The organism is Rhizobium sp. AP16, assembly GCF_000281735.1.
Taxonomy (GTDB): Bacteria; Pseudomonadota; Alphaproteobacteria; order Rhizobiales; family Rhizobiaceae; genus Rhizobium; species Rhizobium rhizogenes.
This window is the reverse complement of the sequence record NZ_AJVM01000075.1, coordinates 1-56,637: the sequence shown is the minus strand read 5'-3', so window position 1 is coordinate 56,637 and position 56,637 is coordinate 1. Positions and strand designations below refer to the sequence as shown.

Below are 56,637 nucleotides of genomic sequence, written 5' to 3'. Positions count from 1 at the left end.
ACGCATTTGTTCTTCGCGAAATGGATCAATTCTTCTTGGCGCGTATTGCGAGACCAAATATTTAAGTGAATCGCATTGAATTGGTTTTGATACCAGTTCCGCTGGCCGGTCCCAATTCCGTCTCATTTCCTGACCAGAAGTCGAAGTGAATCAATGCTCACGAAGCACATCGGACGCATGAGAAAATCCACCCCTGTCAAAGCCGCCGTCCTGGCTGGAGGCCTGTTGCTCGCGCCTGTCGCGGCATGGGCGCATCCGCATATCTTCGTCGAGGCTCGTCTGGAAGTGCTGGCCGGCGCCGACGGCAATGTGCAGGAGCTGCGCAACGTCTGGCGCTTCGACGCGGTCTTCTCTTCCTCGGTGCTGATGGATTTCGACAAGAACACCAATCTGAAGCTCGACCCGGACGAGCTGAAGGAAGTCGGCAAGACGGTACGCGATTCACTGGCGGACTACGATTATTACACAAACCTGTCTCTCAACGGCAAACCCATCAAGGTCAACAAGCCCGACATCATCAATGTCGACTATCAGGATGGGCAGCTCCTGATGTTCTTCGCCGTCAAGCCGTCCGAGACGATGCCGCTAAAGGGCAACAAGCTCAGCTTCGGCATCTACGACCCGACGCTCTACACCTCGATCGATTTCCCAACGGACAATGAGCTGGTGACGGAAGGTGACGCCTTCAAAGCCTGCAAGCAGCAGGTCGTGCGCCCCAATCCCGACGAAGTCATCGCCGAGAACAAGACGACCTTGACGGACGCCTTCTTCAACGACCCGACAGGAACGACGATGTCGAAACTCTTTGCAACGCGGATAGACGTCCAATGCTGATATCGCGGATATGGAGGCTGGTTCCGGCTGCTATGCTTGCCTTTCTGGCAGCAGCGAGCCTTGCCCATGCCACCGGATCCCCGCTCGGCATTGGCACGGCGGAGCCGAGCTTTCAGCCGATGGGCGGGCCACTGGCGCCGATCTTCCTTTATGTGAACTACGAGCAGCAGGCCTTCTACCGGGCGCTCACCAAGTCGATAGAAGCCATGCGCGAGGATCCCTGGCAGCTCTGGACGCTGATCGGCCTCTCCTTCGCCTATGGTATCTTTCACGCCGCCGGCCCTGGCCATGGCAAAGCGGTCATCTCCTCCTACATGGTCGCCAACGAGATCGAGCTGAAGCGCGGCATCGTCATCTCGTTCATCTCGGCCCTCATCCAGGGCCTGGTTGCCGTCCTCGTCGTCGGTGCCGCCTATTTCGTCCTGCGTGGCTCGGGCATCACCATGACGATGGCCACCAACGCCATGGAGATCACCAGCTTCGTCATGGTGATCCTGTTCGGCGGCTGGCTGCTGTTCCGCAAGCTGCGCTCGATGTATCAGAACCGCCCACAGCGCCAGGAAGTACAGCTCGCGACATCGGCAGGCCCGATCAGCATGTCGCTCTTCGCGGACGAACCGGGACCAGCCAAAAAGCTCTCCCGTCTCAGCGCCGCGCCGCAAACGGCCAGCCAGTATCAGTGCTACGATCCGGCGCACAATCTGGACAACGGTATGGTCTGCGAAACCTGCGGCCATTCGCACCTGCCCGATCCGAAAATGCTGTCGAACGAGAAATTCAGCATCCGCGAGGCCTGGTCGGCAATCATCACCGTCGGCCTTCGCCCGTGCTCCGGCGCACTGCTGGTCATGACCTTCTCGATGCTGAACGGGCTTTATCTCGGCGGTCTTTTGTCGGTCCTGGCGATGTCGATCGGAACGGCACTGACCGTCTCATTGCTCGCCATCATCGCCGTCTTCGCCAAGGGCGCCGCCGTGCATTTCACCGGTCGCGGCTCGAAGCTCTCGGCGTGGGTCGGCAACGGCATAGAGATTTGCGGTGCGCTGCTGGTGATCTGCACCGGCGTCGTGCTGCTCGGCGCCTCGCTGCAGACCTGATCGATTACAGGTCCCTGCGCCGCTGGTAACGCGCTCTCAGCCAGAAGACCAGGAAGAAGGCGAGAATGACGAGGACACCGAAGCCGGTGCCAAGCCAGGGCGAGACATCGCCGAGCCGAACGATGACATCCGGCATGAAATACAGAAGCGCCATGGCGGCCAACAGGATGATGGCGGCGGCGATGGCCGTCGAGCGGGTTTCGCTGTTCTTATCCGTCAAGATGACCAATCCCTCGCGCATCGCCATTCATTGTCGGGCGAAGGCTTAGGCCAGCCGCCCGCGAAAGGCAACCGGCCCTGTTTCGTAGTGGTGATCAGACCTTGGCGCTCGAGACCGTCGCCTCGATATGATCGACCAGCGCATCGGCAAGACCCAGCCTGCCGGCGAGAAGATCGAGATAGCCACGCTCGGCGCGCGAATCCGGCTCGATCGCCAGGCGCGATGCGGCATAGATCTGCACGCGCTGTTCCTCGGTCTGTGCCGAGCCGACAATGGCGTCGATATCGACGGGGTTGGCAAGCTCGCGCTCGAAAAAGGCTTCTGCTTCCGCGCCGACACCCGCCTGCTGCACCTTGCCGAGGATATGCTGCCGCTCCGCGTCGTCGATATGCCCGTCGGCCCGCGCCGCGGCAATCATGGCGCGGACGAGGGAAAGGGCAAAATCATTGCTGGCGATCGCCGGGGCGGTGCTGAAACCGGAATTGGAGGGCGGCGGCAGAAATTGCGGTTCCGCCTGCTGCGTTGGCTGCGGCGCCGGCGTCGGTGCATTGCCGGCCTGATAATTCTTGTAGGCCTGGTAACCAAGTCCGGCGATGGCAGCGAGCCCGCCGAGCACCAGCGTATTGCCGGCAACCTGGCGTCCGGTCTTGGTTCCGAGCAGCACGCCGGCGATGGCGCTGGTCGCCATTGGATTATCCCTGGCGAGATTGATAGCCTGCGTCGCCTTGTCTTTCACGCTTCCTTGCAGTCCTGGTACCTGCGTCCCCAGAAATTGGTCCAAAAGCTTGCGCGCGTCGATCATATGGGTGGTCCTCCGTCCTTGTGATGGCCAGAGTGAGATAGGAATTGCTGCCGCAAATACAAATCCGCCACATGCAAAAAGGGCACGCATGGAGCCCATGCACGCCCTTCGAGCAAACTTTTTACGCAGTTCAGCCCTTCAGCGCGGCCGCCTCGGCAGCGAGCTTGGTGATCCCGGCCCAATCGCCGGAAGCGACCAGCTCCTTCGGCGCGACCCAGGAGCCGCCGACGCAGATGACGTTCGGCAGCGACAGGTAATCAAGGGCATTCTTCAGCGAAATACCGCCGGTCGGGCAGAACAGCGTGCCGGCGAGCGGCGAGGACAGAGCCTTCAGATAGGCAGCGCCGCCGGCCTGCTCGGCCGGGAAGAATTTCAGGACCTTGTAGCCCTCTTCACGCAGCGCCATGACCTCGCTTGCGGTTGCCGCACCCGGCAGCAGCGGCACGTCGGAGGTGCGGGCAACATCCAGCAGCTCCTGCGTCGTGCCGGGGCTGACAATGAACTTGGAACCGGCCGCGACGGCTGCATCCCACTGCGTGACATTCAGGATCGTGCCGGCACCGACCTCGGCGCCTTCGACCTCTTCTGCGACGGCACGGATGGCATCAAGCGCGCCCGCGGTGCGCAGCGTGATCTCGATGGCCTTCAGGCCGCCGGCGACAAGCGCGCGGGCGAGCGGCACCGCCGACTTCGCATCCTCGACGACGAGGACGGGAACGACGGGCTGCAGTTTCAGGATGGAAAGAAGCTTTTCGGTTTTCTCGCCCATGGTCGGCGCGCTCCCTTAAAACGATTGAAATCGGGTCCTCGAATAGCCTTCCCGAGGGGCATTGTCGAGACAAAAGCTAAGTTTGGATACAACGGGTAGGAAAACCCGAAAACTTCCGTTAGTCTATCTGGATATGATGCTGACGGAGCATGTCGAGCATATGGCAAAAGAGATCGAGCGAAAGTTTCTGGTCCGTGGAGATCGCTGGCGCGAGCTCGCCTCCGAGAAGCTCATCCTGCGGCAAGCCTATGTCGCCACCATGGATGATCGTTCCGTACGGGTACGGCTGACCAACGACACCATCGCGACCTTGACGATGAAAATCGGCAAGGCGATGACGCGTGACGAGTTCGAATACGAGATCCCTGTCGGCGACGCCGAGGAACTGCTCGGCAATGCCATCGGCCTCATCATCGAGAAAACCCGCTATAAAGTGCCCCATAAGGGTTTCGTTTGGGAAGTCGACGTGTTTCGCGGCGCGCATCGCGGCCTGGTGGTCGCCGAGGTCGAACTGGAGAACGAAAGCGACGATCCGGAACTGCCGGATTGGATCGGCCGCGAGGTGACCGGCGAATATCGCTATTCCAACCAGGCGCTCGCGACGCAGTTCGAACAGGAATACGATGAGTTATCGCATTCGGCCTGACAAGGCCTTCGATGACGAAGTCCACGCCGTCGCAGCGCAGCAGCTCGGCAAGGCGATCACGGCATTGACCGATCGACCACAAGGATTGCACGAGGCGGTGCATCGGGCGCGCAAGCATATCAAGCATGTCCGCGCACTCTACAGGCTCATCGCCCGACGCGCCCCGGAATTCCAACAGCGGGAAAACGACAGGCTGCGGGAGATGGCCAGGACACTCTCCGGCGTTCGCGACGCCACTGCGCTGATCGAGGCCAGCCGCTATCTGCACGAAACGGCAACCTCCAGGGACGAGGCCAGGGCGCTTGCCCGCGTCACGAAGGTGCTCACCGCCCGGCGCGATCGCCTGTCGGAGGCCGAAACCGATATCGAGGACAAGGCGAAGGCGGCGATTGCCACCTGTCACGATGCGCTGGAGGCGCTAAGGGCCGTTTCCTTCAAGAGCGGCCGGCGCGAGACCGCCCGCCTGTTTCAAAAGAGCTGGCAAAGGACCGGCCGCAAGGCAAAAGCGGCGCTCTCCGAATGCCATGCCGAGGCCCATGCCGACCAGTTCCATGACCTGCGCAAACGCAGCCAGGATTGCTGGATGCATCATGCACTGCTGCGCGACATCTGGCCGGCGGCCATGCATGCCAAACAACTCGAAGCCAAGGCGCTGGTCGATATACTCGGCCGTTATCTCGATCTGTCGATGCTATCGGACGTCACCGACCGCGAATCGCATCTCTTCGACAGTAGCGACGACCGCGCCCGCCTGCTGGAGGCGATCATCTCCCGCCAGCAAATTGCGCGGCGGGAAGCGCTTGCCAAAGCCCACTGGGTCTTCGCCGACGAACCGGAACGCGAGGCGCGAACGATCAAGCGGCTTTGGCTGGAAGCGGGAGACTAGACTCCCGCCCCTGAGCGCCGGCTGTCTCCAACGACAAGCTTCGGCCGTACCGGATCACGGAGACAGCTCCTCAAGCATGCGCCCCTTCGTCTCCACCGCAAATACCGCGGTGATCAGGGCTCCGAACAGAAGTATCCCGGCGAAGGCTGCGAACACGCTCTGAAGCCCGAAATGGGCCATGAGCCAGCCGACGACGATCGGCCCCGCCGAGGATCCCAATCGCAGCCAGGCACTGCCGACGCCGGTGCCGATGGCACGAAGCCGGGTCGGGTAGATTTCCGCGGAGTATAGGTAGAGCGAAAAGGTGACCGTCTGCACGATCGCGTAGGCAAGTCCCGCACAAACGAGCACCTGCTCGGCCGACGTCGCGCCGAGAAAAGCAAGCACGACAAGCGGTATGGGCGCGAGAAGCAGAGCGCAGGTATACCAACGCTTGCGGCCAACCGTATCGATCAGCAGCGCGCAGATGATCGCTGCGATGACACCGCCCACCGAGGTCATGAACCCATAGGCCAGGCTGGTTTCCAGCGGCAGATTGAACGTTTGGCGATAGAGGGTCGGCAGCCAGGTGATCGTGCCGTTCGCGACCATGTAGGATGTGAACCACATCGCCCAGATGGTCAGGGTGCGCTTTCTGTAGATCCCTTGGAACAGTTCGCGCCAATTGGACTCGCGGCGGGCATTGGCGTTGATCTCGACCGGTGCCGATTCCGGCAATTCCTTGCCGGCCGCGCGGACACTGTTCTCGAGCCGGGTGACGATCTTGTCTGCTTCGTCATAACGCCCCTTGGAGGCAAGCCATCTTGGAGATTCGTGCATGAACCAGCGAAGCGGCATCATCAGGATCGCGGGGACCAGACCGACTGCAAACATGACTTTCCAGCCATAGACAGGGACCATCAGATAGCCGATTAGACCGGCGCCCACGAGACCAAGGAGAAACATGACCTCGTAGAGAAGGAAGAAGCGCCCGCGACCCTTCGACCCGATATATTCGTTGATATAGGCACTGGCGACCGGCACCTCCCCGCCCGTTCCAATCCCCTGAACGAAGCGGAAGAGGATCATCGCTCCTGCGCCCGCGGCAAAAAGGCAGGCGACGTCCATGCTGACGAAGAGCAGAATGGTGAACAGCAAAACCTTGAGACGCCCAAGCCTTTCGGCCAACCAGCCGAAGAAGACCGCGCCGACAAGCTGGCCGAGATAACCCATCGACAGGATCATGCCGGTCTGTTGCGGGGAAAGGCCCCATTCGCGCACGAGAACCGGCATTGCATAGGCAATGGCGATCACGGTGTAACCATCGAAGAATGTCGCCGCGCCGACAATGTTTCTGGCCCAAAAGACCTCGCGGGTGATCGGCAAGCGTTCGAGGCGCGCACCGATATCGGCCTGGCCGTCGAAGTGCACGCCCTCTTTCAACGCAGATGGTTGATGTAGCATTTTCCCCTCCTCTGGAAGGCCCCGTGGCTTACGCCACCTCCTCGGATGCCTTCATGCATGATTCTCAGTCGAATTAGGCGGTCTGATCCTCGGCTTGAGCAGTCGACGCGGACAGGGGCCGCGGGTCCGGCGCATTCGCGCCGAACCCATGATGCATCTCGTCCGTCAGATGATACCGGAGGACCTGAGTGCTGCCTTGATCTCCTCTTCCGCTTCCTTCGAAAGATCGAGCAACGGCGAGCGGACCGTGGCGTTCTTGAGAATGCCGCGCGCGACCAGTGCGATCTTCAGCGCCACCGTGCCTTCCATGTGAGAGCCGCGATGATAGATGGCCTTGGTCACCGGCAGGAGCTGGTCGTGGAGCTTGCGCGCCTTGACGTAATCCTTCGCCTTGCCCGCCTCGATGAACTTCACCAGGAGTTCCGGGGCGACATTGCCATAGCCAACGAGCGCGCCATCGACGTCGAACATCGTATGCAGCAGATATTCGTCATGGCAGGTGAGGATCTGCAGATCAGGAAACTCGTTGCGTAGAACTGGAATTTCGGTGTCCCAGCGCTTCATGTTACGCACGCCGTTCTTGGTGGCGACGACACCTGGCTGGGCGGCGATCTCAAGCTGGGTCTTGAGATTGTAGGTCGCCTTGGTGACATCAGGATACTGAAACAGGATGCATTGCAGGCCGGATCCTTCATGGATGGCCCTGTAGCGATCCTGCGGTGCGCCGTCCTGATATCCGAACCGCAGCCAGCCGTGGGAAGGATAGACGAGTGCGCCGATGGCGCCGGCATCGGCCGCGCGCTTGGCTTCCTTGGTGGCAACCTCCGTGCCTTCGCCCGTGATGCCAGCGATGATCGGAACCTGCCCATCGACGGCTTCGACCAGCGTCTCGATGAGCTTGACCTGTTCGTCCTGCGTCAGGAACGTGCCCTCACCGGCATGGCCGAGGCAAACGAGGCTTTTGACGCCCTGGATGGAGACCAGCCAGCGGGCCAGCTCGGCGTTTGCGGCGTAGTCAACCTTGCCATCCCTCGTGAATGCGGTGACGGGCGCCGGGCTAAGGCCGCGCAGGTCCATCACCGACGTCTTCTTTTCCGTTGCAAGCTTGGGATCGTGAACCGTCATTGGAATCCTCCTCCGTTTTGGGATCGTTAATGGGAACGTTCCCACTATCGTTTTCGAAAACCCTGGAGTCAAGTACGATTTTGAGGCATTTATAAAAGCGCGGCATGCGACGGTGCGGCATAGGGATGACAGATGGCAGTAGACGAGACAGACAAACTACGTTCAGCACGCATCACGATTCACGATGTTGCGGCCGCGGCGGGAGTTTCAAAATCGACAGTTTCCCGCATCCTCGACGAGCGACTTCCGCAATCCGATAATGAGACCGCTAAGCGGGTCAGGAAGATCGCGACCGATCTCGGCTATGTGCGCGATGTGTCTGCCGCCAGCCTCAGGCGCGGCAAGACGATGACGGTTGGGGTGATCGTTCCGCGGTTGACGGACACTGTCATGGCCATGCTTTACGAGTCGCTTGCCAAGGCCTGCAGCCGCTCGGGCCGATTTGCCATTGTCGCAACGACGGACGACAGGCCGAAGGCGGACAGGCTGGCGGCTGAATCGCTTCTCCATAGAGGCGTTGACGCGTTGATCCTTGCCACAGCCCGCGAGGATGATGACTTTCCAACCATCCTGACTGAGCGCGGTGTGCCCTACGTGCTGGCACTCAGAACCGACGGCCGCAGCCTCTCCTCGGTCGGCGACGACCGGCTTGGAGGCTATCTTGCGACACGCCATCTGCTCGACCTTGGGCATCGGCGGATCGGCCTGATCGCCGGCCCGTCCTATGCATCCAGCGGCCGCGGACGTATGGAGGGCTACAAACAAGCGCTCCTGGAGGCGGGCATCAACATTGATCCGGATTTCGTCGTCGGCTCGACCTTCGGCATCGACTCGGGCGCGGAAGCGGCGGCCACGCTCATGAACCTGAAGAACAGGCCGACCGCTATTTTCGCCGTGAACGACAATACCGCCATTGGCGCCCTTTCGATGCTGACGAAGATGAGGCTTTCGGTTCCGGGCGACATATCGCTGGTCGGATACAACGACATCCCCATCGTCAGCCATTTGCCAACCCCTCTCACGACACTCCGGGTACCGTTCGATCAAATCGCTTCGGAAGCGCTCGATCTGCTGGCCGCAAACACGATCGCCGAAGATGATCGCATCCGGATTTCGGCTCCGACGCTCATTCCGCGTAAATCGACCGCGCGGGTGAAGGTCTGACAGGGCCGCCGGCGCCCTCGATGACACGCCACATAGAAATCCCGATTGCCTGACGGCGCGCAAAATTGTATTTCCCCGGCATGACGGACATTCTTTCGACCTCGCGACACGAGGCAGGTGGCGCATTTCTCGTTGCGGCCCTTTATCATTTCGTTTCCATCCCGCGCTTCGAAAGCCTGCGGGAGCCTTTGCTTGCACTCTGCGAGGCGAGCGGCGTCAAGGGGACGCTGCTGCTCGCCCATGAGGGCATCAACGGCACCATCGCCGGCACGGATGCGGGCATCGGCGCGGTGCTGTCCTTCCTGCGCGCCCAGCCGGAATTTGCCGGCCTGGAGCACAAGGAAAGCCGGGCATCGAAAATGCCGTTCGTACGGATGAAGGTGAAGCTGAAGAAAGAGATCGTCACCATGGGCGTCGAGAATATCGACCCCACCAGGGTCGTTGGCACCTATGTCGCGCCCAAAGACTGGAACGCGCTGATCTCCGACCCCGACACCATCGTCATCGACACGCGCAACGATTACGAGACCGCGATCGGTCTGTTCAAGGGCGCGGTCGATCCGAAGACCAAGACCTTCCGCGAATTTCCGGAATGGGTGCGCCAGAACGAGGGCCTGCACAACAAGCCGAAGATCGCCATGTATTGCACCGGCGGCATTCGCTGCGAAAAGGCGACAGCCTTCATGAAGGAACAGGGTTTTGACGAGGTCTTTCACCTGAAGGGCGGCATCCTGAAATATCTCGAGGAAGTGCCGGCCGAGGAAAGTCTGTGGGAAGGCGCCTGCTTCGTCTTCGACGAGCGCGTCTCCGTCGAGCATGGTCTGAAGGAAGGCAATCACAAGCTCTGCCATGCCTGCCGCCAGCCGATCACAGCGGAAGAAATCACCTCGCCCTTCTATGAAGCCGGCGTTTCGTGCAGCCATTGCTATCACGAGCGCAGCGAGGAAGACCGCGAACGTTACCGCGAGCGCCAGCGCCAGATTGCCCTTGCCCGCAAGCGCGGCCACGAGCATATTGGCGGCTGATTTTCGAGAAAATCCGTGAAAGCTGAACCGTTCTAGGCGGCAGTGTCGCGTTCCCTGTCCGGGACGCGGGCCGTTTGCGCCGCCAAGCGCCTGCTGATTTCAGCTTCCGGCATCGGCTTGCCGAAGAAATAACCCTGCAGTTCGTCGCAGCCGAAGAGTTTCAACGCCGCCCCCTGCTCTTCCGTCTCGATGCCCTCCGCCGTCACCGGCAGGTCGAGGGATCGCGCCAGCGCCACCGTCGCCTGCAGCATGTCACGAGAGCGGCTGTCCGTCAGCACATCCATGGTCAGCGACCGGTCGATCTTGATGCGGTCGAAACCGAATTGGCGGAGATAGCCGATCGAGGAGAAGCCGGAGCCGAAATCATCCAGCGCCACCTTGACGCCGAGCCTCTTCAGCCGCTCGATCGACTGACGGGTGCGCTCCGGATTTTGGATCATATACCCCTCGGTGATCTCCAGCGTCACGCGTTCCGCTTCGATCTCCGCATCCTTGAGGACGTGACGCACATAATCCGCGAAAGCGGGGTTGCGGAACTGCCCCGGCGAAACATTGACGGCAATCCGCAGATCCGGCCATTGCCGCGCCGCGGCACACGCCTTGCGCAGCACAAGCAGCCCGAGCGCCTCGATCAGGCCGCTGGTTTCAGCAATCGGAATGAAGGCGTCGGGCGAGACCGGCCCGTAACCGGGCCTGTTCCAGCGCACCAGCGCCTCGACGCCGGTGATCTCATGGCTCACCGCATCGACCAGCGGCTGATAGGCAACCGTCAGCTCTTGTCTGTCAATGGCATTGCGCAGGTCGAGTTCCAGCGCATTGCGCTCCTCGCGGTCGGTATCCATGGCCGTCTCGTAGCAGATCATGCGGGCGCGGCCGGCTTCCTTGGCCTTGTACATGGCGAGATCGGCGCGGCGCACCAGTTCCTCGCGGTCGATCCGGCCCTCCGGCGAGCTGGCAATACCGATGCTGGCGCCGACGACGATCACGCGGCGGCCGATCTCCAGTGGCTCGGAGAAGAAATCCAGCACCTGTTCGGCAAGTCGTAGCGCCGGTGCGTGGTTCAGCTCCCTGGACGGAAAGGCGATTGCGAACTCATCGCCACCGAGCCGCGCCAGCGTCGCATTCGGCGGGATCAGCACATTGAGACCGGCAGCGACGGAGCGAATCAGCTGGTCGCCGGTGCCATGGCCATAGGCATCGTTGATTTCCTTGAAGCCGTCGAGGTCGAGATAGAGCAGAAGGACATTGCTGCCGTCGGCGCGGGCGCTGTCAACCAGCCGATCGACATCGAGGCGCAGCCCTTCGCGATTGAGAAGGCCGCTCAGGCGGTCGCGCAGCGAACCCTGGCGCGCCAGTGCCTCCTCCGCCCGCAACCGACGCCCCGCCAACGACCCCAGGATCAGCAGCACCACAAAGAACATGCCGACGAGGCCGAGAGCCCCGAGCACCAGAGGACGCGCTTGCTGGTAGCTCGTGTCGCCCGGTCCGCGCGAGTTCCAGACCAGCCGGCCGAGCGATTTTCCGAGCGGATCGACGATCGAAACGGCGTAGCGTGCCTGGGTGTCCGGCGGCACGAGGCGCAGCCCGCTGATGATATAGGTATGGGAGAGCATCTTGAGCTTGGCGGCATCGAGATGCCGGGCAAAGATCAGGTAGCGGCGCTTGCCCTCCGGCACGGGAATGCGGCCGGATGTCTCGCGGATCGTCGCCACACCGACGGCGGCAATACCCCTGGCGGTCGTTACATAGCCGCTCGCCTCCGGCTCGCCGGTTACCCGCGTCTTGCGCACCTGATCAACAAGAGCCCAGATCGAGGCATCGAAGAAATTCCCCGCCCCTTCGGCCATCGGTTTTCCGTCCCGATAGGCAATGATCGGCTTGTTGGCGTCATCGACCACCAGCACCGTATCGAACAGGGTGCCATCGGAGGTCATCTTGCCATAATTGCCGACGATCCATTCCCGGCCGTCTTCCGCATAGACATGTTCGGCGGCGGCGTCTCGCGCCGCATAGTCATGCAGTGTCGCGTCGAGCTGGCCTTCGAAGGTCTTCAGCGCCCCAGCCGTGGTTTCCCAAGAGCGTTCGTCGTCCAGCTTGTTGGAATAATCCGCAACGCGGCTGATCGCTGTCAGCACCATCAGCGTGACCACGGTAACGACCAGCGCGAATGAAAACAAAACGGCCGTCACGATGGAATGACGACCGAGCTGCTTGCTCCGCCCGAATGACCTGAAAACTGCTCCCAACACGCTTCTCCTTGAGCGGCGAAGTCTGCCGTCAGGTCTTCAAGAAACGGTTAAAGCGAGCCTATGATTCTTACAGGAAATGGTTGTATTTTTATCGCCATGGTGGTCGATCAAGCAGCAGCGCGGATCGCCTGCGCAAAACGATCGAGAGCAGCCCCGAGTGCGCCGTTTTTCTGCGCCTCCACAAGGATCGCCGCCTGCGCCTCATCGCTCTTGCCAGCAAGCGGAACGCGCAAAAAAGCCTCCGGCACGATGCGGAGCGACATGGTTTGCAGCACGTCCGTTAGTTGCTCCAGCACGAGATCGCCGCGATGCGAGGCATGTGCGAACATCAGCGGCTTGAACGGCACCTCGTCGCGAGACACCAGCCAATCCAGCGCATTCTTGAACCCGCCGGGAATGCCATGGGCATATTCCGGGCAGGAGACAATCAGTCCGTCGGCATCGCGGATCTTCTCCGCAAAAGCTGCGACAATGGCAGGTATCCTGCCGCCCTCGTCATCCGGATTGAAGATCGGCAGATCGCCGATGAAATCACAGATCTCGATGGAAACGCCGTCGAGCGATGCGACGCACAAAGCCTCAAGCAGCCTGCGGCTGGTCGAGGCCTGTCGTAAGCTGCCGCAAAGGGCGTAGAGGGAGAGTTGTTTGGCCATAAGGACCTTTAATCCGAAGCGCCGATTCTGGCGATAGCCACCCTCCCCTTGATGGGGAGGGTCGGACCAACGGTCCGGGGTGGGTGATCTTCTGCGGATACCGAGCATCACCCCCCACCCGCGCGTTCCGCGCGACCTCCCTCCTCAAGGGGGAGGTAGAATCACATCAATCCGCCTTGTGGTTCCCCTTCGGGAACTGAGCGGCGAGTTCGCTATACCACTTGCCGCTCTTCTTTACCGTGCGTACCTGCGTCTCGTAATCGACATGCACGAGGCCGAAACGCATGCGGTAGCCTTCCGCCCATTCGAAATTGTCCATTAGGCTCCAGGCGAAATAGCCACGCATCGGATAGCCGTCCTTGATCAGGTCGGCGACGATACCGAGGTGGTCGACGTAATAGTCGAGACGCGGCTGGTCATCGACCTCACCGTTGACGATTCCCATGTTGTAGCAGGCACCGTTCTCGGTGATGTAGCATTCCGGCAGCTCATAGCGCTTGTAGAGGTCTTCGACGACATGCTGCAGGCCGGGCGCATAGATTTCCCAGCCGATATCGGTCTTGGCGGCGCTGACCGGGGGCGCTTCCTTCGTCCAGGGGAAATCGCCGCTCTTGGCCGCATCGTCGAAAACACGGTTCGGTGTGTAGTAGTTCAGGCCCCACCAGTCGAGCTTCTGGTTGATAGTCTTCAGATCGCCGTCCAGGACCTCGGGCATCCGGTCGCCGAGCGCCTCGACGAATTCCTTCGGATACTCGCCCTTGAAGATCGGATCGAAGAAAGCACCATTGTGGAACTGATGGGCGCGCTCGACGGCGGCCTTGTCTTCGGCACTATCGGAACCCGGAAGGATCGAAGCAGCATTAAGCACGATGCCGACCGGCACCTTCGGCGCTTCGGCGCGGATCGCCTCGACGGCAAGACCATGCGCGAGGTTCATGTAGTGCATGGCGTAAAGTGCCGCCTGCATGTTGCGTTCGCCCGGGGCGTGGATGCCGTAGAGGTGGCTCAGCCAGACGATGCACCAGGGCTCATTGAAGGTGGCGACGGAATCGAGACGGTCGCCGAGGCGGGCCATGACGGTCTTGGCATAACGCTGGAAGGCATGCGCCGTCGAACGCGCCGTCCAGCCGCCATCGCCGGCGAGCGTCAGCGGCAGGTCCCAGTGATAGAGCGTAGCGAAGGTCTTGATGCCGCGCGCCTTGCAGCCGTCGACGAGACGATCGTAGAAATCGAGGCCCGCTTCGTTCACCGGGCCGGTGCCGTCGGGAATGATGCGCGGCCAGGCGATCGAGAAGCGATAGGCTTCGACGCCCATATCCTTGATCAGGTCGAGATCCTGTTCCAGCCGATTGTAGTGATCGCAGGCGACATCGCCGTTGTCGCGGTGATAGACGCGGCCGGGCATGTTGGCAAAGGCATCCCAGATCGACGGCTTGCGGCCATCCGCCTTGGTGGCGCCTTCGATCTGGAAGGCCGCGGTGGCAACGCCGAAAGTGAAATCGCCGGGGAAGCGGGCTGCGAGAAGCTTCGGATCGATCATGATGAAAATCCCGTCTGTTGTGGCTTCGTTGACGGCGGTTTAGCCAAGCCGAATGGCAAAGTACAGCGTCGGCCGAAGAAAAACTGCAACGTTGCAGCCAATGAAATTGAGCCGGCTATCGGCCTCCCGCAACCATCGGTCGACTATCTCCGCCTATGCTTCAGCGTGGCCGATAACACCAATGTCAACAGTCGTGACTTGTCTTTTCGGTTTGGACCAATTGGAAGTAGCAAACATATCCCATGTGAAAGGAATCAAATGCTTCCAGCGATCCATACCTTGCAGCCCCATCTGCTGAGCCTCCTGCGCATCGTCTCCTCGCTCGTGCTGTTCAGCTATGGAACACAGAAGATCCTGCATTTTCCAGCGGCCCAGAATGTGCCGGCCACGGGCTCCCTACCCTGGATTGCCGGCCTGCTCGAACTCACGCTCGGCTTCCTTGTGCTGATCGGCTTCCAGACGCGCATTGCCGCCTTTGTACTGTCGGGCCTGATGGCTTTCGCCTATTTCCTGCGCCATGCGTCGCAGAGCTTTTACCCGGCGCAAAATGGCGGCGTGTCGGCCATCCTGTTTTGTTTCATCTTTCTCTATCTGGTCGCTGCTGGCGCCGGACCTTTCAGCATCGACGCGCTGACCAAGCGTAAGCAGGCGGTCACTGTCTGAGTGAAGGCCCGTTCCGAGGCGGCGTCCTGCGCCGCCGCGGAATGTCTTGGTCTCAGACCTTGACCCAAGCACCATTGCGCTTCGAGGAGGCAACGCAGGCCTCGACGAAAGCGACACCCTTCACGCCGTCATCGACGGTCGGGTAGATCACGGCTGGATCGACCGCCACGCCCTTCTTGGCAGCATTGATGGCGCGCGCGGCTTCGGTGTAGATCGTCGCGAACGCTTCCAGATAACCCTCCGGATGGCCCGACGGGATGCGCGAGACGCGGGCAGCCGCAGCGCCCGAACCAGCGCCATTGCGCGTGATCAGCCGCTTCTGCTCGCCGAATGGCGTGTACCAGAGATAGTTGGGGTCGGCCTGCGTCCATTCGATACCGCCCTTGGTGCCGTAAACCCTGAGCTTCAGGCCGTTCTCGTGGCCGGGCGCCACCTGGCTGCACCACAGCATGCCCTTGGCCGGCTTTTCCGAACCCTTGGCCTTGAAGCGCAACAGCACATGGGCGTTATCGTCCAGACGGCGGCCTTCGACGAAGCTGTCGAGATCGGCAGCAAGGCTGTCGAGCTCCAGGCCGGTAACGAAGGAGGCGAGATTATAGGCATGCGTGCCGATATCGCCGGTGGAGCCGCCCGCGCCGGATTGCGACGGGTCAGTGCGCCACGCCGCCTGCTTCTGACCGGACTGCTCGATATTCTCCGTCAGCCAATCCTGCGGATATTCCGCCTGCACGATGCGGATATCGCCGAGCTCGCCATTGGCGATCATCTCACGCGCCTGACGGATCATCGGATAGCCGGTGTAGTTATGCGTCAGGATGAACAGCGCGCCGCTTTCGTCCGCCACCTTCTTCAGCTTCTTGGCGTCGGCGAGATTGGAGGTCAGCGGCTTGTCGCAGATGACATGGATACCACGGCGGAGAAACTCCTTGGCGGCGTCATAGTGAACATGGTTCGGCGTGACGATCGAGACAGCCTCGATGCCGTTCTTCAGCTTGGCTTCGCGGATCGCCATGTCGCGATAGCTGGCATAAGTGCGGGACGGATCGAGGCCGAGATCGCGGCCCGAGGCCGCGGCCTTTTCCGGCGAGGACGAAAGTGCGCCGGCGACAAGATCGAACTGGTCGTCAATGCGCGCAGCGATACGGTGCACCGCGCCGATAAAGGCACCCGCGCCTCCGCCCACCATGCCGAGCCGAATGCGCGGCTCGCGCGTCTGTTCCGATGATCCTTCGATTGCCATAGGTTCCTCCTGAATGAAATTAGTCTTCTACCTTCCCCAGCAAGAGAAGGTCTTGGCGATTTACCGTTCCCGGCCACCCGCCTCGCCCTTCGAGGGCCCTGCGGGCCACCTCAGGGTGAGGCTAACCTCTACGCCCGGCAGCCAGACTCCCCTGCCTGCCAGCACCACAGATCGCTCTTGCGGAATCCCGCGCAGAACTCGCTCCGCCCTCATCCTGAGGTGCGGAGCCTCCTGAGCCCTGCGAAGGAGTGAAGCCTCGAAGGACGAGGGTGGCCTCCATCTTCTCCCCGCTGGTGAGAAGAGAAAATTACGACAGCCCCAGCATACGCCGGTTGGCCGCATGGTCCGTGCCGCTGCCGGCAAAGTCGTCGAAGGCCTTCTCCGTCACGCGAATGATGTGCGATTTGACGAATTCGGCGCCCTCGCGCGCGCCGTCTTCGGGATGCTTCAGCGCGCATTCCCATTCGACCACGGCCCAGCCATCGAAATTATTGGTCGTCATCTTCGAGAAGACCGCGCCGAAATCCACCTGGCCATCGCCGAGCGAACGGAAGCGGCCGGCGCGCTCGACCCAGCCCTGATAACCGCCATAAACGCCCTGTCGGCCGGTCGGATTGAATTCCGCGTCCTTGACGTGGAACATCTTGATCCGGTCCTTGTAGATATCGATGTTGTCGAGATAATCGAGGCACTGCAGGACATAGTGCGACGGGTCGTAGAGCATGTTGGCGCGCGGATGGTTCTTCACACGCTCCAGGAACATCTCGAAGGTGATGCCATCATGCAGGTCTTCGCCCGGATGGATTTCGTAGCAGACATCGACGCCGTTTTCATCGGCATGGTTGAGGATCGGCGTCCAGCGGCGCGCAAGCTCATCGAAGGCGGTTTCGACCAGGCCGGCCGGGCGCTGCGGCCACGGGTATATGAAGGGCCAGGCGAGAGCTCCGGAGAAGGTCGCATGCGCCTTGATGCCGAGGTGCTTCGACGCCGTCAGCGCCATCTTCACCTGCTCGACAGCCCATTCCTGCCGCGCCTTGGGATTGCCGCGCACTTCCGGCGCCGCGAAACCGTCGAAGGCCTCGTCATAGGCCGGGTGGACGGCGACGAGCTGACCCTGCAGATGGGTCGAAAGCTCAGTCACTTCAACGCCGTTGGCGCGCGCGACACCGGCGAATTCGTCGCAATAATCCTTGGAAGAAGCCGCCTTCTTCAGGTCGATGAGCTGGCCCGCCCAGGTCGGCACCTGTACGCCGACATAGCCGGCATCAGCCGCCCATTTCGTGATCGAATCCCACGAGTTGAACGGTGCCGCATCGCCTGCGAATTGTCCAAGAAACAGGCCGGGGCCTTTGATCGTCTTCATGCGTAATTCCTCCCTGATCGCGTTCTGTAAACGTTTCCGGTCCATCTTAACGCCCAGTTCCAGATGAACAAGGCGCAATTTCCTCGAGAAACAATAGGGCCGTCCGGCCGAAAGTCGAATGCATCGAGACCTAATCATGGCCCGTTGCAGACAGCAAGAGGTACGTGCCGCAAAAATCGTCGCGCCATGCTAAACTCTTTAGCGGAGCACATAAAAAACGCCCGCCGGAACCGGCGGGCGCATGTGTTCAAATCAGCCGATCAGAACGGCGAATCGGGGAAATAAAAATCCTTGGCATTGTCCTTGGTGACGAGGGTCGCATCCAGGATATAGCTGCCGCGAACCGGAACCTGATCGTAGAAGTTGGCAGCGGTCAGCTCCATTGCGGTGCCCACCATTGCCGGCGGATAGAGCACGTCGACAGGGATCAGCTTGTCGCCATCCATGACCTTCTTGATCATATCCTTGGAGCCGGCGCCGGCGATGACATATTGGATGTCAGTGCGCTTGGCCTGCTCGATCGCCTGCAGCACGCCGACGGCCATGTCGTCATCCTGGCACCAGACGACATCGATCTTCGGAAACTTCGTCAGATAGTCCTGCATGACCTTGAAGGCATCGTCGCGGTTCCAGTTGCCGTACTGACGGTCGAGAACCTTGACGTTCGAGCCGGCGATACCCTTGTCGAAACCGTCCTGGCGCTGCTGATCGATCGGGATCGGCAGACCGCGGATAATGACGACCTGAGCGTCCGGCGTATTCTTCTTGATATATTCGCCCGCCGTCTGGCCGAGCGCCGGATTATTGCCCGCGACATAGAGGTCGCGGACGGAATTGTCGTTGCTGCTCGGCGCGCGGTCGACGAGGGTGACGAACTTGCCCTTGTCCTTGACTTCCTTGATGGCGTTGACGAGCGGATCAGGGTCCGACGGCAGGATCACCAGCGCGTCGATCCCTTGAGTCTCAAGATCCTGTACCGCATTGGCCTGACTTGCCGCATCCGGCGAAGTCTTGACGATGACGGTGAGCCCCGGATGTTCCGCCATCAAGAGTTTGGCGACGCGTTCGGCATGGAACACCACACCCGAGGTCCAGCCATGATCCGCCGCCGGAATGGAGACGCCGATGGTCACCTTCTTGTCCTCGGCATGGACCGCACCGGCCAAGGCGACCAACGCCACGGCCAGGCCAAATAGTCTTTTACGCATGTTTTATCCTCCCAGATAGAGACAGGGCCTTGTCATAAGAACCGGGCGCCCCCTGACCCGGTTATTCACGATTTGCGCGCAAGCGAACGCTGAACCAGCATGGCGATGATGATGATCGCACCCTGGATGGCGCTCAGCAGATACTCGCTGATGAAATTGGAAAGCAGCATGATGTTGCCGACGAGCTCGAGGATGAAGGCGCCGCAGATCGTGCCCCATACCCTGCCCGCGCCGCCCTTCAGCGCCGTTCCGCCAACGACGACGGCCGTAATCGCCTGTAACTCCCAGAGAATGCCCGTTGTCGCCGACGTGGAGCCAAGCCGTGGCACATAGAGAAGCACGGCAATCGCCACACACAGGCCCTGGATGACGAAGGCGACGGTGCGGACGCGATTGACCGCCACGCCGGAATAACGCGCAACATCGCGACTGGAGCCGACGGCGATGACATGCCGCCCGTAGCGGGTACGATAAAGAATGAAGGCCGCAACACAGGTGACGGCAAGGATGACCACGATCGGAACCGGCACGCCGAGCACGGAGCCATAATAGGCAGGCTTGTAGAGCGCCTGCACCTCAGCCGAGCGCAGGGTGATCGCGCCGCCCTGCGATAACCAGGTCGTCAAGCCGCGGTAGACACCCATGGTGCCGAGGGTTGCGATGAACGGTTCGATCTTGCCCATGGTCGTGATGAGACCATTGGCGAGGCCGCACAGGACACCGGCGACGATTGCGAACAACACGGCGGCCGCCAGCATCAGGGTTGGATCTGCGATGACGCCCGAGTTCATCAGGAGGATCATCAGGCTTGCGACGAAGGCGACCATCGCGCCGACCGACAAATCGAGATCACCGGCCGAGATGACGAAGGTCGCTCCCACTGCGATGATCGCAATAAAGGCGCATCTCGTCGCGACATTGGTGAGATTGGTCATGCCGATGAAATTCGGATTGACCAACGCGCCGACGATCAAAAGCAGCAGCAGCGCTGCAAACGGGGCCACGGCCCGCAGATCGACATCCCGCCATGAGCGGCCGCGCCTACTGGTCTTCTCGCTGCTGTCCTCGCCTACGCTCATATCCAAAACCAACCTCCCGTCCCATCATTGCTGGGAATTCGCCCGTATTTTTTGCCGCCGGATCAGGCAGCCGTCTTTTTCTTCAAACCCGCCGCGTAGCGCATGATTTCCTGCTCGGAGATCTCCTCGCCTTCGAGCACGCCGACGATCCGGCCCTCGCGCATCACGGCAACCCGCGTGCAAAGCCCTATGACCTCAGGCATCTCCGAGGAGACCACGATGATCGAGTGGCCGTCGCGCGCCAGCGCCGAAATGAAATGATAGATCTGCTGCTTCGTGCCGACGTCGATGCCGCGGGTCGGCTCGTCGATGATGATGATCTGCGGCTCGGTCTCCATGACCTTGGCCAGAAGCAATTTCTGCTGATTGCCGCCGGACATGCGGCCGGCGACGATATTGCCGTCACGCACGCGGATATCGAAGCGGCGGCGTGCCCGCGCCAAGGCATTGGCCTCGCTTGCGGCGCTGAGATAGCCGAACTTGCCATGCCGATCGAGGGATTGCAGGGTGAGGTTCGCGGCCATGCCCGAATTGAGAAGCAAGCCCTTGGATTTCCGGTCCTTGGTCATATAGGCAAGGCCCGAGCCGATCGCGGCGTGAACGTCATGCGCCGGCACGGATTGCCCATTGACGATGACGTCACCGGCGAGACGCGAGCGCAGCCCGACCACCGCCTCCATCAACTCGGTGCGACCGGAGCCGATCATGCCGGAAAAGCCGAGGATCTCGCCCTTGCGCAGCTCGAAACTCGCATCGCGGACATAGCCCGTCGAAATTGAGTTGACGCTGAGCACGATCTCTTCGTCGACGTCGGGCTCGTGCTTGGCGGGATAGAGGCTGGAAAGCTCGCGCCCGACCATCAATTGGGCAATCGATTCACCATCGAGCAGCGATGTCGGCGATGTCTTCACCCATTGGCCGTCGCGCAGGACAGTAACCCGGTCCGTCAGCTCCATGACCTCATCGAGCTTGTGAGAGACGAAGACGAAACTCGTTCCCTGGTCGCGCAGCTTGCGCACCTGCTTGAACAGGAAGTTGGTTTCCTCCCGCGACAGCACGGCGGTCGGCTCGTCCATGAAGACGATCCGCGCGTCCCGGCTGATCGCCTTAGCGATCTCGACCATCTGCTTATCGGCGATGGAAAGCGTACCGATCATCGCATTCTCGTCGACATGCGAACCGAGCAGGTCGAGAACGCGCCGCGTTTCCGCCCGCATATGCTTGCGGTCGAGAACGCCGAAACGCGTGACTTCGCGGCCGAGAAACAGGCTCTCGGTGACGGTCAGATGTTCGGCAAGATTAAATTCCTGATGGATGATGACGATGCCGAGCGCTTCGGCCGCACCGTTCGGCGGCAGCTTCACCGGCTTGCCGTCGAGCAGAATCTCGCCGGAGCTCGGCTGCTCGAAACCGGAGAGAACCTTGACGAGCGTCGACTTGCCGGCGCCGTTCTCACCCATGAGTGCATGGATCTCGCCAGCCCGCAGATCGAAATTGACGCTGAACAAAACCTGCACGCCGCTGAAGGACTTGCAAATCCGCCTCGCGGACAGCACCACCGCGCCGTCGACGGCCTCCGAAACCATCACTTCCTCCCTGTGGCTCCACCCACTTTCCATGCTATGTAAACCTTTACATATGGAGTGTAAAGGTTTACATCGGTTGATATTGCACAATTCTTCGCGGTCGCCTTTGACCTCCACGGAAGTCTGTGTAGTGTCCGGTCCGAGACGAGACCCAAGGCAGAGCGCAGTGTCGAATTCCACGCCCGCAACCATCGAAGACGTCGCCCGAATTGCCAATGTTTCGATCGCCACAGTCTCCCGGGCCATCCATATGCCGGAGAAGGTCGCAAATTCGACGCGGCTGAAGGTCAATCAAGCGATTGCGATCACCGGCTATACGACCAACGCCATGGCGCGCAGCCTGCGGCTCGGCCGGTCGAACATGATTCTGGTCGTCGCACCTGATATCGGCGACCCCAATTTCTCCAATATCCTCATCGGGCTGGAAAACGAGGCACGGTCGCACGGCTACGGCATCCTGATCGGCCACACGCAGAACGATGCCCAGCGCGGACTGGAATATCTGAAATTCCTGAATTCCAACCAAGCGGCGGGATTGATCCTGTTCACCGGCATCCTGCCCTTCGGACATCAGACGATGACAGCGCGACTGCCGCCGAGCGTCGGCGTCTTCGAACCGGTCTTCAACGGCGGCATTCCCTATGTCGGCGTGGACGATATCGCCGGCGCCCGCAAGGCCGTCGACTTGCTCATCGCCGAAGGCCACCGCAAGATTGCGTTCATCGGCGATTCCCGCACCCGCCTTGCCTATAGCCGACGGCGCATGGGCTATGAGGCCGGGATGGACGCCGCCGAGATCGGCGCCGATCTCCGCATCGTCTTCGAAGGCGACGGCACCATCGAGAGCGGACGGCTGGCCGTCGAGCAGCTTTTCATGCGCGACACGCTGCCGACAGCCTTCATGTGCGTCAACGATCAGACCGCAATCGGCGTGATGATCGGGCTGAAGGCGCGCGGCTACGACGTTCCCAAGGATTTCTCAGTGACCGGCTTCGACGACGTGCCGCAGGCCGTCTTCATGTCACCATCGCTGACGACGATCAGACAACCGCGCACCGCCATCGGCAAGCAAGCCATGGCGCTTCTGCTCGAACTCCTGTCGGCCGGTGAGCCCCCCGAGGCGGAAATCCTGCTGCTGCCCGATCTGGTGGTCCGCAACTCGGTCTCGGCACCGTCACGCAGCCGGCGATAGGGTACGTAGCGATGCCGCTCGGTAGGATCACCCTTTATGTCCGCGATGTAGAAGCGACGATCGGCTTTTACGAGAAGCATTTCGGGTTCAAGCCACTGAGGCTCGAAGGCGATCGGATTGTCGAGCTGCTGGCGCAGGATGGTGGCGCCAATCTGATGATCCATCTCGCTGGAAAGGCCCAGAAGATGGGCCAGGTGCTGGTGAAATTGGGCTTCGACGTGGAAGATGTCGAAGCTTTCCGCACCAAATGCGCCGCCGAGGGGCTTGAATTCGGACCTTTGCATCAGGCGGACGGCTATGTGTTCGCCAACGCCAAGGACCCCTCTGGAAATCCCATAGCGATTTCCAGCCGCGCATTCAGGCGGTAGCTCGGGAGGCGATGAGCATCGCCTCCCGGATGTCATCGATCCATCAAACGTAACGGTTGACGATGTTTTCCAGCAGTTCCTGCTTGCCGGACTTCGGCTGCGGATTGATATCCTTGGCCTCGACCCACTGTGCGATCTGGTCGAGCGAGTACTCGCCGCGGAGCAGCTTCTGGCCTTCAGCCGAATCCCAGCCGGCGTAACGGTCGGCGAGCGGCTGCGAAAGGGCCTTGTCCTCGATCATCTTGGCCGCAGCCTTCAGGCCACGAGCGCAGCAATCCATACCACCGATATGGCCGATCAGCAGGTCTGCCGGATCGAGCGACTGACGGCGCAGCTTCGAGTCGAAGTTGGTGCCGCCGCTTGTAAAGCCGCCGCCTGCCAGAACCTGATAGTAGGCCAGCGACATTTCCGGAACATTGTTCGGGAACTGGTCGGTATCCCAGCCGGACTGGTAGTCGTTGCGGTTCATGTCGATCGAGCCGAAGATGCCGAGCGCGTTGGCAAGCGCCAGTTCATGTTCGAAAGAATGGCCGGCGAGGATCGCATGGCCCTGCTCGATGTTGAGCTTCACTTCGTTTTCGAGGCCGTTCTTCTTCAGGAAGCCATAGACGGTCGCGACGTCGTAGTCGTACTGATGCTTGGTCGGCTCCTGCGGCTTCGGCTCGATCAGGATCGCGCCCTTGAAGCCGATCTTGTGCTTGTATTCGACCACGAGGTTGAGGAAGCGGCCCATCTGGTCCAGCTCGCGCTTCAAGTCGGTGTTGAGCAGGGTTTCATAGCCTTCGCGGCCGCCCCAGAGAACGTAGTTTTCGCCGCCGAGCTTGTGCGTCGCATCCATGCAGGTCTTCACGGTCGCAGCCGAGAAAGCGAAGACATCCGGATCCGGATTGGTAGCAGCGCCCGACATGAAGCGGCGGTTGGAGAAGAGGTTTGCCGTGCCCCACAAAAGCTTGACGCCGGTATCGGCCTGCTTCTGGGCGAAATAATCGACAATCTCGTTGAGGTTCTTGGTGTTCTCGGCGAAATTCTTGCCTTCCGGACGCACATCGGCATCGTGGAAGCAGTAATAGGGCGAACCAAGCAAAGTGAAGAATTCGAAGGCAACGTCAGCCTTCAGCTTGGCAGCTTCCATCGTCTCGTTGAACCAAGGACGCAGGAAGGTCTGGCCGCCGAAGGGGTCGCCGCCCGGCCAGGTGAAGGTATGCCAATAGGCAACGGCAAAGCGCAGATGATCTTCCATGCGCTTGCCGAGAACCACTTCGTCCTTGTTGTAGTGGCGGAAGGCCAGCGGATTGGTGCTGTCGGGGCCTTCGTATTTGACCTTGGCGATATCGCCGAAAAAGCCGGTGCTCATGTCTTGTCTCCTTGGAATGAAATTTGATCTTGGTTGATTATTTCAACGCGCGCTCAATGGCTTAATCGCCGGGTAGAGCGCGCGGTAACGCTTGTAGGCATCCTCATAGGCGCCGGTCAGCGCCGTAACGGGCTCGATCGTTCCAGCCGTTTCCGGGGCCGAGCACACGGCGACCGGATCGGCACCCGTCGCCGCAATCAGGCCGAGACGGGCAGCACCGAAGGCCGCGCCGAAATCGCCGTCGGCCGGCAGGTCGACGGGAACGCCAAGTGCTGTCGCGATCGAGGCGAGCCAGTAGCGCGAGCGCGAACCGCCGCCGATGGCGGTGACGCGGGCAATGTCGGTGCCAGCGGAGCGCAGCGCTTCGAGATTGTCCCGGATGGCGAAGCTGACGCCTTCGAGCACCGCCTGCGTCAGCACGGCGCGGCCGCTCTCATGACCGAGGCCGATGAAGGCGCCGCGGATGGTCGCGTCATTGTGTGGCGTGCGCTCACCGGAAAGATAGGGAAGGAAGGTGACGCTCGACGGCGCCTTCAGCGTGTCTCCGAGTTCGCCGGTGAGGTCGGCGGCGGATTTGCCGGTGACGCTCGAATGCCAGTTCAGCGCATCGGTCGCCGACAGGATGACGCCCATCTGGTGCCAGGTGTTCGGCAGCGCGTGGCAGAAGGCATGCACGGCGCTTTCCGGCTTCGGCAGGTAGGAGCCGTTGGCGGCGAAGAGCACGCCCGAGGTGCCGAGCGAGACGAAGGCGGCGCCATGGCTGACCGTACCCATGCCGCAGGCGGAAGCGGCATTGTCGCCTGCCCCGCCAGCCACGACGACGTCGCCCGCAATGCCCCACTTCGAGGCCAGCTCGCCGCGCAACTTACCGGCGGCGTCCGTGCCTTCGACCAGCGTCGGCATCTGCTTTTCGTCGAGGCCGGTCGCGGCCAGCAGCTCGGACGACCATTTGCGCTTGCCGGTATCGAGCCAGGAGGTGCCGGCGGAATCCGACATTTCCGAAATGTGCTCGCCTGTCAGCCACAGGCGCAGATAGTCCTTCGGCAACAGCACCCAACGCACCTTGGCGAAGACATCCGGCTCATGCTTGGCAACCCAGGCGAGCTTCGGCGCGGTGAAGCCGGGGAAAACGATATTGCCGGTCAGCGCCCGAAAACGCGGATCGGCGTCGAGGGCCGCCGCTTCGTGATAGCTGCGCGTATCGTTCCAGAGGATGCAGGGGCGCAGCACCTTGTCGTCGGCGTCGAGCAATGTGGCCCCGTGCATCTGGCCGGAAAGCCCGATGCCACGCGCAGCCGCCAATTCCTTCGGATGCGCAGCCCTCAGGCCGGCGACCGCTTCTTCGGTGGCGCGGATCCAGTGCGACGGCTCCTGCTCCGACCAGCCCGGATGCGGACGCGATACGTCAAGCCCGCCATTGGCCGAGCCGATGATCTTCTGATTACCGTCGATCAGCATCGCTTTGACGCCGGACGTTCCGAGATCGAGACCCAAATACATCAGATAATACTCCCTAGAGTCCGCCGTTCACGGCAGATTGTCCTTCACGAAAATGTCGAGGCGTATGCGCTCCTGGCCGGCAATGAAGCCCTGGCCATCCGCCGTCGCCTTCAGGACGCGGATGGCGCTGCGCACCTCATGGCCGGCATCCTGATTGAGCACGGCATCGATCGTGCCGTCCTGCAGCGCCGCGCGCGTATGTTCGGTGAGTTCATGCGCCACCACCGTCAGCCCACGCCCCTGCCCGGTCGCCTTCAGCGCCCTGATCAGGCCGCGATTACCGGCGCCGAGACTGTAAATACCAATGATATCGTTGCTGCCGGCAAGCGCCTCGGAGACCAGCCCGCTGGTGATCTCCGGATCGTCGCGCCCTTCAAGCACCGGCAACAGCCGCAATTGCGGAAATTCCGCCGCCATCAGGGCGGCAAATCCCTCAAGGCGCTCGCGATGGTCGCGCACAAGCATGGAGCCGGCGAGAACCGTGATATCGCCCTTGCGGCCACCAAGAAACCGGCCAAGCAACCGGGCTGCCGTCCGGCCGGCGGCAATATTGTCGACGCCGGCATAGTGATGCCGCATGGAACCGGTGAGATCGGAGACGAGAGTGACGACGGGAATGCGCGCATCCACCAATCGGTCGACGGCGGCGCGAACCTCCGGCGCATCGGTCGCCACAAGCGCTACGCCAGCGACATCTTGTCCATGCAGCGCATCGAGCGCCGCCACCAGCGCCGGCGGATCGAAGGCGGGCACTTCGACGATGCGGATCTCGGTGCGCTCGAGGGACGAACGTGTCATCGCCTGGCGCACCTCGGCGTAAAGGCCGTGCATGAAGGAATTGTCACCGGTCGGCAGGATGAAGACCAGCGGATAGACGCGACCCTTGGCAAGATTGGCCGCCGCCACGTCGCGCACATAGCCGATGTCGCGGATCGCCGCTTCCACCTTCTCGCGCGTCACGATGCGCACGCCCGGGCGCTGGTTCAGCACCCGGTCCACAGTCGCAAGGCTGACGCCCGCGGCAGCGGCGATATCGTACACAGTGGGTCTCATCAGCTCCTCCTGACGAGATGCTTACCGCCATTTCTGATGTACGTAAATCAGAAATTTTTTGCGCTGATATTTTCCTGTCAATCGCCACAACGAAAAAGGGCTCCTCGATGTGAGGAGCCCATTCATTGCAATAGGATAGGACGAAATCAATGGCCTCCGCCGCCGCCGCCCGCTGTCTTCGGCTTGCTCAGCATCAATACGCCGAGGATCATCGCCAGGAACAGCACCGTCAGCATCAGGAAGATATCGCTGAAGGACATGATCATTGCCTGCTGCGTTGTCATGTTGACCATCTGCCTCAGCGCAGCTTGCTGGCCGTCCAGGCCCGAGGCGGTGAAGCTGGTGGCCATGTTGTTCAACTGGTTGACGGCAACCTGATTGCCCCATTGGATATTGTCGCGCAGATTGAAGTAATGCAAATCCTGGCGGTTCGTCAGAAGCGTGTTGATGATGGCAAGGCCGACGGCGCCGCCGAGATTACGCGTCAGGTTGAACAGGCCGGATGCACCTCGCATGCGCGCGGGCGGCATGGTTCCGAGCGCGATATTGTTGATCGGCACCATGCAGAGCATCAGCCCGAAGCCGCGCAGGATCTGCGGGATCAGCAGCTCGTAGAAATCCCAATCCGTCGTCAGATGCATCATGATGTAGGTGCCGGCCGAGAAACTGGTAAAGCCGATGACCATCATGATGCGCAGATCGAGCTTGCTCGACAGGAAGCCGGCAAGCGGCGCCGTAAAGAACATCGTCAGGCCCGATACGAACATCGTCTCGCCGATCTGCAGCGAATCGTAGCCGCGGATGCGGGCGAGATAGAGCGGGTAGATGTAGGTCAGACCATAAAGACCGATGCCCATCACGAAGGAGAACACCGAGCCGAAGGAGAAGTTCTTGTTGGCGAAAGCCTTCAGATCCACCACCGGGAAATCCACCGAGAAAGCACGGTAGAAAAAGATGATTGCGCCGATGCCGGAAGCGATGGCGGCAATGGTGATGTAGCTGTCGTTGAACCAGTCGTTGGTGTTGCCCTCTTCCAGCACATATTCCAGCGCGCCGAGGAAGACGCCCATGGAGAACAGGCCCCACCAGTCGAACTTCTTCATCAGCGACAGCTCGGGCTTGTCGAAATCGATGTAGTTCCAGGTGACGATGGCGACGACGATGCCCGGTGGGATGTTGACCAGGAACAGCCAGTGCCAGGAGAAGGCATTGGACAGATAGCCGCCAACGGTCGGGCCGATGGTCGGCGCCAGCGTGGCGATCAGGCCGATGATCGGCGAGACGATATTGCGCTTCGACGGCGGGAAGATGGTGAAGGCAGCCGCGAAGACAGAAGGGATCATGCCGCCGCCGATGAAGCCCTGCAGCGCGCGGTAGATGATCATCTGGTCGATATTGGTGGCGGTCGCCGCCAGCGCGCTGGCCATGGTGAAACCAGCCGCGGAGATAGCGAAGAGGTAACGCGTCGAGATGATACGCGCCAGCGTTCCCGACAATGGGATCATGATGACTTCAGCGATCAGATAGGCGGTCTGCACCCAGCCGATCTCATCCGAGCCGGCGCTGAGGCCGGCCTGGATTTCGCTGAGCGACGCCGAGACGATCTGAATGTCGAGGATCGACATGAACATGCCGAGCACCATCGCAAGGAAGGCGATGAGCTTTTTCGGGTCCATGTGTTCATCCGCCGCGGAAACGGCGGGCGCCGGCGCCCGCGGAGGGGCGCCTGCGGTAGTGCTGGCCGACGACATGATATGTCTCTCCCGAGCTTACTTGTCCGGCGCCGTGCGGGTGTCGACATCGACGACGACACTCAGGCCGGCTCGCAGGCGACCGCTATCGAGCGCATCCTGCGGCAGGGCGATGCGAACTGGCACGCGCTGGATGATCTTGGTGAAATTGCCCGTCGCGTTTTCCGGCGGCAGCAGCGAGAAGACCGAGCCGGAAGCCGGCGAAATCGACTCGACCGTGCCGACGATCGGATGATCGCTATAGGCATCGACCTGGACGTTGACCTTCGAGCCGGGAACCAGATGCTGGATCTGCGTTTCCTTGAAGTTGGCGTCGATGTAGAGCTGGCGGGTCGGAACGATCGCCATCAGCTTCTGGCCGGGAGAGACGAGATCGCCTTCCTGCACGGAGCGGTTACCAACGACGCCGTCATAGGGCGCCTTCAGGACCGTGAAGGAGAGATCGCGGGCAGCCTTGTCACGAGCAGCTTCGAGGCCCTTGATGGTGCTCTCGGCCTGGGTGCGCTGCGCCTGCAGCAGGTTGATATTGGCCTGGGCCGATGCGATGGCGGCATCGCCGCCGACGAGATTGGCCTTGGCCTGGTCAAGCGCGATATTGGCGCTATCGAGAGAAGCCGTGGTGCCAACCGACTTCGCCTGCAGTTCGGCGGCGCGAGTCTGGGTGATCTGTGCGCCACGTACCGTTGCTTCAAGCGCGACCTTCTGGGCCTGCGACTGGGCAAGGGTCGCCTGACCGGCGGCAATCTGCGCGTCGATCGTGTGCAGCGACAGCTGCTCGGTGACGAGCGAGGCCTGCGCCTGTTCCAGCGCCAGCTTGTAGTCGCCGTCATCGAGCGTGGCGAGCACGTCGCCCGTCTTGACCTGCTGGTTGGCAACGACATTCACCTTGGCGACATAACCGGTGACCTTCGGCTGAATGGTCGCGATGTCGCCTTCGATATAGGCGTCGTCGGTGGAAACCATGAAGCGGCCCGTCGTCCACCAGTCATAACCGTACCAGCCGCCGCCGACGAGCGCCAGAACGACGACGATGGGCATAACCAGGCTGCGCCGCTTCTTCTCGGCGGGCGGTGGGGCCACCTCGGCCGGAGATGCTGGCGCAGCCTGGGCGGGGGCTGGATTGCCGCGGGTTTCCGCGGCGGGAGCTTCGGCCGTTACACCGGCTTCCGTTGCTTCCATTTCGGTATCAGCGGCATCGTTCACGATGCGTGCTACGTTGTTACCATGACTAGACGACATTGCCCTACCACCGGAGAATCTGGGTAAAATAATCGAACTGAACGGTTCGGTTCAGTTGACATAGATCGTTTTCCACTCCATATCAAGTGGTATCGAACCACTGAGTTCGATTTATTTGGCGAATCTGATTAAGGTTCTCCAAAAATGATTGAGTGTAAGGAGACCATGAAGCACGAACCGCAAAATGTCGCCGTCTTGAACGCACCCGCATCCGGTGGACGATGGGCCGCCGGTGAAGATCCGGTCAAGCGCCAGCAAATTCTGGAGGGCGCCAAGCGCGTCTTCATGAAAATGGGGTTCGATGCCGCGAGCATGAACGACGTCACGCGCGAAGCTGGCGTCTCCAAGGGCACGCTCTACGTCTATTTCGCCAATAAGGAAGACCTGTTCTCCGCCATTGTGAACAGCGAACGTGCACATTTCGTCGAAATCGTGCGCGCAGCGCTCGCCGAGGATACCGACATCGCGTCAAGTCTCCTTGAGTTCGGCAAGGTGTTTGCGACCCACGTCACATCCGACAAGATCATCAGCGCCATGCGAACCGTCATCGGTGTGCGTGAGCGCATGCCGTCTCTCTGTCAGCGCTTCTTCACCGGCCCGGAAAACCTGCGTACCGTGTTGCGCAGCTATCTGGAGCGCAAGGCCGAGGCAGGCAGCGTCGAGATCGAGGATTTCGACATGGCCGCGCGCCAGTTTCTCGAGATGGCCAGCGGCGGCTATTTCAAGCTAAGGCTGTTCGGCGACATGGAAGCCCCTCCTTCGAAAGAAGAGATCGATTATGTCGTGCGCGGCGCCGTGCGTGTCTTCCTGGCCGCCTATGGTTCCAAACAGAAAGATTGCGCCTGACGGCCAGCCGATGGCTAGCAGGTCTTGCCATCAACTCCGCAATCACGATCAAATCCCATCGCCGGTCGACGCCTAACAATGAGCCGGCAACCAGGGAGTTAGACATGAGCGCGATTGGACGAGCGATATGGTTCATCGAAAGCCATTTTGCGTCGGACATCTCGCTCGACGAGATTGCCGACACGGCCGGCTTGTCGCGCTACTATCTGTCGCGCGTCTTCGGACTGACCACCGGCCATTCGATCAGCGGCTATATCCGGGGGCGGCGCCTTAGCGGGGCGGCTCTTGCGCTGATCGACAGCTCATCGACCATTCTCCAGGTTGCCCTCGATGCGGGCTACGGCTCGCATGAGGCTTTCACCCGTGCCTTCCGCGAACAGTTCGGCATGACGCCCGACAGCTTGCGCAAACAGGGGCACGCCAGAAACCTTGCCTTACTGGAGCCAATCAGAATGGACGAGACCCACCTCCCCAAGCTCGACGCACCGCGTTTCGAGACCCGCCCCGCAATGCTGCTTGCCGGCCTTGCGGAAACCTATGCCCATGAGGCCACGGAAGGGATTCCCTCGCTCTGGCAGCGGTTCAACCAGCATTTCGGCCACATCCCCGGCCAGGTCGGCAATGTCGCCTATGGCGTCTGCACTCAGGCTGAAGGTGAGACCGAAAGCTTCCGCTATATGTCCGCCGCCGAGATCAGCGCGGCCGACGACCTGCCGGAGGGCTTTACGACCCTGAAACTGCCACAGCAGCGCTATGCCGTCTTCACGCATCGCGGCCACATCTCCGGCATCTCTGCTACCGTGCATCAGATCTTCGGTGACTGGCTGCCGCAATCCAGTTACCAGCACGCCAGCCTGCCCGACATGATGGAGCGCTACGACGACCGTTTCGACCCTCAGACCGGCATGGGCGTGACGGAGATCTGGATCCCCCTGAAGGCATAGAAGCAGCTGCGGCGCCTACGAAAATGGCGCCGCCGCTTGCACCTGTGAATTCGCTCCTTACATTACCGACGATTATTGAGGAGCCGGAGCTGGGGGTCAGCGTTCGGCAAACGCTGACCAAAGGAAATCGTTAATGGACATTGTTGGCTTGATCCAGGATCCGAGCGCATGGGTTGCGCTGATCACGCTTGTCGTCATGGAGGTGGTCCTCGGTATCGACAACCTCATCTTCATCTCGATCCTGACCAACAAGCTGCCGCCCGAACACCGCGAGAAGGCACGCAAGATAGGTATCGGCCTCGCGCTCATCATGCGCCTTGCCCTGCTCGGCACCGTCGCCTGGATCGTGCAGCTGACGACGCCGGTCTTCGAACTCTTCGGCCACGGCTATTCGTGGAAAGACATGATCCTGATCGGTGGCGGCCTCTTCCTCGTCTGGAAGGCCACGAAGGAAATTCATCACAATGTCGATCCCTCCGAACATGGCGAGGACTTCATCGCCAAGTCGACGACATCGACCTTTGCCGCCGCCATCGGCCAGATCCTGCTGCTCGACCTCGTCTTCTCGGTCGACAGCATCATCACCGCCGTCGGCATGACGCCGCATCTGCCGATCATGTTCGTTGCCGTCATCGCCGCCGTCACCGTCATGCTGGTCGCCGCCAACCCGCTTGCCAATTTCATCGAGAAGAACCCGACCATCGTCATGTTGGCGCTGGCCTTCCTGCTGATGATCGGCACGACGTTGATTGCCGAAGGCATGGGCTTCCACGTTCCCAAGGGCTACGTCTACACCGCCATGGCCTTCTCGGCCGCCGTCGAAGTGCTGAACATGGTCGTGCGCAACAAGCGGAAAAAGGCGACTGGCGGCCATTGAGGAAAAGGTCCGCACCCGCATATGGGTGCGGCGCTCACTCCTGGACGTGGACATCGACCCATTCGCCGATGTCACCCCGACCGTAAATATCCACCTTGATCCATATGTTGCCGCGAACGATGTCGTTCGCGGCATCGTCGGTGATGGTACCACTTGCGAGCATTACTTCCAGACGCTGGCGGTTGGCGGGGTCCGAGAAGAAGCTGTCGCCCTGATCACCCCGATCGCGGCGGCGGTAGGCGTGATAGTTCGCGCGATCCTGCCGGATAATCTGCCAGGGCAGCTCCAGCCGCTCTCCCTTGGAATTATACAGATCGTCGTGACCGATATAGGCCCGGTAGCTATCGAGAAGACGGGCAGAACCATCACGCGTTATCGTCGATTGGGCGGCGGCTGGGCTGAGCATGGTTCCCACGAATAAAAAGCTCAAGATGAATTTCTTCATCGCTTTCTCCCATTGGTCAATTGAAGATCAATTCTGCCACTGTCGCAGAAATTGCAAACGAAAAATAATACGTCCGCCTTTCTATTCAGGCTTTTCCGAATGGAAAGAGGAGAAGAGATCGTGACAGACGAAGCAGCGTGCCGGCACCGCGCTTGCGTCCGCGCCGTGTCGCGACGCACTTTCCCTTGACGTCATCCATTGAATATGGCCTAAGGCCAGCCAAACGGAAACGCGGAATTGAAGCGGCAAGACGCCCTTTTCCGGCCGGTTTCCTGATCCAGATAAACATCTCCAGCCGGGCAGCGCCTATCCCACGCAGCGGCCTGGCTTTTTCTGACGGGCAAACAAAATGACCACTTCAGGCGTTCGCGTCCGCATCGCACCCTCCCCGACCGGCGAGCCGCATGTCGGCACCGCCTATATCGCGCTGTTCAATTATCTCTTCGCCAAGAAGCATGGCGGCGAGTTCATCCTGCGCATCGAAGACACCGACGCGACACGCTCGACGCCGGAATTCGAGACCAAGGTGCTCGACGCGCTGAAGTGGTGCGGCCTCAAATGGTCGGAAGGTCCCGATATCGGCGGCCCCTACGGCCCCTATCGCCAGAGCGACCGCAAGGACCTCTACAAGCCCTACGTCGAGAAGATCGTCGATGCCGGCCACGGCTTCCGCTGCTTCTGCACGCCGGAGCGCCTGGAGCAGATGCGCGCCGCCCAGCGCGCCGCCGGCCTGCCGCCGAAATATGACGGCCACTGTCTGAACCTTTCGGCTGAGGAAGTCTCGTCGCGCGTTGCCGCAGGCGAGCCGCATGTCGTTCGCATGAAGATCCCGACCGAAGGCTCCTGCAAGTTCCATGACGGCGTCTATGGCGACGTCGAAATCCCGTGGGATGCCGTCGACATGCAGGTTCTGCTCAAGGCCGACGGCATGCCGACCTATCACATGGCCAACGTCGTCGACGACCATCTGATGAAGATCACCCATGTGGCCCGCGGCGAGGAATGGCTCGCCTCGGTGCCGAAGCACATCCTGATCTATCGCTATCTCGGCCTTGAACCGCCGGTCTTCATGCACCTGTCGCTGATGCGCAATGCCGACAAGTCGAAGCTATCAAAGCGCAAGAACCCGACGTCGATCTCCTATTACACGGCTCTCGGCTATATTCCCGAAGCGCTGATGAACTTCCTCGGCCTGTTCTTCGTCCAGATCGCCGAAGGCGACGAGTTGTTGACCATGGACGAGCTGGCCGAAAAGTTCGATCCGGAAAACCTCTCCAAGGCTGGCGCGATCTTCGATATCCAGAAGCTCGACTGGCTGAACGGCCGCTGGATCCGCGAAAAGCTCTCGGAAGAAGAATTCCAGCAGCGGGTGCTGACCTGGGCGATGGAAAACAGCCGCCTGCAGGAAGGCCTGAAGCTGTCGCAGTCGCGCATCTCCAAGCTTGGCGAACTGCCGGATCTCACCGGCTTCCTGTTCAAGTCCGACCTCAATCTTGATCCCGCTGCTTTCGCCAGGATCAAGTCGACACCGGAAGAACTGCTGGAAATTCTGAACACGGTGCAGCCGGACCTCGAAAAGATCCTCGAATGGAATGTCGAGACGATCGAAGCCGAACTGCGCGCCATCGCCGACCGCATGGGCAAGAAGCTGAAGGTCATCGTCGCGCCGCTCTTCGTCGCCGTATCGGGCTCCTCGCGCTCGCTGCCGCTTTTCGATAGCATGGCGATCCTTGGCCGCTCCGTCGTGCGCCAGCGGCTGAAACTTGCCGCCCAGACCGTTGCGACCCTCGTCGGCCCGAAGAACTGAACCGGACGTAGAACCATGAACGACAAGACCGAAACATCAGCCCTCTCCTCCGACGCAACGGAAGTTCGCGCCCAGAAGCTGAAGCTGCTGCGCGAAAAGATCGGCGACGTCTATCCGGCGCATTTTCACCGGACGCTGACCAATGCCGAACTGACGGCGAAATATGAGGGCCTGGAGCCGGACACCGAAACGACCGATGTCGTCACCGTTGCCGGCCGCGTCTACTCGTCGCGCAATTCCGGCATGTTCATGGATATCCATGACGCCTCCGGCAAGATCCAGATCTTCAGCCACAAGGACGTCACCGGCGAAGACGCCCGCGCCCTGCTGCCGATGATCGATATCGGCGACATCATCGGCGTCACCGGCGTCGTTCGCCGCACCAAGCGCGGTGAGCTGACGATCAATGCGCAGCAGATCACCATGCTGACCAAGTCGCTGCTGCCGATGCCCGAGAAGTGGCATGGCCTGTCCGACATCGAGCTGCGCTACCGCAAGCGCCATCTCGACATCATGACCAACGAGGAATCCAAGCTCCGCTTCCAGCAGCGCAGCCGCATCGTCTCCGGCATCCGTCGCTTCATGGAAGATGACGGCTTCATGGAAGTCGAGACGCCGATGCTGCATTCGGTCTATGGTGGCGCAACAGCCGAGCCGTTCAAGACGCATCACAACACGCTGAAGCTCGACATGTACCTGCGCATCGCGCCGGAATTGTTCCTGAAGCGCACGCTGGTTTCGGGCCTCACCGACAAGGTGTTCGAGATCAACCGCAATTTCCGCAATGAAGGCGTCTCCACCCGGCACAATCCAGAATTCACCATGATGGAATGCTACTGGGCCTATGCCGACTACGAGGACATCATGGACCTCGTCGAGCGTCTATTCTCGACGCTGGCGATGTCGATCCACGGCAGCACGGAATTTGCCTTCGGCGACAAACAGATTTCCTTCAAGGGTCCGTTCCGCCGCGTGCCCATGCCTGACGCCGTCAAGGAAGCGACCGGCATCGACTTCCTGGCGCTCAAGACCGACGAAGAAGCTCGCGCCGCCTCCAAGGCCGCCGGCTTCGCCGTCGAAAAGGACGCCACCTGGGGCGAATGCCTCGCCTTCATCTTCGAAGAGAAGGTCGAAGGCACGCTGATCCAGCCGTCGCACGTCACGCATTTCCCGAAGGACATCTCGCCCTTCGCCAAGGAAGTGCCGGGCGAACCGCGCCTCGTCGAACGCTTCGAGACCTATTGCAACGCGTGGGAACTCGGCAACGCCTTCTCGGAACTCAACGATCCGGAAGAGCAGCGCGCCCGCATGGTCGAGCAGCTCGAACAGGCGCATGCACGCGGCGAGAAGCAGAAGGAATTGGACGAGGAATTCCTCGACGCTATCGACCAGGGCATGCCGCCCGCCGGCGGCCTCGGCATCGGCGTCGATCGCCTGATCATGCTGCTGACCAACTCCCCGTCGATCCGCGACATCATCCTGTTCCCGGCACGCCGCGCCAAGGCGGACTGAGCCGGCTTCGCCAAGCCAGCATAGAAAAAACAAAGGCCGCCATGGTTACCCTGGCGGCCTTTGTCGTTCATTCGATAGCGCCTATGCGTATTCCACCCAGACACCGCCCGCATCGGCGGAACGCACGCAGTTCTCCACCCATCGCACGCCCTCAAGGCCGGCATGGACATCGGGAAAGCCGAGCCCTTCCATTCCGGCCGGCGTGAGGCCGCGCTGCCCATCGATGGCAAAACCGAAGCGGCGGTAAAGATTGGCCCAGGCTTCGAACAGACCCTCCGGATGACCGCCGCCGATACGGTCGTCGATCCGAGCCTCCGGATAGAGATAGTCCATGCCTCGCTCGAGGACACGCACAGGCTCGCCCTGGATCTCGTAGGAGAGCTGATTGGGACGCTCGTCCCACCATTCGACGCTCGCCTTCGACCCGACGATGCGGACCTTCTGGCCATGCATGGAGCCGGCATTGACGGCGCTCGACCAGACGGTCGCGAGCGCGCCGTTGTCATATTCCATCAGGGTCACGGCATTGTCCTCAAGCGGCGCCCGGCTCTTGACGAAGCTCTGGCGCGTGCACATCAAGCGCTTGATCTTCAGATGTGGCAGGATGACTTCCGAGATATAGAGCGGATGTGTCCCGACATCGCCGAGCACATAGCTCGGACCGGCGAATTTGGGATCGACGCGCCAGCGCGTGGATGGGTTCAGCTCCTCGACCGCCGCACTATGGAAACCATGGGCGAACTGCAGATTGACGATACGGATCTCGCCGAGATCGCCGTTCTTCACCATGGCCCGCGCCTGTTCGATCATCTGGTGCCCGGCATAACCATAGGTGACGCCGACGATGCGGTTCCGCACCTCCGAAAGCGCCTTCAGCTCTTCGGCCTCGGCAACGGTGAAGCAAAGCGGCTTCTCGCAGACGACATGCAGATTATACTCGAGCGCCGCCTTGCAGATGGCGAAATGGGTGTTGTTCGGGGTCGCGATCGAGACAGCCTCGATGCCATCTGGCCGCTTGGCCTCTGCGGCAAACATGGCCAGATAATCCGGATAGCTGCGCGCTTCGTCGAGCCCGAGCTCCACACCGAAGGCACGGCCGCGCTCCGGGTCGATATCGAAGGCGCCGGCCACGAGTTCGAATATGCTGTCCCTGAGTGCCGCCGAACGATGGATATAGCCGATCTGGCTGCCGCGCCCGCCTCCGACCATGCCCCAGCGGATCGGCTTTCTCTTCAGTCCTGACATTACCCTATTCCCTGTTCCTAGAAGCCGACCGACCGCAGATAATCGCGGCTTTCCTTCACATCCTCGAGGCTCCCCGCAACGCTCAACGGATCGCGCTCCTGCTCGACAGTGATGAAACCGCGATAGCCGATCTCGTCGAGTGCCCGCTTCACCTCGGGATAGTCGATGATGCCCCGGCCGATCGGGCACATGACGCCCTGGGCGCAAGCCTCGAAGAAGCGGATCTTCTCGCCGAGCACGCGCTCGAACACAGCCTGGTCGATATCCTTGAAATGGACGTAGTCGAGCCGGTCCGCATAGCGGCGCAACGTCTCCACGGGATCCATGCCGGCATAATAGGTATGACCGGTATCGAGGCAGAAACCTGCCATCTCCGCCGGTAGGTCGCTCGCGATCCGCTCGATCTCGTCGGCGAACTCGATATAGCCGCCGGCATGGGGATGGATGACGGCGCGGACACCGTATTTGTCCCGGGCAAGCTCGGCGATGGCCTTGATGTTGGCGACCATGCCGGCCCAGTCGTTGTCGGTGAGCCGTGGCGCGCGGTCGGAATGACCGGCGGCGTAATCCCTCTCGTCATGACCCCAGTCCATGACGGTCAGATAGGGCGTCTTGAACCGCTGTCCGTCAACCTGCTCCGGCTGTGGCAGCCTGGCGATCACGGCGCAGATCTCGTCCGTCTGCCGGAGCAGGTTCTGGCGATTGTCCGGAGAAACCAGATCGTCGAAGATCGTTCCGGCGACGATGAAGAGATTGCGCTCGGAGAGTGCCTTGGCGACCCGCTGATGGTCGAGCGGCACATAGCCATACGGCCCAAGTTCAAGACCGCCATAGCCGGCAGCGGCAGCTTCGTCGAAGACGCGCTCCCAGGCGGGCAGGTTCGGATTTTTAACGTCATCCACGCCCCAGCAGCATGGAGCAGTCGTAATCGTGATGGTCACGGGGTCATTCCCTGTCTGATATCGGTAAGGTCGAACGGCGGCCGGTGATCAGGCGCGTTTCGCTGACCAGTATTTGTCGACGTATGTCTGGATTTCCGAGCGCATGAACTTTCCGGAAGCGTCAGCCCGCTCTTCCCAGCCGAAGACGCAGGCCGTGACGATACCGTCGAAGCCGACCGCCGCCAGCGACGAGAAGAAGACATCCCAGTCGATCTCGCCCTGGTACATGTCCATGTGCTGGTGGATCGTCACCTTCGCGCCCGGCGGATTGACGATGTAGCGAAGGCCCGAGGACGCCTTGTGATTATAGGTGTCGGCCACATGCACATGGTTGATCAGCGGACCCGCATCGCGGATCATCTTCGCCATGTCATCGCCGAAATAGAAGGTGTGCGGTGCGCAGTAGAGGAACTTCACCTTGTCGGAACCAATCGTCTTCAGCATGTCGATCGCCGGATGCAGCGTCTCACACCAGTCTTCCGGATGCGGCTCCATGTTGAGGGTCACGCCTTCCTTTTCGAAGACCGGAACGAGTTCCTCGATCGAGCGCCACCAGGCCGCCTCGCTGTGTTCGTGGGTATGCATGCCGCCGCAGCAATTGGAGCGGTGGCTTCGGTCGGGCGAAGGGCCGCGGCCGAACTCCGAGTTCATCGTGTCGCAATCCATCTCGACGGCGATCCGGATCGCTTCCTTCCAATAGCTAACTGCCGCCTGCCGCTCATCTTCGTGCGGGCTTGCCCAGCGATACATCGGCAGGAGCGATGCGAGCTTGACTCCGTGGTCCTTCAGCGCCGACTTGAATTCGGCGATGCGTTCCTTGTGGGCACGCGGGCGCACCCACCAGGGAAGGAAGTCGTCGCGCGGCGACAATTCGATATGGTCATAGCCAAGCTCCGCTGCCTTGCGGCAAAGCTGATCGAGCGGCAGGTGCCGGTGCATATGCGGGTCGAGTGCGATCTTCATGGGGCTCCTCCGTCATCCGCTCAACCATGAGAGGGCCAGCGGATGATCTTTCGTCTGGATCGTTTTAGGGATTCGGTTTTCCTCCCGAATTGCCCGGAGGATAGGCCCGCGCCATGCCGGCTCTCCAATCCTTCCTTGATCAAATTTGATCATTGGCGTAGGGCAGCATGGATGCAGGGCTGAACTGGTACGGTCGGAGGAGTGGGATGACGAAGGTCACCTTGAAGGATGTGGCGGAAGAGGCCGGCGTCGGTACGGCCACGGTCGAGCGCGTCGTCAATGGCCGTGGCGGCGTCCGACCCGAAACCGTGGAAAAGGTGTTTCTCGCCGCCAAAAGGCTGAACTACCGGCATGCGCTGTCGAATGCCCATCGCGGCCTGATCCGGATCGAGGTGATCCTGGTGCGGCCGGAAACCAGCTTCTATTCGCGGATGAACCAGGCCTTCGAGCGCATCGCCGCCTCGCTCGACCATGGCATCGTCGTTCACCGCACCTTTGCCCGGGAAAACGACCCGGCGGACTTCGCCCACTATATCGCCAATCCAAAAGTGCGCAGATCGGCGCTGATTGTCGTAGCACCAGACCATCCGGACGTGGTTACCAGCGTCAGACAGGCGCGAGACCTTGGGATTCCCGTCGTCCAGATCATGACCTGCCCGGCGCCGGAGCTGCCCTATGTCGGGATCGACAACTATGCGGCCGGCCGCACCGCCGCGTACTATATGTCACGCATGCTGGCCGGACAGGCGGGCGCCTTCGTCGCGCTCTGCCATAGCGGCGCCTACGAGAACCACAAGGAGCGCATCCGCGGGTTCTCCGCCTATCTTGCCGAGCAGGGCTCGAACGCCCACGCCTTCACCGAGGTGATGTTCGATCTCGACGACGAGCACAATGCCATGGAGCTGCTGCGCAATGCACTTGACCGCGACCCCAGCATCATCGGCGTCTACAGCGCCGGCGGCGACAATGTCGCGGTTGCATCCGTTCTCCGGCAAAACCGGCAACGAGGGATCTTCTGGGTCGGCCATGAACTCACCGAGCAGACACGCAGCTACCTGCGCCAGGGCATCCTGTCGATCGTGCTGGATCAGGCGCCGGAGATCCAGGCGCGCCGATCGATCGACCTGACGTTGAAGACACTGGGCCTGATCGACGTCGAGGTCAGCGCCGAGCCCGTGCGCTTTCTCACCGTAACCTCGGAGAACCTCTGAACCAATCGCGGTTACGGGTGGCCATTGCCTCCAGATGGCGTATAAGTCCCGCCAACTGCGGTGACGTCTTCGCCGCCCCAAATCAAAGGTGCCAATCCATGACCGACAACACGACCGCAGACACCGATAACGAACAGCAGCGGCTGGCCGATCTTGCCGAGATCGGTGATGTCGATCTGTCTCAATTCGTACCGGGGACCTTCGGCTGCCACGAGGCAATGCATACGGCCTCACTCATGCTCGACATGACCGACGATCACCTGCTGCAACACCCCGCCATCCTCGCCGATCCGGAATTCTACCGTCTCGCCGGCAATGTTCACGAGGCGCTGTTCGCCCTCTATCAGGCCATCGGCGAAAAGCATCTGGCGGACTAAGGATCTTCATCGTCGGCCCCGAAGCGGCGACGTTAGGCCGGCTCAGTTCGTCACCGGCGACGGCCGGCTGCTGGCGCCCGTCATTGTCGGGTCGAGACCCAGCGGCGGTGCCGCCTTCGGGTCGGTGGCATCCACGCCGATGAATTCATCGCCTTTGTCAGTCTCGGGCGGTACGTTGCCGGTCGTCGCGGGCTCGTGGGGTTTAGGCGGAGCATGGGCGGCTTCCTTGGCTGCCGCCTTCTCTTCCGCCGCCATTGCGGCCTTACGCTTATCCGTCTTGGCGTCGCCCTTTTCGTTCTCGGCTGCCAGCGGATTGTCGCAATCGCTGTAATTTTTCAACGCCGCCAGCGTCTCGTCGATATCGGTGGGCAGCATGTTGATCTGCTCGCCGTAGAACAGGCCCTGAGCACTTGCGCCGCCATTGTAATAACGAGCCGTGACCGGCGCTTCGACGGCGCCACCCGCGACCTTGTCGGGATGCGGCACATAGACGACATCGGCGCCCAGCGCCCGGCCGCGAATATCAGATCGCAACGTCGGCCCATTCTTGTCGAGAACCACCACCTGAACGAGATCCGGCTTCTGCTCCTCATAAACAGCCTTGGCGACACGTAATGCTGTTTTCACACGCGTCAGGCCATCGGTCGGATCCGTGCGGATATATTTGCGCACCCAGAAGCGATTTTCCTTGCGGATGGTGATGAGGCTAACGTCGCTGCACTCGAGGCCATTTGGGGAGGCCGAGACAAAACCCTGGAGCCTGTCCTTGCCCAGATAAAGCGCGAAAGCGCCGGAGGAGCCTATCAACAAGGCCACTCCGCCGATGAGGACGACAAGCTTCCGGGGGGACCGGAACATATGCAGTAAGGCGCTCACGCCAACTGCTCCAGCATAAAGCACTCCAACGCGACAAGGTGATTGATCCTCACGTTAGGGATGTGGCGTTTCGGAATGCTTAAAACAGAGATGAAACTTGTGTCACTCTCGCTGCTTTTACCAAAAAAGGTCCAGATTTTTCAGACCGATGCCGGTGCTTGCCTTCTACGGTTCGGCCATGCTCTAACCGGGACATGGCGTTCACCTTGAGACAGCTTCAGTATTTCGTCGCCGTGGCGGAACAGGGCTCGGTCACCCGCGCCGCGCAAAACCTGTCGATCTCGCAATCCTCCGTCACCGAAGCCCTGAAAGAACTGGAAAGCGATCTCGGCGTCGAGCTGTTCGACCGCCATCCCCGTGGCCTCTCCATCACCCATAACGGCCACCAGTTCCTGCGCCACGCAACGAAGATCCTCGCGACCGTTTCCGACGCCCGCACCAGCTTTTCCGGCCAGCAGAATGCGACCGGCGGCACCCTGAACATCGGCGTCACCTCGCTCGTCGCCGGCTATGTACTGTCCGACCTGCTCGCACGCTATCGCCGCGCCTGCCCCGGCGTCGAGGTCAGCGCCATCGAGGATAATGGCGGCTATCTCGAACATCTTCTGGTCGGTGGCGAGCTCGACGTCGCCGTCATGGTCATTTCCAACCTGCGCGACCGCATGGCATTGCAGGCCGAAATCATCGAGACATCCCCCTACCGCCTCTGGCTGCCCATGGGTCATCCCCTCGTTTCCGCCGATATCATCAGCGTCGCCGACATCACCCGCGAACCGCTGATCATGCTGACCATCGACGAGATCGAGGAAAACACCGGCAAGCTGCTGACAGCACTTGGCGCCCGCCCGCATGTGGCCTTCCGCACCCGCTCCGTCGAGGCCGTGCGCAGCCTGGTCGCCACCGGCGCCGGCGTGGCGCTGCTGCCGGACCTCGTCTACCGCCCCTGGTCGCTGGAAGGTGATCGCATCGAAAGCCGCGACGTCTCCGGCTCGCTGCCGGTCGTCCAGGTCGGCATGGTTTGGCGAAAGGGCTCCAGCCTGCCCCAAGCCGCCCGCGATTTCGTCGGTGTCGCCGAAAGCATGCGCTCGGGGCGGCAGCGATAGGCGAGCGTGATCCCGAAAAGTGTGAAGCGGTTTTCGAACGAGATCACGCTCAATCAAATAAGGGAACCTATCGGAAATTCCGATATCGACTTTCTGATAAATGAATTTGCGAATACGGCAAAATCGCGTCACCTTTTTCTCCGGGAACAAAACGCCAGACACTGGCTTCAGTAGCAACTGGCTCAAAAACCGGGAGACTCCGATGAAGCATTTGCTGAAATCATGCACTGCTGCACTCGCATGCCTAAGCTTCGCCACGCAGGTCATCGCCGCCGAACCGCTGAAGACGCTCGGCAAGGGCGAAGGCGCCGTCAGCATCGTTGCCTGGGCCGGCTATATCGAGCGCGGCGAGAGCGACAAGAATTACGACTGGGTGACCGGCTTCGAGAAAGAGACCGGCTGCAAGGTCAGCGTCAAGACCGCCGCGACATCGGATGAAATGGTGGCGCTGATGAACGAAGGCGGCTTCGACCTCGTTACAGCCTCGGGTGACGCGTCGCTGCGTCTCGTTGCCGGCAAGCGCGTCCAGCCGATCAACATCGACCTGATCCCGAGTTGGAAAAACCTCGACGACCGGTTGAAGAATGCTCCCTGGAACACGGTGAACGGCGTCCACTACGGCGTACCCTATCTCTGGGGGCCGAACGTGCTGATGTACAATACCGATGCCTTCAAGGATCAGGCGCCGAAGAGCTGGAACGTCGTCTTCGAGGAAATGACCCTGCCGGACGGTAAGTCGAACAAGGGCCGCGTCCAGGCCTATGACGGTCCGATCTATATCGCCGACGCCGCTCTTTATCTCATGGCCCACAAGCCGGAGCTCGGTATCAAGGATCCTTACGAACTCAACGAAGACCAGTATAAGGCAGCCCTCGACCTGCTGCGCGGTCAGCGCAAACTGGTCAGCCGATACTGGCATGACGCGATGATCCAGACGGACGATTTCAAGAACGAAGGCGTCGTCGCCTCCGGCTCCTGGCCGTTCCAGGTCAACCTGCTGCAGGCCGACAAGCAGAAGATCGCCTCGACCTTCCCCGACGAAGGCGCGACCGGTTGGGCCGATACGACCATGCTGCATGTCGACAGCGAGCACCCGAACTGCGCCTATATGTGGATGGAACACTCGTTGCAGGCCAAGGTCCAGGGCGACGCCGCCGCCTGGTTCGGCGCGGTACCCTCGGTTCCCGCCGCCTGCAAAGGCAACGAGCTCTTGACCGACAGCGGTTGCGCCACCAACGGCTATGACCACTTCGACAAGATCAAGTTCTGGAAAACCCCAGTCGCCAAGTGCACGAGCGAGAGCGAGTGCGTTCCCTATCATCGCTGGGTTTCCGACTATATCGGCGTGATTGGGGGCAGATAGCTCACGCCGATCACGGCGATCGCCTCTCCACCGCAAGGGGTGGCGATCCCGCCGGGACGATGAGGGGAGCGGCATACCAAGCCCCTCGTCGCCTCGCCAAGCCCTCCTCTGAAGGAAGAGGGCAAGGTGGAAATATATGCCCGTCATCTCTGCATATCCTTGGAGCATCCCATGACCGCCGTTCGTTTCCAGCAGGTATCGCGCCATTTCGGCCAGGTCCGCGCCGTCGACCGCGTCGATCTGGAGATCGCGCCCGGCGAATTCTTCGCCATGCTCGGCCCCTCCGGCTCCGGCAAGACCACCTGCCTGAGACTGATCGCCGGCTTCGAGCAGCCGACCGGCGGCCATATCGAGATTTTCGGCGAGACCGCCGAGGGCGTGCCGCCCTATCGGCGCAACGTCAACACCGTGTTTCAGGACTACGCCCTGTTTCCGCACCTCAACATCCTCGACAACGTCGCCTACGGGCTGATGGTCAAGGGTATCGGCAAGGCCGAGCGGTGGAAGGCTGCCGAACAGGCACTGGAAATGGTGAAACTGCCGGGCTATGGCGCCCGCCGCCCCGGCCAGCTCTCCGGCGGCCAGCGCCAGCGCGTGGCGCTCGCCCGCGCGCTCGTCAACAAGCCGAAGGTCCTCCTGCTCGACGAACCGCTCGGCGCGCTGGACCTGAAACTGCGCGAGCAGATGCAGGAGGAGCTGAAGAGCCTGCAACGGGCGCTCGGCATCACCTTCGTCTTCGTTACCCATGACCAAGGCGAGGCGCTGTCCATGGCTGATCGTGTTGCCGTCTTCAACAATGGCAAGATCGTGCAGGAAGGCACACCGCACGACATCTATCAGCGGCCGAAGACCCGCTTCGTCGCCGATTTCGTCGGCTCCTCCAATGTGCTTGCGCCCGAGACCATGTCATCGCTCGGCGGAGAACGCCGCTGGGCAAGCCTGCGGCCCGAGGCCATTCGTCTTGGCGACAGCGCCGGCCTTGCCGCCACCGTGCAGGCAACCAGCTTCCTCGGCGCCGCCACCCGCCTCTCCGTCGAAGCATACGGCACGCGGCTGCATGTCACCGTGCCGGCCGGCCAGCCGATCCCGGAACCCGGCGCCTCGATCCGCCTCGCCTGGGCACCTGCCGACGTGCACTATATGGACGACGCCGCATGACGATGGCGAGCATCACCACAGCTGCGCCGGCTCCCACCTCGATCCTGCCAAGCCGCGGCGGGTTCTTCGGCCGCCTTTCGGATCTCTTCTGGCGCCGCCCTAAACTCTTCCTTTTCCTGATGCTGACGCCGCCGCTCCTCTGGCTCGGCATTATCTATATCGGCGCGCTGATCGCCCTGCTGTTGCAGAGCTTCTTCTCGATCGACGACTTCTCAGGAATGGTGAACTACGAATTCACGCTCTCGACCTACGCGCAGCTTCTGAATTCCGCCAACTTCGACATCATTGTCCGCACCGTCGTCATGGCAGCGCTGGTGACCATCGCCTCCGCCTTCGTCGCCTTCCCCATCGCCTATTATGCGGCGCGCTACGCACAGGGAAAATGGAAGGCGCTGTTCTATCTCGGCGTCATGCTGCCGCTCTGGTCGAGCTATCTGGTCAAGGTCTACGCCTGGAAGCTGATCCTCGCCAAGGAGGGCATCCTGACCTGGCTTTTCGGTAAGCTCTACCTCGGCTGGCTGCTCGATAGCCTACTTGCTTTGCCCGTCATCGGCGGCAATTCGCTTTCGGTGAGCTATATCGGCACCTTCCTGGTCTTCGTCTATGTCTGGCTGCCCTACATGATCCTGCCGACGCAGGCCGCTCTCGAGCGCGTGCCGGCCAATCTGCTCGAAGCCTCCTCCGATCTCGGTGCAGCGCCGAACCAGACCTTCCGCACCGTGCTGCTGCCGCTGGCACTGCCCGGCATCGTCGCCGGCTCGATCTTCACCTTCTCGCTGACATTGGGCGATTACATCATTCCGCAGATCATCGGCTCGTCGCGCCTCTTCATCGGCCAGGCCGTCTATGCGCAGCAGGGCACGGCCGGCAATGTGCCGCTGGCCGCCGCCTTCTCGGTCGTACCGATCGTCATCATGGCCATCTATCTCTGGATCGCCAAGAAGCAGGGGGCCTTCGATGCGCTCTGATCGCGGCCAACGCGCCTCGCTACCCCTGAAGACTGCCGCCGGCTGCGGCCTGCTCTTCCTGCACCTGCCGATCCTGCTGATCTTCGTCTATGCCTTCACGACGGAGGAAAAGAGCTATCAGTGGCCGCCGCCGGGCTTCACGCTGCAATGGTTCGGCATTGCCTGGAACCGACCGGATGTCTGGTCGTCGCTGGCACTGTCGGTGCAGGTTGCCACCATCGCCACCGCCATTGCCCTGGTGCTCGGCACGCTTTGCGCTGCCGCCGTCAGCCAGACGAAATTCTTTGGCCGTGAGGCGATCTCGCTGCTGGTCATCCTGCCGATTGCGCTGCCCGGCATCATCACCGGCATCGCGCTGCGCTCGGCCTTCAGCCTGTTCGACATTCCCTTCTCGGTCTGGACCATCGTTCTTGGCCACGCCACCTTCTGCGTCGTCGTGGTCTATAACAACGCCGTCGCCCGCTTCCGCCGCACCTCCGGTTCGCTGATCGAGGCCTCGATGGACCTTGGCGCCGATGGCTTCCAGACCTTCCGCCATGTCATCCTGCCGAATATCGGCACGGCGCTGCTGGCCGGCGGAATGCTCGCCTTCGCCTTGTCCTTCGACGAGGTCATCGTCACCACCTTCACCGGCGGCCAGCAAATGACGCTGCCGATCTGGATGCTGCAGGAGCTCATTCGCCCGCGCCAGCGCCCCGTCACCAATGTCGTCGCCATGGTCGTGGTGCTCGTCACCTTCCTGCCAATCCTGGCAGCCTATTATCTTACCCGCGACGGCGACCAGATCGCCGGCGGCGGCAAATAAAGGGAGATTATTATGGATACCCAGATGCTGATCGGCTCCCGCTTCGAGGCCGGCACGGAGACGGAAGAGCATATCCTCAACCCGAAGACCGGCGAGACCGTGCTCGACTTGCCTGAGGCATCACTCGGCCAGATCGATGCCGCCGTCGACGCCGCCGAAAAGGCCTTCACGAGCTGGTCACAGACGACGCCCGGCCAACGCTCCGCCTATCTCCTGAAGATCGCCGACGCCATCGAGAGGGAGGCTGAGGGCTTTGCGGCGCTAGAAGCACTGAACTGCGGCAAGCCGATCAATGCCGTGCTCAACGACGAAATCCCGGCCATCGTCGATTGCTACCGCTTCTTTGCCGGTGCGGTACGCAACCTGCATGGCCCGGTCGCCGGCGAATATCTGCCCGGCCACACCTCGATGATCCGCCGCGACCCGATCGGCATCGTCGGCTCGATCGCACCCTGGAACTATCCGCTGATGATGATGGCCTGGAAGCTGGCCCCGGCGATTGCCGGCGGCAACACCGTCGTTTTCAAGCCTTCCGAGCAAACGCCACTGACGGCGCTGAAGATGGCAAAGCTGCTGGCAGACATCCTGCCCGAAGGCGTCGTCAACGTCATCCTCGGCCGTGGCGAAAGCGTCGGTAACGCGCTGATCAATCATCCGAAGATCGGCATGGTCTCCATCACCGGCGATGTCGCGACGGGTAAGAAGGTATTGCAGGCCGCTGCCAAGACAGTGAAGCGCACGCATCTCGAACTTGGCGGCAAGGCGCCCGTCATCGTCTTCGACGATGCCGATATCGACGCCGTCGTCGCCGGCATCCGGACCTTCGGCTATTACAATGCCGGCCAGGACTGCACCGCCGCCTGCCGCATCTATGCCGACGCCAAGGTCTACGACAATTTCGTCGCCGACCTCACCTCCGCCGTCTCCAGCATCAAGTTCAACCTCGCCGACGACACCGAGAACGAAATCGGCCCGTTGATCTCCAAACGCCAGCGCGACCGCGTCGAAAGCTTCGTCACCCGCGCCGCCGAACACAAGCACATGGAAATCACCACCGGCGGCAAGACGTCCGGCGAACGCGGCTTCTTCTACGCTCCGACCATCGTCGCCGGCGCGACGCAGGATGACGAAATCGTCCGCCGCGAAGTCTTCGGCCCCGTCGTCTCCGTCACCCGCTTCACCAATCCCGACGACGCCGTCACCTGGGCCAATGACAGCGACTACGGCCTCGCCTCCTCCGTCTGGACCAAGGACATCAGCCGCGGCATGCAGACCGCCGCCCGCCTGCAATATGGCTGTACCTGGATCAACACCCACTTCATGCTGGTCAACGAAATGCCGCATGGCGGGCTGAAGCAATCCGGCTATGGCAAGGACATGTCGGTCTACGCGCTGGAGGACTACACGGCCGTGCGGCATGTGATGATCAATCACGGGTGAGGAGCGGTTCGGCGCAGCCGAAGCAATCGACCCACTGGGTCGATTGCAGCAACGAACGCCCTGAGCCTAAGCGAAAGGCCGGCTGGTGCCGCAGATCGGGAGCGCGCATCCAGGTCTGAGCCTCACCAGTTCCGCATACCTTCACTCACGTCGCGTAGGGGTTAATCTTTACGAGGCACGGCCCTTGTGCGGCGATCCCTTGCCGCCTGGGTAAAGGCGCGAAGCGCTTTTTTCTGGAAGGCCGCGCTGAAGCTGCCGAGGCGACCGTTCGGATCGAAGTAAAACGATCCCTCCATCAGGTCATGATTGTACTCGTCAAGTATGACCCATAACGGCATATCGTCGAGACCGGCCCGGCGTCGCTCGATCTGCGGGACTTCCAGTGCCAATCGATCGGCCGCGGGCTGGCTGGAGGTAATCGGCAGGATGAAAAGATTGGTCTTGCCGTCCTTATCTGTGACGACGGCGACCAATGAGACTGGGCGGGGCTTGCGTCCTTCAGTCTCGCGGGCCTCATGTTGCCAGCGCCAGAGATAATCATAGCGCCAAATATCCCCCGCCTCGGGCCTAGTCACGCTCCATATCCTCGGCCTCGCCGCTCAAGACACTTTCGAGCAGAGCCAGATGCTCAGCAGGCATTTCCTCGACGGCATAGCTGCGACGCGGATCATTGGCGAAGCGCGCCTCATAGGCTTCAATGCTCATCAGCACGTACCGCGTCTTGCGATGCTTGGTAATTGAAACAGGCTCCTGGCTGGCGGCGGCAAGCACATCGCCCAAACTCTGCTTCAGATCCGTGGATGCATAAGACTTCATCAGGCAACCTCCAATGGTCTATTTTAGACAAAATAGACCATTTAGATCATATAGACAATATCTATGGGAAACCGGCCCAATTCCGTCAGATGGGTTGCCGATTGACAACCCGAGTTATCTAGCTGCATCGGAACAATTTCCCCTTTCAAGCGTCTCTACTGAACGCAACGCAGAGGAGATTTCCGCATGCTGAAATGGGCCATTATATTTTTCGTGATTTCCCTGATCGCCGGCTTTTTCGGCTTTTCGGGCGTTTCCGCCGCAACGGCGACGATTGCCCGTGTGCTCTTCGCGATCTTCCTGATCGTCTTCCTGGTGTTCCTGATCCTGGCCGTCATGGCTGGCAACGCCGTACTGTGACAATCGGCAATGCCTTGAAGGGGCGAGCTATACCAAGCTCGCCCCGACATTGATCGCCAGCGCCAGGATCGTCGTGTTGAACAGGAACGACAGGATGGAATGCAGCAGCACCAGCTTGCGCATGCTGACCGAGGAAACGCCGATATCGGCGGTCTGAGAAGCGACACCGATGGTGAAGGAGAAATAGAGAAAGTCCCAGTAGATCGGCTCCTCCACCGGCGCGGCGAACACCAGTCCCTCCCCCTTGCCCGGCCCGCCATAAAAGCGGTGTGCGTAGTGGATGGTGAAAAGAATGTGCAGAAATGCCCAGGAGATCAGGATCGTCACGATCGCCATCGCCACGCGGAAAAACGCGACGTCGGGTGGTGCATCCTTGATGCCGAGCAAATCCAGGGCGATGCCTCCAATGCTGGCAACCGCCGCGGCGATCGACAGGAACAGCAGCAACGCATCCGAAAAATCAAGATCGGCGGAACGCTTGCGGATAAGGCGCGCGTCGGCCGTCAGCATGCGATAGAGGCTGAACACGATATAGATGATGGCGGTCGCATTCCACGCGATGAGCATATTGCCCGCGTTCACTGTGCGCGAGGTCAAAAGCAGGAAAACCGCCACGCCGATCGCAATGGCGACGAGGATCACCTGGTGCTTGCGCAGCAGCACGAGGCCTCTGGAACGATGCAGCTGTCCGTCCACGCCCATGGCGTTCTCCCGATTGCAACTCGTCTCTCAGACATCGATTCGCCGATGAGAGTGGCAAATAAAAGGAGACCCCGCAATGCGGAGCCTCCGATCCGAAGGAAGATGGCGCTCAGGCTGTCCAGCCGCCGTCGATGACGTGGATCTGGCCGGTGGTGAAGCCCGCCTCGTCGCCGGCGAGATAGGTTACCAGCGCCGCGATTTCCGTGGCCTTGGCGATGCGGCCCATCGGCTGGCGAGCAATGAAATCGGCCATTGCCTTTTCGTAGTCGCCGGTGGCGCGCAGGCGATCATGCAGCGAAGGGCTGTCGACCGTGCCAGGGCAAATAGCATTGGCGCGGATGCCCTTGGAGACGAAATCGGCGGCGATCGACTTGGTAAGCCCAATGACGGCGGCCTTGGAGGCGCAATAGGCAAAGCGGTTCGGCACACCCTTCACGCTGGAGGCGACAGACGCCATGTTGACGATTGAGCCCTTGCCCTTTTCCAGCATGCCCGGCAGGAAGGTACGGCAGGTCGTGTACATCGCCTTGGCATTGAGGTTGAAGGAGAAATCCCAGTCCTTCTCTTCGCAGTCGAGGATGGTGCCGGCATGCACGAAGCCGGCGCAATTGAAAAGCACGTCGATCGGGCCGATCTCGCTGGCGTAAGCCTTGACCGCCGCGCCGTCGAGCACGTCCAAAACATGCGTGCTGGCGCCTTCCAGCGTCGAGAGCGTCTGCTCGTTAATATCGGTGGCGTAGACATGCGCGCCGAGCGAGATGAAGCGTTCCGCCGTCGCCCGGCCGATGCCTTGACCCGCCGCCGTGATGACGACCTTCTTGCCTTCCAATCCGTGACCCATAATCCTGATCCTTTCCTCCATGGCTTGATTCCGATCCGGAGAAGCCCAAGGCCATCTCCGGATAAGAACAAGCAAAAACAGACAGCTAGAGCCGTTCCACACTAGCCTTCAAACGATTGCGCAAAGCGCCGGTTGAGTTTGTCGATAAGGACTGTATGCCGCTCGGCGGTGCACAGTCCATGGGTAATAATGTCCGAAGCCTCGCTTTGAAACGCCATATAGCCGTCATGACGTGGCCGGACATAGGCGCCCTCCAGCGTGGCCCGCGTGTTGCGATAGAAATCGAGCGCCGGCACGTTGACGGCATCGCTGACCCAGGCATGCGAATGGCCCGGCTGGCCGTTGCTCGCGGCATAGGTTGTCGCCTGCACCCGCCCGCCGGCGATCCAGCGCGCAAAGGCTTTTGCCTCTTCCGGCGCCCGCGTCGCAGCCGAAACGGCAATGCCCGTACCGCCGAGCGCAGATCCATTGGGAACGCGGCCGTCGATCACCGGCATATCGGCAAAGGCGATACGCGCCGGTCGGAATCCGGCGAAGGAATAGCTGACATAGCCGTATATGAAGGGGGAGACATCATAGGGGCTATCCGGCTCGCCCATCAGGTCGAACACGGCGATGGGGTCCATCTCATAGCAGCTGATATCCATGCCACTGAGGACCCGCGCCATCCAGTCGAGCACGACTTCGCCATCCGCCCTGGCGATAAATTCCGGCCCTTCGATATTGCAAGGCGTGCCGAGATGCGCCGCGAGGGTGAAGAAAGTCATCAGCACATGCGGCGAGCGCATCGGCAGGATCGCCTTGCCCTTCGCTGCAAGCCGCACGATCTCGGCGAGATCGGTGATCGGCCCACTCAACCGATCGGGTCGGTAAGCCTGAACTTGCGTTGCCGCATCGATCGGGAAGGCCCATTGCCGGCCCTGCCAATGATAGCTCGGATAGGAGCGACCGACCGTACCGGCGGCGATTGCGGCAAGTTCGCCGGCATGCTCCACGTCATCGAGCGGCAGCAGGCAGTTTTCGCGAGTGATCTGGCCGACATGCGGATGATCGATGACGATCAGGTCATAGGCGGCGGCAAGCTCTTCGACCGGAAAGGTCTCGAAATCCTGCAGCGAACGCTTTTCCCAGGCGATCTCCACACCAGTCTTTTCCAGCCAGAGCTTCGAGCAGGCCACCATCGGATCGTAGCCGCGCGGATGCGACCAGGTCATTCCCTTGAGCTTCACCATCAGCCTGCTGCCTTGCGCTCGACGATCAGGATATGGTCGGCGGCGAGCACAACCTCGTCGCGCTGATTGAGCACCTCGCAACGCTCGACCACCCGGCCGGATGCCGGGCGCTTCGGATCGTCCTCTTTCGCCGATATCGTCACCCGTGTGCGGATCGTGTCGCCGATGTGCACCGGCCGGATAAAGCGCAGCCGGTCGTAGCCATAAGAGAAGGCGACAGGGTTGATCAGCGAGGCCGTCAGCCCAACGCCGATCGAGAAGATCATCGTGCCATGCGCGATACGCTGACCGCCCGGCAGTGTCTTGGCGAACTCCGCATCCATGTGATGCGGAAAGAAATCGCCGGTATGGCCGGCATGGACGACAAAATCCGTCTCGGTGATCGTCCGCCCGGTGGTTAACCTGACATAACCGAGTTCGTAGTCTTCGAAATGGATCGTTTGCTCAGCCATCGCTCACACCTTCGGAAGTTCGGCAATCGGCGTCGCCGGAGCGGCACTCGATTGATAGGCGGCTTCGACCAGCGCCATGGTCTGCCAGGCATCCTCGACGGAGCCGATCAGCTCTTTGTCCTCGCCAGAGGCGAAACGCTGCAGGTTGGCCATGCGGTTGACGAAAGCATCCGGGAACCAGGCGCCTTCGAGCTTCACCTCGGCCCAATCGCTCCCGCCATCAGGCTTAATCCACAGCTCGTCGGGCTCGCCGCGCGGATAGTCGAGATTGACGCCGAGCTTGATATAGGCCGCACCCTTGGTGCCCGAGATGCGGAACTCGCACGCCTGGAACTTGCGGCCGAAATCATGGTCGTGATTGACCGAGAGCACGCAGCGCACCTTGTCACCATAATCAAGGATCGCGGCGGTGCGCGTCTGCGCCATCTCGTGGTTCGGATGGCCGATGGTCTTGGCATGCACGCCCAAGGGATTGCCGAGCAGGCCGCGAATGAAATCGAGATAGTGGATCGAGTGCATGGCAATCTCGATGCGCGGTAGGCCTTTCAGAAACGCCCAGAGCCCCCAGGGTGTCGCCAGCGCCAGCCAGGCATCGAAGTCGACGACCTCGCCGAGATAGCCTTTCTCGACCGCATCATGGAGCGCCAGCATCATCGGTGCGAAGCGAAGCTGAAAATTCACCGCCGCCTTGATATCGCGTTCGCGGCAGACCTTCAGTATCTCCGTCGCCCCGGCAAGATCGCTACCCATCGGCTTCTGGATCAGGGTAAAAGAGCCGCGCGGCAGCTTGGCAAGAATGGCGGCATGGGCGGCGGGCGGCGTCGCCAGGTCGAAGATCGCCCCTTCGACAGCCAGCGCCTCGGCCTCGGTCGTGAAAGCGCGGATGCCCCATTGATCCGCCAGGGCCTGCGCCTTTTCCGCATTTGGATCGTAAAGCCCCACAACCGGAAAGCCGCTCTTTTTGTAAGCCGGCAAATGGGCGTCGCCAACGATGCTGCCAGCACCGAAGATCACGATGGGACGTGGGGTACTGGGCTTGGGCCACCATTGGCGGAGGGATTGGGGATCGAAGGTCATTGTGCATCCTCAAAAGTCGCAGGCATTCGATCTTCGGCTTGGTAAGGCGAGGCGAAAATATTGGCCTGGGAGTTCGCGGAAACTATGTACCCCCCTCTGTCACTTCGTGACATCTCCCCCACAAGGGGGGAGATCGTTCGGTGCGTTTTGCACCACCCCAGGAAACGAATGGCTGCGTTGTCAGCAGATTCGATGCCGGCTGATTGCAAGAGATAGCCGCGAGTTACCAATCTCCCCCCTCGTGGGGGAGATGTCAGCAAAGCTGACAGAGGGGGGTATCCTTTCCGCAATCTCCCCACCCGCGAAATGGGGGACTCTCGTTGGAAATTATCCATGATGAAACACCTCCTCCATCATCGCCCACCACTCGCCTTGCTTGCGGGTCTCGAACGGCTTCTGGCAGGGGATACAGACCGACCACCATTCCTGATTCTTCGGGCTTGCCGCCATCTTGGCCATATCGGCCTCGAAATCCGTGCCGACATATTCCCAATAGCCGAAGAGCAGGTTTTCCGGCTCTTTCAGGAAGATCGAATAGTTGGTGATGTTGCATTCGGAGATCAGCGCAAGAACCTCGGGCCAGACGGCCGCATGCAGGCGCTTGTATTCCTCGACCTTTGCCGGCTCCAGGCCGATCACCATCCCCATCCGCTGCATGACCGTGTTCTCCCTCAGCCGTGAATCTCTCTGGTGAACTCACCGATCGAACGCGCCTTCACCGCCTCCCAATCCCAGGCGATGCCGATGCCGGGCTCGGAGGGCGCAAGCGCCTTGCCGTCGACTATGTCCATGCCCTTGGTGGTGAGGTCGTCAAGCTGCGGGATATATTCGACATATTTCCCGTTCGGCACGGCGCAGACCAAGCTGACATGCAGCTCCATCAGGAAATGCGGGCAGACCGGAATGTCGAAGGCTTCCGCCGCATGCGCCACCTTCAGCCAGGGTGTGATACCGCCGATGCGGGCGACGTCGACTTGCACGATCGAGCAGGCGCCTTTCTGCATATATTCGCGGAAGTGCCGGATCGAATAGATGGATTCCCCAACCGCAATCGGCGTCGGCGTCGAGCGGGTCAGGCGGATATGACCATCGAGATCGTCGGCCGGCAGCGGTTCCTCGATCCAGGCGAGATCGAGCTCCTTCAGCCGCGCGGCCCGGCGGATTGCCTCGTCGACGGTAAAGCCCTGATTGCAGTCGGTCATGATTTCGAAGCCGGACCCCAGAGCCAGACGCATCGCCGACAGGCGATCATAATCCTCCGAGCCATGCGGCTTGCCGATCTTCACTTTCGAGCCGGAGAAGCCCTTGGCCTTCGCCTGCAGGGCGTCCTCGACCAGGGTTTGCCTGTCGATGTGCAGCCAGCCGCCCTCTGTCGTGTAGAGCGGGCAGCGATCTCTGGCGCCGCCGGCGAGCTTCCACAGCGGCAGGCTCTGCTTTTTGGCGCGCAGGTCCCAGAGCGCGGTATCGACAGCGGCAAGCGCCAGCGCCGTGATCGCGCCGATGGTCGTTGCGTGCGTGGCGAACTCCATTTTATGCCAGATCGCCTCGATGCAATCGGCATCCTCGCCGATCAAGAGCGGCGCCAGATGATCGGCCAACAGCCGCATCACCGACGATCCGCCGGTGCCGATCGTATAGCTGTAACCGGTGCCGACTGTGCCATCGCTGTCGGTGATGGTGACGATCGGCGTTTCCTGGCTGGCGAAGCTCTGGATCGCATCCGTCCGCTTTACCTTCGGCGGCAGGTCGACCATGCGTAGTTCAATTTTCTCGATGCGGGCCATGTCTCGCCTCCCTCGCTCAGATCGCCAGGCTCTTGCCGGTTTCGATGGAGAAGAGATGGGCTTGACTGAGGTCGAAGCTCATCTTCAGCTGCTCGCCGCTCTTCAAGCCACGCGGATTGAGCATGCGTGACACCCATTCGCGGCCGCCGAACTCGACGAAAACAAGGGTTTCGTTGCCGAGCGGCTCGGTGATGGCGACCGGCAGCGTCACCTCATGCACCGCCGCTTCCGCGCCCGAATGCAGACCATGGCCGGTGGGGAAAATATCGTCCGGGCGCAGGCCGAAGGCGACCTTCTCGCCATCCTTGACCCGATCCGTGAATTGGGCCGGCAGCGGCAGCCTGTCGCCATTCTTGAACACCAGCGCGCCGGCAGACACCAGCGCCTCCTCGATATTCATCGGCGGCGAGCCGATGAAGCCGGCGACGAAGCGGGTAGCGGGG

56 protein-coding genes are annotated in these 56,637 nt (G+C 61.1%); 23 read left to right on the top strand and 33 right to left on the bottom strand.

The genetic code is table 11. The features are described 5' to 3' along the window. The first annotated feature begins 177 nt into the window (after window positions 1-177). Together PMI03_RS26120 and PMI03_RS26115 are read left to right on the top strand one after the other, a co-directional pair. Window positions 178-834: a DUF1007 family protein gene (locus tag PMI03_RS26120; RefSeq protein WP_039974745.1), complete on the top strand. Its 657-nt coding sequence runs from the start codon at window positions 178-180 to the stop codon at window positions 832-834. Further along, window positions 828-1,931: a nickel/cobalt transporter gene (locus PMI03_RS26115; protein WP_007700844.1), complete on the top strand. Its 1,104-nt coding sequence runs from the start codon at window positions 828-830 to the stop codon at window positions 1,929-1,931. Before PMI03_RS26120 ends, PMI03_RS26115 begins: the two co-directional genes overlap by 7 nt. 4 nt (window positions 1,932-1,935) lie before the next feature. On the opposite strand, the gene PMI03_RS26110 is transcribed toward PMI03_RS26115, so the two are convergent. The 3 genes from PMI03_RS26110 to PMI03_RS26100 form a co-directional block, all read right to left on the bottom strand. Next, window positions 1,936-2,178, bottom strand: coding sequence for a hypothetical protein (locus PMI03_RS26110; protein ID WP_007700841.1), 243 nt, complete (start codon window positions 2,176-2,178; stop codon window positions 1,936-1,938). A gap of 67 nt (window positions 2,179-2,245) precedes the next feature. Beyond that, complete coding sequence (locus PMI03_RS26105) at window positions 2,246-2,953, bottom strand: tellurite resistance TerB family protein (RefSeq protein ID WP_007700838.1); 708 nt, start codon at window positions 2,951-2,953, stop codon at window positions 2,246-2,248. A gap of 130 nt (window positions 2,954-3,083) precedes the next feature. Beyond that, window positions 3,084-3,722, bottom strand: coding sequence for a 2-dehydro-3-deoxy-phosphogluconate aldolase (locus PMI03_RS26100; RefSeq protein ID WP_007700836.1), 639 nt, complete (start codon window positions 3,720-3,722; stop codon window positions 3,084-3,086). Between the two features lie 160 nt (window positions 3,723-3,882). Here PMI03_RS26100 and PMI03_RS26095 point away from each other — a divergent pair, with 160 nt between their 5' ends. Both PMI03_RS26095 and PMI03_RS26090 read left to right on the top strand, forming a co-directional pair. Then, complete coding sequence (locus PMI03_RS26095; RefSeq protein WP_039974743.1) at window positions 3,883-4,368, top strand: CYTH domain-containing protein; 486 nt, start codon at window positions 3,883-3,885, stop codon at window positions 4,366-4,368. After that, window positions 4,346-5,254 carry a CHAD domain-containing protein gene (locus tag PMI03_RS26090; protein WP_007700831.1) on the top strand — a complete coding sequence of 303 codons (909 nt, stop codon included), beginning with the start codon at window positions 4,346-4,348 and terminating at the stop codon, window positions 5,252-5,254. Before PMI03_RS26095 ends, PMI03_RS26090 begins: the two co-directional genes overlap by 23 nt. A 54-nt stretch (window positions 5,255-5,308) precedes the next feature. Here the strand turns inward: PMI03_RS26090 and PMI03_RS26085 are convergent, their stop codons facing one another. Together PMI03_RS26085 and PMI03_RS26080 are read right to left on the bottom strand one after the other, a co-directional pair. Then, a complete protein-coding gene (locus PMI03_RS26085) occupies window positions 5,309-6,697 on the bottom strand; it encodes an MFS transporter (protein ID WP_007700827.1) in 1,389 nt (462 codons plus the stop codon). Between the two features lie 165 nt (window positions 6,698-6,862). Beyond that, complete coding sequence (locus PMI03_RS26080; protein ID WP_007700824.1) at window positions 6,863-7,822, bottom strand: dihydrodipicolinate synthase family protein; 960 nt, start codon at window positions 7,820-7,822, stop codon at window positions 6,863-6,865. 132 nt (window positions 7,823-7,954) lie between these two features. Here PMI03_RS26080 and PMI03_RS26075 point away from each other — a divergent pair, with 132 nt between their 5' ends. Continuing rightward, window positions 7,955-8,986 (top strand): LacI family DNA-binding transcriptional regulator, encoded by a 1,032-nt coding sequence (locus PMI03_RS26075; RefSeq protein WP_007700821.1) that lies wholly within the window; start codon window positions 7,955-7,957, stop codon window positions 8,984-8,986. An 80-nt stretch (window positions 8,987-9,066) separates the two neighbouring features. After that, complete coding sequence (locus PMI03_RS26070) at window positions 9,067-10,011, top strand: rhodanese-related sulfurtransferase (protein ID WP_007700818.1); 945 nt, start codon at window positions 9,067-9,069, stop codon at window positions 10,009-10,011. Window positions 10,012-10,043: 32 nt separating this feature from the next. On the opposite strand, the gene PMI03_RS26065 is transcribed toward PMI03_RS26070, so the two are convergent. The 3 genes from PMI03_RS26065 to PMI03_RS26055 all read right to left on the bottom strand — a co-directional run bounded on the left by PMI03_RS26065 (window position 10,044) and on the right by PMI03_RS26055 (window position 14,453). Continuing rightward, on the bottom strand, window positions 10,044-12,257 hold the full coding sequence (locus PMI03_RS26065; protein WP_007700815.1) for an EAL domain-containing protein: 2,214 nt from the start codon (window positions 12,255-12,257) through the stop codon (window positions 10,044-10,046). A 110-nt stretch (window positions 12,258-12,367) separates the two neighbouring features. Then, window positions 12,368-12,913 (bottom strand): NADPH-dependent FMN reductase, encoded by a 546-nt coding sequence (locus PMI03_RS26060; protein WP_007700812.1) that lies wholly within the window; start codon window positions 12,911-12,913, stop codon window positions 12,368-12,370. A gap of 166 nt (window positions 12,914-13,079) precedes the next feature. Further along, entirely contained in the window at window positions 13,080-14,453 is a 1,374-nt protein-coding gene (locus PMI03_RS26055; protein WP_007700809.1) for a GH1 family beta-glucosidase, read from the bottom strand. A 258-nt stretch (window positions 14,454-14,711) separates the two neighbouring features. Here PMI03_RS26055 and PMI03_RS26050 point away from each other — a divergent pair, with 258 nt between their 5' ends. After that, complete coding sequence (locus tag PMI03_RS26050) at window positions 14,712-15,116, top strand: DoxX family protein (RefSeq protein WP_007700805.1); 405 nt, start codon at window positions 14,712-14,714, stop codon at window positions 15,114-15,116. Between the two features lie 52 nt (window positions 15,117-15,168). Here the strand turns inward: PMI03_RS26050 and PMI03_RS26045 are convergent, their stop codons facing one another. The 5 genes from PMI03_RS26045 to PMI03_RS26025 form a co-directional block, all read right to left on the bottom strand. Then, complete coding sequence (locus PMI03_RS26045; RefSeq protein WP_007700801.1) at window positions 15,169-16,356, bottom strand: Gfo/Idh/MocA family protein; 1,188 nt, start codon at window positions 16,354-16,356, stop codon at window positions 15,169-15,171. 307 nt (window positions 16,357-16,663) lie between these two features. Beyond that, window positions 16,664-17,719 (bottom strand): sugar phosphate isomerase/epimerase, encoded by a 1,056-nt coding sequence (locus PMI03_RS26040; protein WP_007700798.1) that lies wholly within the window; start codon window positions 17,717-17,719, stop codon window positions 16,664-16,666. A gap of 260 nt (window positions 17,720-17,979) precedes the next feature. After that, a complete protein-coding gene (locus PMI03_RS26035; protein WP_007700795.1) occupies window positions 17,980-18,927 on the bottom strand; it encodes a substrate-binding domain-containing protein in 948 nt (315 codons plus the stop codon). Between the two features lie 65 nt (window positions 18,928-18,992). Next, entirely contained in the window at window positions 18,993-20,006 is a 1,014-nt protein-coding gene (locus PMI03_RS26030; RefSeq protein WP_007700792.1) for an ABC transporter permease, read from the bottom strand. Between the two features lie 62 nt (window positions 20,007-20,068). Continuing rightward, the gene (locus PMI03_RS26025) at window positions 20,069-21,592 is read right to left on the bottom strand and encodes a sugar ABC transporter ATP-binding protein (protein WP_007700789.1); all 1,524 of its coding nucleotides are present in this window, start codon (window positions 21,590-21,592) and stop codon (window positions 20,069-20,071) included. Window positions 21,593-21,758: 166 nt separating this feature from the next. Here PMI03_RS26025 and PMI03_RS26020 point away from each other — a divergent pair, with 166 nt between their 5' ends. Together PMI03_RS26020 and PMI03_RS26015 are read left to right on the top strand one after the other, a co-directional pair. Further along, window positions 21,759-22,784, top strand: a complete 1,026-nt coding sequence (locus PMI03_RS26020) for a LacI family DNA-binding transcriptional regulator (protein WP_007700786.1) — start codon at window positions 21,759-21,761, stop codon at window positions 22,782-22,784. Window positions 22,785-22,795: 11 nt separating this feature from the next. Further along, complete coding sequence (locus PMI03_RS26015; protein ID WP_007700783.1) at window positions 22,796-23,152, top strand: VOC family protein; 357 nt, start codon at window positions 22,796-22,798, stop codon at window positions 23,150-23,152. 43 nt (window positions 23,153-23,195) lie between these two features. Here the strand turns inward: PMI03_RS26015 and xylA are convergent, their stop codons facing one another. From xylA to PMI03_RS25990, 5 genes are all read right to left on the bottom strand, one after another. Continuing rightward, the gene (gene xylA, locus PMI03_RS26010; protein WP_007700780.1) at window positions 23,196-24,506 is read right to left on the bottom strand and encodes a xylose isomerase; all 1,311 of its coding nucleotides are present in this window, start codon (window positions 24,504-24,506) and stop codon (window positions 23,196-23,198) included. 42 nt (window positions 24,507-24,548) lie between these two features. Continuing rightward, on the bottom strand, window positions 24,549-26,006 hold the full coding sequence (gene xylB / locus PMI03_RS26005) for a xylulokinase (RefSeq protein ID WP_007700776.1): 1,458 nt from the start codon (window positions 26,004-26,006) through the stop codon (window positions 24,549-24,551). 27 nt (window positions 26,007-26,033) lie between these two features. Then, window positions 26,034-27,059, bottom strand: coding sequence for a LacI family DNA-binding transcriptional regulator (locus PMI03_RS26000; RefSeq protein ID WP_007700773.1), 1,026 nt, complete (start codon window positions 27,057-27,059; stop codon window positions 26,034-26,036). Window positions 27,060-27,205: 146 nt separating this feature from the next. Next, a complete protein-coding gene (locus tag PMI03_RS25995; protein ID WP_007700750.1) occupies window positions 27,206-28,810 on the bottom strand; it encodes a DHA2 family efflux MFS transporter permease subunit in 1,605 nt (534 codons plus the stop codon). Window positions 28,811-28,828: 18 nt separating this feature from the next. Next, window positions 28,829-30,049 carry an HlyD family secretion protein gene (locus tag PMI03_RS25990; RefSeq protein ID WP_007700747.1) on the bottom strand — a complete coding sequence of 407 codons (1,221 nt, stop codon included), beginning with the start codon at window positions 30,047-30,049 and terminating at the stop codon, window positions 28,829-28,831. Between the two features lie 165 nt (window positions 30,050-30,214). On the opposite strand from PMI03_RS25990, the gene PMI03_RS25985 reads away from it, so the two are divergent. From PMI03_RS25985 to PMI03_RS25975, 3 genes are all read left to right on the top strand, one after another. Beyond that, complete coding sequence (locus PMI03_RS25985) at window positions 30,215-30,895, top strand: TetR/AcrR family transcriptional regulator (protein ID WP_012652411.1); 681 nt, start codon at window positions 30,215-30,217, stop codon at window positions 30,893-30,895. Window positions 30,896-30,999: 104 nt separating this feature from the next. After that, window positions 31,000-31,839, top strand: a complete 840-nt coding sequence (locus PMI03_RS25980) for a GyrI-like domain-containing protein (RefSeq protein WP_007700738.1) — start codon at window positions 31,000-31,002, stop codon at window positions 31,837-31,839. 133 nt (window positions 31,840-31,972) lie between these two features. Then, window positions 31,973-32,716, top strand: coding sequence for a TerC family protein (locus tag PMI03_RS25975; protein WP_007700734.1), 744 nt, complete (start codon window positions 31,973-31,975; stop codon window positions 32,714-32,716). A gap of 34 nt (window positions 32,717-32,750) precedes the next feature. Here PMI03_RS25975 and PMI03_RS25970 read toward each other — a convergent pair whose 3' ends face one another. Next, complete coding sequence (locus PMI03_RS25970; protein WP_007700730.1) at window positions 32,751-33,161, bottom strand: hypothetical protein; 411 nt, start codon at window positions 33,159-33,161, stop codon at window positions 32,751-32,753. A gap of 349 nt (window positions 33,162-33,510) precedes the next feature. Here PMI03_RS25970 and gltX point away from each other — a divergent pair, with 349 nt between their 5' ends. Both gltX and lysS read left to right on the top strand, forming a co-directional pair. Beyond that, complete coding sequence (gltX, locus tag PMI03_RS25965; RefSeq protein WP_007700727.1) at window positions 33,511-34,968, top strand: glutamate--tRNA ligase; 1,458 nt, start codon at window positions 33,511-33,513, stop codon at window positions 34,966-34,968. Window positions 34,969-34,983: 15 nt separating this feature from the next. After that, a complete protein-coding gene (gene lysS / locus PMI03_RS25960; protein WP_007700724.1) occupies window positions 34,984-36,480 on the top strand; it encodes a lysine--tRNA ligase in 1,497 nt (498 codons plus the stop codon). An 81-nt stretch (window positions 36,481-36,561) separates the two neighbouring features. Here the strand turns inward: lysS and PMI03_RS25955 are convergent, their stop codons facing one another. From PMI03_RS25955 to PMI03_RS25945, 3 genes are read right to left on the bottom strand one after another with little or no spacing between them, the layout of a single operon-like run. Beyond that, a complete protein-coding gene (locus PMI03_RS25955; RefSeq protein ID WP_007700720.1) occupies window positions 36,562-37,725 on the bottom strand; it encodes a Gfo/Idh/MocA family protein in 1,164 nt (387 codons plus the stop codon). 17 nt (window positions 37,726-37,742) lie between these two features. After that, a complete protein-coding gene (locus PMI03_RS25950) occupies window positions 37,743-38,666 on the bottom strand; it encodes a TIM barrel protein (RefSeq protein WP_007700717.1) in 924 nt (307 codons plus the stop codon). Window positions 38,667-38,714: 48 nt separating this feature from the next. Beyond that, window positions 38,715-39,629 (bottom strand): sugar phosphate isomerase/epimerase, encoded by a 915-nt coding sequence (locus PMI03_RS25945; RefSeq protein WP_007700713.1) that lies wholly within the window; start codon window positions 39,627-39,629, stop codon window positions 38,715-38,717. A 206-nt stretch (window positions 39,630-39,835) separates the two neighbouring features. Here PMI03_RS25945 and PMI03_RS25940 point away from each other — a divergent pair, with 206 nt between their 5' ends. Together PMI03_RS25940 and PMI03_RS25935 are read left to right on the top strand one after the other, a co-directional pair. Beyond that, a complete protein-coding gene (locus tag PMI03_RS25940; RefSeq protein ID WP_007700710.1) occupies window positions 39,836-40,840 on the top strand; it encodes a LacI family DNA-binding transcriptional regulator in 1,005 nt (334 codons plus the stop codon). A gap of 98 nt (window positions 40,841-40,938) precedes the next feature. Further along, on the top strand, window positions 40,939-41,217 hold the full coding sequence (locus PMI03_RS25935; RefSeq protein ID WP_007700707.1) for a hypothetical protein: 279 nt from the start codon (window positions 40,939-40,941) through the stop codon (window positions 41,215-41,217). Window positions 41,218-41,259: 42 nt separating this feature from the next. Here the strand turns inward: PMI03_RS25935 and PMI03_RS25930 are convergent, their stop codons facing one another. Beyond that, window positions 41,260-42,093: a hypothetical protein gene (locus PMI03_RS25930; protein WP_007700704.1), complete on the bottom strand. Its 834-nt coding sequence runs from the start codon at window positions 42,091-42,093 to the stop codon at window positions 41,260-41,262. A 194-nt stretch (window positions 42,094-42,287) separates the two neighbouring features. Between PMI03_RS25930 and PMI03_RS25925 the strand changes: the two genes are divergently transcribed. The 6 genes from PMI03_RS25925 to PMI03_RS25900 all read left to right on the top strand — a co-directional run bounded on the left by PMI03_RS25925 (window position 42,288) and on the right by PMI03_RS25900 (window position 48,930). Beyond that, window positions 42,288-43,196, top strand: a complete 909-nt coding sequence (locus PMI03_RS25925; protein ID WP_007700700.1) for a LysR substrate-binding domain-containing protein — start codon at window positions 42,288-42,290, stop codon at window positions 43,194-43,196. 202 nt (window positions 43,197-43,398) lie between these two features. Further along, complete coding sequence (locus tag PMI03_RS25920) at window positions 43,399-44,559, top strand: ABC transporter substrate-binding protein (protein WP_007700696.1); 1,161 nt, start codon at window positions 43,399-43,401, stop codon at window positions 44,557-44,559. Window positions 44,560-44,730: 171 nt separating this feature from the next. Next, on the top strand, window positions 44,731-45,717 hold the full coding sequence (locus tag PMI03_RS25915) for an ABC transporter ATP-binding protein (protein WP_007700693.1): 987 nt from the start codon (window positions 44,731-44,733) through the stop codon (window positions 45,715-45,717). Then, window positions 45,714-46,685, top strand: a complete 972-nt coding sequence (locus tag PMI03_RS25910) for an ABC transporter permease (protein WP_007700690.1) — start codon at window positions 45,714-45,716, stop codon at window positions 46,683-46,685. Before PMI03_RS25915 ends, PMI03_RS25910 begins: the two co-directional genes overlap by 4 nt. Beyond that, the gene (locus PMI03_RS25905) at window positions 46,675-47,490 is read left to right on the top strand and encodes an ABC transporter permease (RefSeq protein WP_007700687.1); all 816 of its coding nucleotides are present in this window, start codon (window positions 46,675-46,677) and stop codon (window positions 47,488-47,490) included. The genes PMI03_RS25910 and PMI03_RS25905 overlap by 11 nt, the downstream gene beginning before the upstream one ends. A 12-nt stretch (window positions 47,491-47,502) precedes the next feature. Further along, window positions 47,503-48,930, top strand: a complete 1,428-nt coding sequence (locus tag PMI03_RS25900) for a gamma-aminobutyraldehyde dehydrogenase (protein ID WP_007700684.1) — start codon at window positions 47,503-47,505, stop codon at window positions 48,928-48,930. A gap of 161 nt (window positions 48,931-49,091) precedes the next feature. On the opposite strand, the gene PMI03_RS25895 is transcribed toward PMI03_RS25900, so the two are convergent. Continuing rightward, a complete protein-coding gene (locus tag PMI03_RS25895) occupies window positions 49,092-49,505 on the bottom strand; it encodes a hypothetical protein (protein WP_007700681.1) in 414 nt (137 codons plus the stop codon). Continuing rightward, window positions 49,498-49,746, bottom strand: coding sequence for a type II toxin-antitoxin system prevent-host-death family antitoxin (locus tag PMI03_RS25890; protein WP_007700679.1), 249 nt, complete (start codon window positions 49,744-49,746; stop codon window positions 49,498-49,500). The genes PMI03_RS25895 and PMI03_RS25890 overlap by 8 nt, the downstream gene beginning before the upstream one ends. 186 nt (window positions 49,747-49,932) lie before the next feature. On the opposite strand from PMI03_RS25890, the gene PMI03_RS31220 reads away from it, so the two are divergent. Continuing rightward, entirely contained in the window at window positions 49,933-50,106 is a 174-nt protein-coding gene (locus PMI03_RS31220; protein ID WP_007700677.1) for a DUF1328 domain-containing protein, read from the top strand. Window positions 50,107-50,133: 27 nt separating this feature from the next. Here the strand turns inward: PMI03_RS31220 and PMI03_RS25880 are convergent, their stop codons facing one another. The 8 genes from PMI03_RS25880 to PMI03_RS25845 all read right to left on the bottom strand — a co-directional run. Next, a complete protein-coding gene (locus PMI03_RS25880) occupies window positions 50,134-50,808 on the bottom strand; it encodes a DUF1345 domain-containing protein (protein WP_007700674.1) in 675 nt (224 codons plus the stop codon). Window positions 50,809-50,917: 109 nt separating this feature from the next. Further along, window positions 50,918-51,649 carry an SDR family oxidoreductase gene (locus tag PMI03_RS25875; RefSeq protein WP_007700671.1) on the bottom strand — a complete coding sequence of 244 codons (732 nt, stop codon included), beginning with the start codon at window positions 51,647-51,649 and terminating at the stop codon, window positions 50,918-50,920. 101 nt (window positions 51,650-51,750) lie between these two features. Then, on the bottom strand, window positions 51,751-52,884 hold the full coding sequence (locus PMI03_RS25870; RefSeq protein WP_309574486.1) for an extracellular solute-binding protein: 1,134 nt from the start codon (window positions 52,882-52,884) through the stop codon (window positions 51,751-51,753). Further along, window positions 52,881-53,333, bottom strand: a complete 453-nt coding sequence (locus PMI03_RS25865; protein ID WP_007700666.1) for a MaoC/PaaZ C-terminal domain-containing protein — start codon at window positions 53,331-53,333, stop codon at window positions 52,881-52,883. The genes PMI03_RS25870 and PMI03_RS25865 overlap by 4 nt, the downstream gene beginning before the upstream one ends. Before the next feature lie 3 nt (window positions 53,334-53,336). After that, window positions 53,337-54,410 (bottom strand): Gfo/Idh/MocA family protein, encoded by a 1,074-nt coding sequence (locus PMI03_RS25860; RefSeq protein WP_007700664.1) that lies wholly within the window; start codon window positions 54,408-54,410, stop codon window positions 53,337-53,339. Between the two features lie 327 nt (window positions 54,411-54,737). Next, window positions 54,738-55,067, bottom strand: coding sequence for an L-rhamnose mutarotase (locus tag PMI03_RS25855; protein ID WP_007700661.1), 330 nt, complete (start codon window positions 55,065-55,067; stop codon window positions 54,738-54,740). Window positions 55,068-55,081: 14 nt separating this feature from the next. Next, the gene (locus tag PMI03_RS25850) at window positions 55,082-56,194 is read right to left on the bottom strand and encodes a mandelate racemase/muconate lactonizing enzyme family protein (RefSeq protein WP_007700659.1); all 1,113 of its coding nucleotides are present in this window, start codon (window positions 56,192-56,194) and stop codon (window positions 55,082-55,084) included. Window positions 56,195-56,210: 16 nt separating this feature from the next. Further along, window positions 56,211-56,637, bottom strand: a 427-nt coding sequence (locus PMI03_RS25845) for a TOBE domain-containing protein (RefSeq protein WP_007700655.1), incomplete at its 5' end; no start/stop codon positions are given.

Coding starts and splice junctions, on each gene's coding strand:
- PMI03_RS26120 (WP_039974745.1), top strand. CDS start 178: ATGAGAAAATCCACCCCTGTCAAAGCCGCCGTCCTGGCTGGAGGCCTG.
- PMI03_RS26115 (WP_007700844.1), top strand. CDS start 828: ATGCTGATATCGCGGATATGGAGGCTGGTTCCGGCTGCTATGCTTGCC.
- PMI03_RS26110 (WP_007700841.1), bottom strand. CDS start 2,178: ATGGCGATGCGCGAGGGATTGGTCATCTTGACGGATAAGAACAGCGAA.
- PMI03_RS26105 (WP_007700838.1), bottom strand. CDS start 2,953: ATGATCGACGCGCGCAAGCTTTTGGACCAATTTCTGGGGACGCAGGTA.
- PMI03_RS26100 (WP_007700836.1), bottom strand. CDS start 3,722: ATGGGCGAGAAAACCGAAAAGCTTCTTTCCATCCTGAAACTGCAGCCC.
- PMI03_RS26095 (WP_039974743.1), top strand. CDS start 3,883: ATGGCAAAAGAGATCGAGCGAAAGTTTCTGGTCCGTGGAGATCGCTGG.
- PMI03_RS26090 (WP_007700831.1), top strand. CDS start 4,346: ATGAGTTATCGCATTCGGCCTGACAAGGCCTTCGATGACGAAGTCCAC.
- PMI03_RS26085 (WP_007700827.1), bottom strand. CDS start 6,697: ATGCTACATCAACCATCTGCGTTGAAAGAGGGCGTGCACTTCGACGGC.
- PMI03_RS26080 (WP_007700824.1), bottom strand. CDS start 7,822: ATGACGGTTCACGATCCCAAGCTTGCAACGGAAAAGAAGACGTCGGTG.
- PMI03_RS26075 (WP_007700821.1), top strand. CDS start 7,955: ATGGCAGTAGACGAGACAGACAAACTACGTTCAGCACGCATCACGATT.
- PMI03_RS26070 (WP_007700818.1), top strand. CDS start 9,067: ATGACGGACATTCTTTCGACCTCGCGACACGAGGCAGGTGGCGCATTT.
- PMI03_RS26060 (WP_007700812.1), bottom strand. CDS start 12,913: ATGGCCAAACAACTCTCCCTCTACGCCCTTTGCGGCAGCTTACGACAG.
- PMI03_RS26055 (WP_007700809.1), bottom strand. CDS start 14,453: ATGATCGATCCGAAGCTTCTCGCAGCCCGCTTCCCCGGCGATTTCACT.
- PMI03_RS26050 (WP_007700805.1), top strand. CDS start 14,712: ATGCTTCCAGCGATCCATACCTTGCAGCCCCATCTGCTGAGCCTCCTG.
- PMI03_RS26045 (WP_007700801.1), bottom strand. CDS start 16,356: ATGGCAATCGAAGGATCATCGGAACAGACGCGCGAGCCGCGCATTCGG.
- PMI03_RS26040 (WP_007700798.1), bottom strand. CDS start 17,719: ATGAAGACGATCAAAGGCCCCGGCCTGTTTCTTGGACAATTCGCAGGC.
- PMI03_RS26035 (WP_007700795.1), bottom strand. CDS start 18,927: ATGCGTAAAAGACTATTTGGCCTGGCCGTGGCGTTGGTCGCCTTGGCC.
- PMI03_RS26030 (WP_007700792.1), bottom strand. CDS start 20,006: ATGAGCGTAGGCGAGGACAGCAGCGAGAAGACCAGTAGGCGCGGCCGC.
- PMI03_RS26025 (WP_007700789.1), bottom strand. CDS start 21,592: ATGGTTTCGGAGGCCGTCGACGGCGCGGTGGTGCTGTCCGCGAGGCGG.
- PMI03_RS26015 (WP_007700783.1), top strand. CDS start 22,796: ATGCCGCTCGGTAGGATCACCCTTTATGTCCGCGATGTAGAAGCGACG.
- xylA (WP_007700780.1), bottom strand. CDS start 24,506: ATGAGCACCGGCTTTTTCGGCGATATCGCCAAGGTCAAATACGAAGGC.
- xylB (WP_007700776.1), bottom strand. CDS start 26,006: ATGTATTTGGGTCTCGATCTCGGAACGTCCGGCGTCAAAGCGATGCTG.
- PMI03_RS26000 (WP_007700773.1), bottom strand. CDS start 27,059: ATGAGACCCACTGTGTACGATATCGCCGCTGCCGCGGGCGTCAGCCTT.
- PMI03_RS25995 (WP_007700750.1), bottom strand. CDS start 28,810: ATGTCGTCGGCCAGCACTACCGCAGGCGCCCCTCCGCGGGCGCCGGCG.
- PMI03_RS25990 (WP_007700747.1), bottom strand. CDS start 30,049: ATGTCGTCTAGTCATGGTAACAACGTAGCACGCATCGTGAACGATGCC.
- PMI03_RS25985 (WP_012652411.1), top strand. CDS start 30,215: ATGAAGCACGAACCGCAAAATGTCGCCGTCTTGAACGCACCCGCATCC.
- PMI03_RS25980 (WP_007700738.1), top strand. CDS start 31,000: ATGAGCGCGATTGGACGAGCGATATGGTTCATCGAAAGCCATTTTGCG.
- PMI03_RS25975 (WP_007700734.1), top strand. CDS start 31,973: ATGGACATTGTTGGCTTGATCCAGGATCCGAGCGCATGGGTTGCGCTG.
- PMI03_RS25970 (WP_007700730.1), bottom strand. CDS start 33,161: ATGAAGAAATTCATCTTGAGCTTTTTATTCGTGGGAACCATGCTCAGC.
- gltX (WP_007700727.1), top strand. CDS start 33,511: ATGACCACTTCAGGCGTTCGCGTCCGCATCGCACCCTCCCCGACCGGC.
- lysS (WP_007700724.1), top strand. CDS start 34,984: ATGAACGACAAGACCGAAACATCAGCCCTCTCCTCCGACGCAACGGAA.
- PMI03_RS25955 (WP_007700720.1), bottom strand. CDS start 37,725: ATGTCAGGACTGAAGAGAAAGCCGATCCGCTGGGGCATGGTCGGAGGC.
- PMI03_RS25945 (WP_007700713.1), bottom strand. CDS start 39,629: ATGAAGATCGCACTCGACCCGCATATGCACCGGCACCTGCCGCTCGAT.
- PMI03_RS25940 (WP_007700710.1), top strand. CDS start 39,836: ATGACGAAGGTCACCTTGAAGGATGTGGCGGAAGAGGCCGGCGTCGGT.
- PMI03_RS25935 (WP_007700707.1), top strand. CDS start 40,939: ATGACCGACAACACGACCGCAGACACCGATAACGAACAGCAGCGGCTG.
- PMI03_RS25925 (WP_007700700.1), top strand. CDS start 42,288: ATGGCGTTCACCTTGAGACAGCTTCAGTATTTCGTCGCCGTGGCGGAA.
- PMI03_RS25920 (WP_007700696.1), top strand. CDS start 43,399: ATGAAGCATTTGCTGAAATCATGCACTGCTGCACTCGCATGCCTAAGC.
- PMI03_RS25915 (WP_007700693.1), top strand. CDS start 44,731: ATGACCGCCGTTCGTTTCCAGCAGGTATCGCGCCATTTCGGCCAGGTC.
- PMI03_RS25910 (WP_007700690.1), top strand. CDS start 45,714: ATGACGATGGCGAGCATCACCACAGCTGCGCCGGCTCCCACCTCGATC.
- PMI03_RS25905 (WP_007700687.1), top strand. CDS start 46,675: ATGCGCTCTGATCGCGGCCAACGCGCCTCGCTACCCCTGAAGACTGCC.
- PMI03_RS25900 (WP_007700684.1), top strand. CDS start 47,503: ATGGATACCCAGATGCTGATCGGCTCCCGCTTCGAGGCCGGCACGGAG.
- PMI03_RS25890 (WP_007700679.1), bottom strand. CDS start 49,746: ATGAAGTCTTATGCATCCACGGATCTGAAGCAGAGTTTGGGCGATGTG.
- PMI03_RS31220 (WP_007700677.1), top strand. CDS start 49,933: ATGCTGAAATGGGCCATTATATTTTTCGTGATTTCCCTGATCGCCGGC.
- PMI03_RS25880 (WP_007700674.1), bottom strand. CDS start 50,808: ATGGGCGTGGACGGACAGCTGCATCGTTCCAGAGGCCTCGTGCTGCTG.
- PMI03_RS25875 (WP_007700671.1), bottom strand. CDS start 51,649: ATGGGTCACGGATTGGAAGGCAAGAAGGTCGTCATCACGGCGGCGGGT.
- PMI03_RS25865 (WP_007700666.1), bottom strand. CDS start 53,333: ATGGCTGAGCAAACGATCCATTTCGAAGACTACGAACTCGGTTATGTC.
- PMI03_RS25860 (WP_007700664.1), bottom strand. CDS start 54,410: ATGACCTTCGATCCCCAATCCCTCCGCCAATGGTGGCCCAAGCCCAGT.
- PMI03_RS25855 (WP_007700661.1), bottom strand. CDS start 55,067: ATGCAGCGGATGGGGATGGTGATCGGCCTGGAGCCGGCAAAGGTCGAG.
- PMI03_RS25850 (WP_007700659.1), bottom strand. CDS start 56,194: ATGGCCCGCATCGAGAAAATTGAACTACGCATGGTCGACCTGCCGCCG.